This window comes from Tissierella creatinophila DSM 6911 (assembly GCF_001940565.1).
Classification (GTDB): domain Bacteria; phylum Bacillota; class Clostridia; order Tissierellales; family Tissierellaceae; genus Tissierella_A; species Tissierella_A creatinophila.
Genome location: NZ_LTDM01000010.1, coordinates 1 through 45,778, shown reverse-complemented (window position 1 = coordinate 45,778; position 45,778 = coordinate 1). Strand labels below are relative to the sequence as shown.

The 45,778-nt window shown below is 30.7% G+C and carries 41 protein-coding genes and 2 pseudogenes; 5 read left to right on the top strand and 38 right to left on the bottom strand.

All coding sequences use genetic code 11. From position 1 onward, the window contains the following. Nucleotides 1-127: 127 nt before the first annotated feature. The 5 genes and pseudogenes from dnaE to TICRE_RS03640 all read right to left on the bottom strand — a co-directional run. A pseudogene (dnaE, locus tag TICRE_RS03660) lies at nt 128-1,339 on the bottom strand (DNA polymerase III subunit alpha); the annotation flags it as partial. 168 nt (nt 1,340-1,507) lie between these two features. Then, entirely contained in the window at nt 1,508-1,888 is a 381-nt protein-coding gene (locus TICRE_RS03655; protein WP_075725243.1) for a GrdX family protein, read from the bottom strand. A gap of 15 nt (nt 1,889-1,903) precedes the next feature. Next, a complete protein-coding gene (locus tag TICRE_RS03650) occupies nt 1,904-2,170 on the bottom strand; it encodes an HPr family phosphocarrier protein (RefSeq protein WP_075725241.1) in 267 nt (88 codons plus the stop codon). Next, complete coding sequence (gene whiA, locus TICRE_RS03645) at nt 2,171-3,124, bottom strand: DNA-binding protein WhiA (protein WP_075725239.1); 954 nt, start codon at nt 3,122-3,124, stop codon at nt 2,171-2,173. Nucleotides 3,125-3,138: 14 nt separating this feature from the next. After that, on the bottom strand, nt 3,139-3,543 hold the full coding sequence (locus tag TICRE_RS03640) for an NUDIX hydrolase (RefSeq protein WP_075725237.1): 405 nt from the start codon (nt 3,541-3,543) through the stop codon (nt 3,139-3,141). 222 nt (nt 3,544-3,765) lie between these two features. Between TICRE_RS03640 and TICRE_RS03635 the strand changes: the two genes are divergently transcribed. After that, complete coding sequence (locus TICRE_RS03635; protein WP_075725235.1) at nt 3,766-4,290, top strand: hypothetical protein; 525 nt, start codon at nt 3,766-3,768, stop codon at nt 4,288-4,290. A 9-nt stretch (nt 4,291-4,299) separates the two neighbouring features. Here the strand turns inward: TICRE_RS03635 and TICRE_RS03630 are convergent, their stop codons facing one another. The 9 genes from TICRE_RS03630 to TICRE_RS03590 form a co-directional block, all read right to left on the bottom strand. After that, on the bottom strand, nt 4,300-5,292 hold the full coding sequence (locus TICRE_RS03630) for a gluconeogenesis factor YvcK family protein (RefSeq protein ID WP_075725233.1): 993 nt from the start codon (nt 5,290-5,292) through the stop codon (nt 4,300-4,302). 9 nt (nt 5,293-5,301) lie between these two features. Then, nucleotides 5,302-6,156: an RNase adapter RapZ gene (gene rapZ, locus TICRE_RS03625; RefSeq protein WP_075725231.1), complete on the bottom strand. Its 855-nt coding sequence runs from the start codon at nt 6,154-6,156 to the stop codon at nt 5,302-5,304. Nucleotides 6,157-6,166: 10 nt separating this feature from the next. Beyond that, on the bottom strand, nt 6,167-6,904 hold the full coding sequence (locus TICRE_RS03620) for a PHP domain-containing protein (protein ID WP_075725229.1): 738 nt from the start codon (nt 6,902-6,904) through the stop codon (nt 6,167-6,169). Continuing rightward, nucleotides 6,904-7,818, bottom strand: a complete 915-nt coding sequence (gene murB, locus TICRE_RS03615; RefSeq protein ID WP_084191797.1) for a UDP-N-acetylmuramate dehydrogenase — start codon at nt 7,816-7,818, stop codon at nt 6,904-6,906. The genes TICRE_RS03620 and murB overlap by 1 nt, the downstream gene beginning before the upstream one ends. A gap of 208 nt (nt 7,819-8,026) precedes the next feature. After that, a complete protein-coding gene (gene nifJ, locus TICRE_RS03610; RefSeq protein WP_075725227.1) occupies nt 8,027-11,557 on the bottom strand; it encodes a pyruvate:ferredoxin (flavodoxin) oxidoreductase in 3,531 nt (1,176 codons plus the stop codon). A gap of 109 nt (nt 11,558-11,666) precedes the next feature. Continuing rightward, nucleotides 11,667-12,590, bottom strand: a complete 924-nt coding sequence (hprK, locus tag TICRE_RS03605; protein WP_075725225.1) for an HPr(Ser) kinase/phosphatase — start codon at nt 12,588-12,590, stop codon at nt 11,667-11,669. Beyond that, entirely contained in the window at nt 12,591-12,800 is a 210-nt protein-coding gene (locus tag TICRE_RS03600) for a PspC domain-containing protein (protein WP_075725224.1), read from the bottom strand. A 1-nt stretch (nt 12,801) separates the two neighbouring features. Then, nucleotides 12,802-14,658 (bottom strand): excinuclease ABC subunit UvrC, encoded by a 1,857-nt coding sequence (gene uvrC, locus TICRE_RS03595; protein WP_075725222.1) that lies wholly within the window; start codon nt 14,656-14,658, stop codon nt 12,802-12,804. Nucleotides 14,659-14,766: 108 nt separating this feature from the next. Continuing rightward, nucleotides 14,767-16,503 (bottom strand): aminopeptidase P family protein, encoded by a 1,737-nt coding sequence (locus tag TICRE_RS03590; RefSeq protein ID WP_075725220.1) that lies wholly within the window; start codon nt 16,501-16,503, stop codon nt 14,767-14,769. 315 nt (nt 16,504-16,818) lie between these two features. Between TICRE_RS03590 and TICRE_RS03585 the strand changes: the two genes are divergently transcribed. After that, entirely contained in the window at nt 16,819-18,168 is a 1,350-nt protein-coding gene (locus tag TICRE_RS03585; RefSeq protein WP_075725218.1) for a L,D-transpeptidase family protein, read from the top strand. A 109-nt stretch (nt 18,169-18,277) separates the two neighbouring features. Next, a pseudogene (locus tag TICRE_RS13040) lies at nt 18,278-18,433 on the top strand (IS256 family transposase); the annotation flags it as partial. Nucleotides 18,434-18,893: 460 nt separating this feature from the next. Here TICRE_RS13040 and TICRE_RS13830 read toward each other — a convergent pair. Both TICRE_RS13830 and TICRE_RS03570 read right to left on the bottom strand, forming a co-directional pair. Beyond that, nucleotides 18,894-18,959: a DUF4160 domain-containing protein gene (locus TICRE_RS13830; protein ID WP_408645642.1), complete on the bottom strand. Its 66-nt coding sequence runs from the start codon at nt 18,957-18,959 to the stop codon at nt 18,894-18,896. An 11-nt stretch (nt 18,960-18,970) separates the two neighbouring features. Continuing rightward, on the bottom strand, nt 18,971-20,017 hold the full coding sequence (locus TICRE_RS03570; RefSeq protein WP_075725216.1) for an Rpn family recombination-promoting nuclease/putative transposase: 1,047 nt from the start codon (nt 20,015-20,017) through the stop codon (nt 18,971-18,973). A 244-nt stretch (nt 20,018-20,261) separates the two neighbouring features. Between TICRE_RS03570 and TICRE_RS13160 the strand changes: the two genes are divergently transcribed. Continuing rightward, nucleotides 20,262-20,513 (top strand): hypothetical protein, encoded by a 252-nt coding sequence (locus tag TICRE_RS13160; protein ID WP_075725214.1) that lies wholly within the window; start codon nt 20,262-20,264, stop codon nt 20,511-20,513. Nucleotides 20,514-20,566: 53 nt separating this feature from the next. On the opposite strand, the gene TICRE_RS13155 is transcribed toward TICRE_RS13160, so the two are convergent. The 18 genes from TICRE_RS13155 to dapA form a co-directional block, all read right to left on the bottom strand. After that, nucleotides 20,567-20,776, bottom strand: a complete 210-nt coding sequence (locus TICRE_RS13155; RefSeq protein ID WP_075725212.1) for a hypothetical protein — start codon at nt 20,774-20,776, stop codon at nt 20,567-20,569. 439 nt (nt 20,777-21,215) lie between these two features. Continuing rightward, on the bottom strand, nt 21,216-21,527 hold the full coding sequence (locus TICRE_RS03555) for a hypothetical protein (RefSeq protein WP_198927472.1): 312 nt from the start codon (nt 21,525-21,527) through the stop codon (nt 21,216-21,218). A 485-nt stretch (nt 21,528-22,012) separates the two neighbouring features. Further along, complete coding sequence (frlD, locus tag TICRE_RS03545) at nt 22,013-22,810, bottom strand: fructoselysine 6-kinase (RefSeq protein WP_075725206.1); 798 nt, start codon at nt 22,808-22,810, stop codon at nt 22,013-22,015. A 6-nt stretch (nt 22,811-22,816) separates the two neighbouring features. After that, nucleotides 22,817-23,638 carry a fructoselysine 3-epimerase gene (frlC, locus tag TICRE_RS03540; RefSeq protein ID WP_075725204.1) on the bottom strand — a complete coding sequence of 274 codons (822 nt, stop codon included), beginning with the start codon at nt 23,636-23,638 and terminating at the stop codon, nt 22,817-22,819. Nucleotides 23,639-23,725: 87 nt separating this feature from the next. Then, on the bottom strand, nt 23,726-24,727 hold the full coding sequence (locus TICRE_RS03535; protein WP_233120140.1) for an SIS domain-containing protein: 1,002 nt from the start codon (nt 24,725-24,727) through the stop codon (nt 23,726-23,728). Between the two features lie 19 nt (nt 24,728-24,746). Continuing rightward, nucleotides 24,747-25,811, bottom strand: coding sequence for a polyamine ABC transporter substrate-binding protein (locus TICRE_RS03530; protein WP_075725200.1), 1,065 nt, complete (start codon nt 25,809-25,811; stop codon nt 24,747-24,749). 1 nt (nt 25,812) lies between these two features. Next, nucleotides 25,813-26,634: an ABC transporter permease gene (locus TICRE_RS03525; protein ID WP_084191795.1), complete on the bottom strand. Its 822-nt coding sequence runs from the start codon at nt 26,632-26,634 to the stop codon at nt 25,813-25,815. Continuing rightward, nucleotides 26,635-27,504, bottom strand: coding sequence for an ABC transporter permease (locus TICRE_RS03520; protein ID WP_075725198.1), 870 nt, complete (start codon nt 27,502-27,504; stop codon nt 26,635-26,637). Between the two features lie 13 nt (nt 27,505-27,517). Then, nucleotides 27,518-28,588, bottom strand: coding sequence for an ABC transporter ATP-binding protein (locus TICRE_RS03515; protein WP_075725196.1), 1,071 nt, complete (start codon nt 28,586-28,588; stop codon nt 27,518-27,520). Between the two features lie 114 nt (nt 28,589-28,702). Continuing rightward, nucleotides 28,703-31,471 carry a VWA domain-containing protein gene (locus TICRE_RS03510; protein WP_075725194.1) on the bottom strand — a complete coding sequence of 923 codons (2,769 nt, stop codon included), beginning with the start codon at nt 31,469-31,471 and terminating at the stop codon, nt 28,703-28,705. Then, nucleotides 31,461-33,254, bottom strand: coding sequence for a vWA domain-containing protein (locus tag TICRE_RS03505; RefSeq protein WP_075725192.1), 1,794 nt, complete (start codon nt 33,252-33,254; stop codon nt 31,461-31,463). The genes TICRE_RS03510 and TICRE_RS03505 overlap by 11 nt, the downstream gene beginning before the upstream one ends. A 4-nt stretch (nt 33,255-33,258) precedes the next feature. After that, nucleotides 33,259-34,125: a DUF58 domain-containing protein gene (locus tag TICRE_RS03500; protein WP_075725190.1), complete on the bottom strand. Its 867-nt coding sequence runs from the start codon at nt 34,123-34,125 to the stop codon at nt 33,259-33,261. 30 nt (nt 34,126-34,155) lie between these two features. Next, nucleotides 34,156-35,139, bottom strand: coding sequence for an AAA family ATPase (locus TICRE_RS03495; RefSeq protein WP_075725188.1), 984 nt, complete (start codon nt 35,137-35,139; stop codon nt 34,156-34,158). A gap of 32 nt (nt 35,140-35,171) precedes the next feature. Then, a complete protein-coding gene (locus tag TICRE_RS03490) occupies nt 35,172-36,764 on the bottom strand; it encodes a hypothetical protein (RefSeq protein ID WP_233120138.1) in 1,593 nt (530 codons plus the stop codon). 5 nt (nt 36,765-36,769) lie between these two features. After that, the gene (locus tag TICRE_RS03485; protein WP_075725184.1) at nt 36,770-37,618 is read right to left on the bottom strand and encodes an ABC transporter permease; all 849 of its coding nucleotides are present in this window, start codon (nt 37,616-37,618) and stop codon (nt 36,770-36,772) included. Continuing rightward, complete coding sequence (locus TICRE_RS03480; protein WP_075725182.1) at nt 37,618-38,547, bottom strand: ABC transporter ATP-binding protein; 930 nt, start codon at nt 38,545-38,547, stop codon at nt 37,618-37,620. Before TICRE_RS03480 ends, TICRE_RS03485 begins: the two co-directional genes overlap by 1 nt. Further along, entirely contained in the window at nt 38,547-40,907 is a 2,361-nt protein-coding gene (locus TICRE_RS03475) for a hypothetical protein (protein ID WP_075725179.1), read from the bottom strand. Before TICRE_RS03475 ends, TICRE_RS03480 begins: the two co-directional genes overlap by 1 nt. Before the next feature lie 136 nt (nt 40,908-41,043). Next, nucleotides 41,044-41,919, bottom strand: a complete 876-nt coding sequence (dapA, locus tag TICRE_RS03470) for a 4-hydroxy-tetrahydrodipicolinate synthase (RefSeq protein WP_075725177.1) — start codon at nt 41,917-41,919, stop codon at nt 41,044-41,046. Between the two features lie 154 nt (nt 41,920-42,073). Here dapA and TICRE_RS03465 point away from each other — a divergent pair, with 154 nt between their 5' ends. After that, nucleotides 42,074-43,069, top strand: coding sequence for an aspartate kinase (locus TICRE_RS03465; protein WP_075725175.1), 996 nt, complete (start codon nt 42,074-42,076; stop codon nt 43,067-43,069). A gap of 36 nt (nt 43,070-43,105) precedes the next feature. Here TICRE_RS03465 and TICRE_RS03460 read toward each other — a convergent pair whose 3' ends face one another. The 4 genes from TICRE_RS03460 to TICRE_RS03445 all read right to left on the bottom strand — a co-directional run. Further along, a complete protein-coding gene (locus TICRE_RS03460; protein ID WP_075725173.1) occupies nt 43,106-43,684 on the bottom strand; it encodes a dipicolinate synthase subunit B in 579 nt (192 codons plus the stop codon). Nucleotides 43,685-43,686: 2 nt separating this feature from the next. After that, nucleotides 43,687-44,556, bottom strand: coding sequence for a dipicolinate synthase subunit DpsA (gene dpsA, locus TICRE_RS03455; protein WP_075725171.1), 870 nt, complete (start codon nt 44,554-44,556; stop codon nt 43,687-43,689). 240 nt (nt 44,557-44,796) lie between these two features. Continuing rightward, nucleotides 44,797-45,432 (bottom strand): ABC transporter ATP-binding protein, encoded by a 636-nt coding sequence (locus TICRE_RS03450; RefSeq protein ID WP_075725169.1) that lies wholly within the window; start codon nt 45,430-45,432, stop codon nt 44,797-44,799. Nucleotides 45,433-45,524: 92 nt separating this feature from the next. Next, nucleotides 45,525-45,778 (bottom strand): integrase core domain-containing protein (locus TICRE_RS03445; RefSeq protein ID WP_143583044.1); only part of this gene is annotated, 254 nt, incomplete at its 5' end.

Here is a 45,778-nt window from a genome sequence, read left to right as displayed (position 1 = left end):
CAACTGCATACCGTAGTATTAATGGCAATTCTTCAAAGCGTTACCTTCTCATTTAATTGCTCAGAGTATTAGTTCTCCTAAATATAAATTTAGTGTGTAGTCTTTTCAACTACAAACGTGTCGCACCGATATCTATATCGGGCATTGTTACCCTTTCAGGGTTTAAAAACCTTTCAAATATGAGTCCATATTCTATAGGGTCTATATCTATTATTCCAAGACCATATGAGACTATACTTCCTGCAGCCGAACCTCTTCCAGGCCCTACCATTATTCCATTATCTTTAGCATACTTTATAAAGTCCCAAACTATTAAAAAATAATCTATATAACCCATATCTACTATTATACCGAATTCATATAAAAACCTATCCATTAATTCATCTGTAAGTTCACCATATCTATTTTTTAATCCTTCTAATATAAGTTTTTCTAAATATGATTTATTTGTAAAACCTTCTGGTACAGTATATTCTGGTAGGTGAAGATTTCCAAATTCTATTTCTACATTACACCTTTTGGCTATATTTATAGTGTTTTCTATTGCATCTTCATAATTGCCAAATCTCTCATACATCTCTTCTGGAGATTTTAAATAGAACTCATCGCTTGGAAATCTCATTCTATCTGTTTCTCCTATTGTTTTTCCTGTTTGTATACAAAGAAGTATATCGTGAACTTCTGCATCCTTTTTATTTAAATAATGAACATCATTTGTAGCTATAAGGGGTATCTTTGTTTCTCTACTAAGTTTTACAAGTTCACTATTTACTCTTAACTGCTCTTTCATACCATGGTCTTGAAGTTCTAAAAAGAAATTTCCCTCTCCAAATATATCTCTATATTTTAAAGCTATTTCTTTAGCCTTTTCATAATTATCTTCTAATATATATTGTTGTACTTCTCCTGCAAGGCATGCTGAAAGAGCTATTATTCCTTCACTATATTTTTTTAATACTTCATGATCTATACGAGGTTTATAGTAAAATCCATTTATATATCCTTCTGAAACAATTTTCATAAGATTTGAGTATCCTATATTATTTTCTGCTAAAAGTACTAAATGATATCTCTTTTTATCCTTTGTTTCCTTATCTGTATATTTATCTCGTGCTACATAAACTTCTGACCCTAATATTGGTTTTATGTCATTTTTTTTAGCTTCTTTATAAAAGTCTATAATTCCAAACATAGAACCATGGTCTGTTATTGCAATGGAATCCATCTGCATCTCTTTAGCCTTTTTAATCAACTCTTTTATCTTAGCTGAACCATCTAGAAGACTATATTGGGTATGAACATGTAAATGAACAAAGTCTTTTTTTTCTATTTTAATCACATCCTTTTTGATATATATATTTTACCACAATTAAGCGAAAATAAAAAAAGCTTCAAAAGAAGCATTATAAAAAAGCTTTTTTTGAAACTCATTGACGGAAAGTCACTAAATTAAAAGAGCAAAAGTAGGACTTTCCTATTCATTATAAAAAAAGACTCATAGGAGTCTTTACATAAACTTTTTTATAACATTTTCTATTAAGGAAAAGTCTATTACTCTAAAATCATCTAATACTCTTTCTGTCCAATTAGGTGTATTTTTGTTTTCATAAAACTTACCAAATGTCATTATACTTTCTTCTATTATATTTAAACCTTGATAATCAAGATTGCCCTTTTCTTTTGACATTATTATAGTTTTAAATGGAGTTTCATTTGGTTTTATACTTCCTGATAGTGGATGAGTTAAAAGCTCATATCCTTCATGTATCTTAGATCTAACGATCTCTAATATATCTTTATAAGAATAATCTTCACTAAAAATAAATTCAAATCTATCTTTGTATTTTTCATATACGATTTTATTATTTGTAATTATAACTTTTCCCATATGCTATTACCTCCTTTAAATTTCTTTATATCCACTTTGTAAAAAGTTTATTAAATCTTCTACTGCTTTTTTTTCATCTACCCCATTAGCCATTATAGTTATATTTTCTCCTGGATAAGCCCCCAGACTCATTATACCTATTATGCTCTTACCATTGACCCTACTTCCACAAAATTCTATTTCTATCTCACTTTGATATTTATTTGCTTTTTGTACAAATTTTGCAGCAGGTCTTGCATGAAGACCTTCATCACTATTTAGCATTATAGTTTTCTTATGCACTTACCTTCCTCCTCTTAATTCTTCTGCTATTTCTCCAATTTTTCTAAATCTATGATTCACTCCTGATTTTCCAACAGGACTATCTAGCATCATTCCTATTTCTTTTAAACTTGCATCCGGATTATCTAGTCTAAGGCTTGCAACTTCTCTAAGGTTCTTTGGAAGTTTAATTAATCCCATACGAGATTCTATAAGTTCAATATCATTTATCTGTCTTAGACTTGCACTTATAGTTTTACTTAAATTTGCTGTTTCACAATTTACAATTCTATTTATATTGTTTCTAACATCCTTTAATACTCTTACATCTTCTAATTCTAAAAGTGCTTGATGTGCTCCCATTATATTTAAAATATCTACTATCTGCTCGCCTTCTTTTAAATATACTATATAATTATCTTTTCTTAGGACTATCTTAGCATTTAAATTAAATGAATTTATAATCTCAGATAAATTTTCAGCATGCTCTTTATTATTTGTGACCATTTCCAAATGATAGGTCTTTTCTGGATTGCTAATAGAACCTCCGCCTAAAAAAGAACCCCTTATATAGGATCTTCTACAACATCTTTTTTCTATTATATCTTTCTCTATTTTATAATCTGGATTAAAGATATTGTTCTCTTTTTCTTTAATAAAACCAACATCTAAAAGTATTTTCTTTGATATATCTCTATCTCCTATAGCTATAAGATAATTATTGTTCTTTTTTAGTTGTCTATTTCGTCTAACCATTACTTCTATGTCTACATCATAACTCTTTTTTAATATAGAAAATATCCTTCTTGCAATACTTGCATTTTCTGTAGAAAACTTTAAATTGATTTTTTCAGATCCTGCTATTTTTATAGTTCCACACATCCGAACTAATGCAGAAAGTTCTGCTAAAGAACAACAGATATCTTCAATAGGAAGTTTTGAAAGTTCGTTTTTGGTTTTTTGAGAAAATGACATATTACCACCTGTTTCTATTTTTTAAGTTTTAAAAACTTTTTTATTATTTCTCTTTCATCTTTATATTTTAATATTTCTAAGACTTTATTTTGGTGAATAAATTTTGCACTAATAAAGCCTTCAGACCTTTGAGGTCTACACTCCATAGAAAAAGATTCCATTTGGTACCAGTACACTATCTTAGAAACGATTTCATTATATTGAATACTTTTATATTTATAATTTATCTCTCCAATATAATCTATTATATTAGCTTTAACGCCTGTCTCTTCTTGTACCTCTCTTAAAGCTGCTGCGGGAAGAGTTTCACCCTTTTCCACTCTACCCTTTGGTAAGACCCAATCTCCATTATATTTTTTTAATAGCAAAATAGTATTACCAAATATAACAACACCCCCAGAGCTAATTTCCTTACGCATATTATCAACTCCTGAGAATCCACTTATACCTATCTATCAATATTATCTTAATTATACTATATTTCAATACATAATGTTAGCTTATTTTATTTTTATATGATTTAAGCTACTTTTGTTATACAATAGAATCTATTGAAAACACTATAAAACTTGTCTTATTATACCTTGCAAAATAGCTATAAAAAGTAAAGTTTTGGGTATTATAATATAGAGGTGAATACTATGATAAATGAAAAATTCATTATAAATTTACAGGGGAAGAGTTTTGTAACTTATGAAGGATTGTTAGATTTAGCTCATCAGATAGGGCTTGTATCTTTAGAAGTGGATTTGGTACAATTTCCAAGTGAAGAAAATAATATGACAGCTATTGCAAGAGCAGTAGCAACTACTCAAAAAGGTCGATTTAGTGATATAGGAGATGCAAGCCCTAGATCTGTCAACAGTATGCTAGCTCCTCATATTATACGAATGGCTTCTACAAGAGCAAAAGCTCGCGCACTCCGTGATCTTACAAATGTAGGTATGACGGCTGTAGAAGAGCTTTCAATGGAAGAGGGTGTAGCTGAAGGAGAAGATCACTATGGAACTGTAGAATCTCCATCTAGTGACCCCCCTACTAAAAGACAAATTGAAACTATAAAAAAACTAGCGGATGATTTAAACAAAGAAATCAATTACGATACACTTAACAAAAGAACTGCTGGTACTTTAATAGGAAAATTATTAGAAGATAAGAAAAAGTAGGCCCTTTTACTATGGTCTACTTTTTGCTAATTGCACCAATAGTTTACTTAGGTTTATATTGTCATGCCTTATATAATCTTTTTTTATATCTATTAAAGAATTTGCTATAAGAGTTATACCTTTTTTAGCGAGGGTTTTTTCATCACTATTTTGTATTTTCACTGGAACTGATCCATCGTGTATATACTTTTCTAAAGTTTCTATTGGAACGTCTTGCGTATTTGCAATTACATAGTTTAAAAGATCATCTCTGGAATGGTCAAGTATTGCCTGAACATGCTCTAATACTTTATAATCATCTGTTTCTCCTGGCTCTGTCATAACATTTACTATATATGCCTTAGGAGCAGGTGATTTAACTATAGCTTCTACAATATCCTTTACTAAGAGATTTGGGATTACTGAAGTATATAAGCTCCCAGGACCTAATACTATAATATCTGCTTCTTTTATAGATTCAATTGCTTCAGGGAGAGGCTTTGGTATTTCAGGATCTATGGACACCTTCTTTATCTTGCTCTTTTCTTTAGTTGATTCTATAGATATATAGGACTCTCCTTCTACCATCTTTCCATTTTGTAACTCAGCTTTTATTCTAACATTATCTAGAGTCATAGGATAAACTTTTCCAGTTATGGCAAGGACATTACTTGATTCTTTTATAGCTGTTTCAAAATTACCATATATACCATTCATAGCAGCTATAAATATATTACCAAAACTCTGTCCTTTTAACATTCCCTCTTCAAAACGATATTGAAATAATTTTTCCATTGTAGGTTCTGTATTTGCAAGCGCAAGCATACAAGCTCTTATATCTCCTGGTGGCAACATGCCTAAGTCCTCTCTAAGTACGCCTGAACCTCCACCATCATCTGCAACTGTTACTATAGCAGTTATATTTTTCGTGAATTCTTTAAGCCCTTTAAGTAGGATAGAAAGCCCTGTTCCTCCACCTACTACGACAACCTTTGGTTCATATCTTTCTTTTTTAAAACTCATATATACCACCTATCTTTTTAAATCTCTATGATTAGAGATGGCTCTGTGACCATTATCTTTTAATATTTCTGATACCTTATTTGTTATAGCAACTGATCTATGAAATCCCCCCGTACAACCTATTCCTACTACAAGTTGTGTCTTTCCTTCTTTTACATAATATGGTATCAAAAACTCTAACATATCTATAAGTTTAGAGATAAATATATTTGTTTGAGGCCATTTAAACACATAGTCTTTAACTTCCTGTTCTCTTCCAGAGTGCTCTTTTAGTTCAGGGATGTAAAATGGATTGGGAAGAAATCTCACATCAAACAATAGATCTGCATCTGATAATACACCATTTTTAAAACCAAAACTTATAAGAGATATAGTAAGTTTTCTCTTTTCTCCACCTTCTGAAAATAGCCTATATATTTCTTCTTTAAGCATTCCAAGATTTAGGTTTGAAGTATCTATTATAAAATATGCCTTTTCTTTTAACTCCTGTAATAGCTCTCTTTCTTCATCTATGCCTTCTATTATCCTACCTTCTGGTTTTAAAGGATGAACTCTTCTAAGTTCTTTATACCTTTTAATAATAACGTTGTCTGAGGCATCTATAAAGAGTATTTTATATCCTATTCCCATATTATTTAGTTCATCTAGTGATTTAAAAAGTCCATGGAAAAATTCTCCACCTCTAGTGTCTATTACAACTGCTATCTTTTTCATACCTCTTTTAGATTCTTTAAATAGTTCTGCAATTTGCGGAAGCAAATTTGGCGGTAGATTATCCATGCAGTAATATCCCATATCTTCTAAAATTTTCATAGTTTGAGACTTTCCTGCTCCTGACATTCCAGTAATTATTAAAAAGTCCATCTTTTTCCTCCTATGTTCTTATGTTTTTTATCCTGTTTAATGGAAGATTTGCATTCTTTATTCGCTCTAAAGATTTTTCTATATTTCCAACATCTTCAGGAGTATGCGCATCAGAGTTGACTATAAATTCTACATCTTCTTGCATAGCTATCTTTATGCTCTCAATAGATAACTCTCCATGCTTTGCATTTATTTCAAGTGCTGTACCAACTTTACCAGCTTCTTTTGCGAGTTCTCTTATATCTAATTTAACTTTAGCACCGGGATGAGTTATAAAGTCTATAGGATATCTATTTATAGCCTTTATAAATGCTAATGTATTTTGCTCAATTGATTTTTTCTTGCCTAAACCTGAAAACTTGGTTAAAGGATTCTTTATATAAAGTCCTATTCCATCACCAAAGCTTGCTGGGATAACTCCATAGTGATATCCCAAAAGAAGTATATCTGTATGCTTTATTAATTCATCATCCATATCAATCATACCTTCAAAACTAATGAGGTTTGCCTCTACCCCAAGAAGAATATTTATTCCATCTTTTGAATACTTATCATTTAGTCTAAGAATTTCTTCTTTCATTAAAGGTATATTTTTCTTTTTTACTCCATATAAGAAATGACCTGGTCCATGATCACATATTGCTATTTCTTTAAGTCCTTTTTCAATCGCTACCTTTACATTATCTTCTATATTTCCCGTTCCATGACTGTATATTGTATGTGTATGATAATCTCCAAACAATCTCATTATAAATCTTCTCCTAAAAGTTTTATCTCTCTTTCAAGTTCTACATCATAGTTGTCTTTAACTGTCTTTTTTATTATATCTATAAGTGTTAATACATCTTTACAAGTAGCATCATCTGCATTAATTACAAAGCCACAGTGTTTTTTAGACACTTGTGCTCCTCTATATCTTAAACCTCTTAGACCTGAATCATCTATAAGTTTTCCAGCAAAATATCCCTCGGGTCTTTTAAATGTGCTTCCCCCACTTGGCCATTCTAAAGGCTGTTTTGACGTTCTTTTATAAGTTAAATCATCAATTGTAGCTTTTATCTCTTCCTTTTTACCAGAATTAAGTTTAAATACTATATTTAAAACTATTAGACCTTCATCTTCTACTCTGCTACCTCTATATCTAAAGTTCATCTCTTTATTAGAATACTCTTTTATTTCTCCACTCTTATCCAATACCCTTACAGATTCTACTACATCTTTCATCTCACCACCATAAGCACCTGCATTCATGGTTATCGCTCCCCCAAGTGCTCCGGGAATGCCTGTTGCAAATTCAAAACCTGAGAGTGAATTTTCCAGTGCAACTCTACTTATAGCGTTTAAGAGTGCCCCAGCCTGGGCGTATATTCTATTTCCTCTTACTTCTATTTTTTTAAAGTTTTCATTTAACTTTATTATAACTCCCCTTATGCCCCCATCTTTTACAAGCATATTGCTTCCATTACCCATAATCATAAAATCCAAGTTTTCTTCTCTACAGATTTTTACAGCTCTTTTTATTTCTTCCTCAGAAGTTGGAAGTATCATTATATCAACGGGTCCGCCTATTTTAAAACTTGTATGATTTTTCATTGGTTCATCTATAAGTACAGTTCCCACATTTTTATCTTCAAATATTTGGATTAATTTTTTCTTATCCAAACTACCACTCCTAACATTAATATTATTCTTATTCTATCATATACTTTTATTTTATGCTATATTCATCTTGTTTATAGAAAATATACTTGTTAATACAAAATATACTAGCCAAAAATATAAAAAAGATGCAAACTAAAGAGTAAATTTATCATTTACTCTTTAGGTGCATCTTGTTTAAAACATCTTTTCTATAGAAAGAAATTATTTATTATTCTTGTTCAGCCATTCTCTTATAGCTTTCATATTTTTTCTTAGCATTATTTTCCGCTGCAACAAAGAGTTCTTCTGCCATTTCAGGGAATGTCTTTCTAAGAGAAGTGTATCTAACTTCAGAGTTTATAAAGTCCATAAACGGTTCTGTAGGCTCTTTAGAATCTAATTGGAATGGATTTTTCCCTTGATCCTTAAGTCTTGGATCAAATCTATATAGATGCCAATATCCTGAGTCAACCGCTCTCTTTTCTTGTCTTACACTAGTACCCATACCAGATCTAATACCATGGTTTATACAAGGTGAATAAGCTATTACAAGAGATGGTCCATCATAGCTTTCAGCTTCATTGATAGCTTTTAAAGTTTGATTCATATTTGCTCCCATAGATATTTGAGCTGTGTATATATAACCATAAGTTGTCATCATAATACCTAAGTCTTTTTTTCTAATCTCTTTACCTGAAGCTGCAAATTTAGCTACTGCACCTATTGGTGTGGATTTAGATGATTGACCACCAGTATTTGAATATACTTCAGTATCAAATACAAGTATATTTATATCTTCTCCAGAAGCAAGCACATGATCAAGTCCACCAAAGTCTATATCATAAGCCCATCCGTCTCCACCAAATATCCAGATAGATTTTTTAACTAGATAATCTTTTCTCTCTGCTATTTCTTGTAATATTTCATTTGCTCTTTCATTTTCAAGCTTTATTTCAAGTCTTGGTAAAATCATTCCAGCTGCCGCTTTAGTAGCCTTTTCATCTTTCATGTTTTCTAACCAATTTGTAAAGTATTCGTTTAATTCTGATTCTACATTTAAAGAAATAAACTCTTCCATCAATATTTGAATTTTATTTCTTATCTGCTTAACAGCTATTGCCATACCATATCCATACTCAGCATTGTCTTCAAATAAAGAGTTTGCCCAAGCTGGTCCTTTACCTTCTTGATTTTTACAATATGGAGTTGCTGGTGCAGAACCACCCCAGATTGATGAACAACCTGTAGCATTTGCTATATACATTCTATCTCCAAATAACTGAGTTACAAGTTTAGCATAAGCTGTCTCTCCACAACCTGCACAAGCTCCAGAAAATTCTAATAGAGGTTGTCTAAACTGACTGCCTTTAAGAGTTGTAACTGGCATTGGATCTTCTTTTGTCTTTATAGTAGTAGCGAATTCCCAGTTTTTAGATTGTACTTCGTATTCTTCTTCAAAAGGTACCATAACTAAAGCTTTTTCTTTAGCTGGACAAACCTCAGCACAGTTTCCACATCCTGTACAGTCAAGAACTGATACTTGTATACGATAATCATATTTCTCCATGCCTTTACCCATAGCTTTTTTAGTTTCAAAAGTATCAGGCTTTGCAGCTTTTTCTTCTTCATCTAATAAGAATGGTCTTACAACTGCATGAGGACATACATAAGCACATTGATTACACTGGATACAGTTCTCTATCTTCCACTGAGGTGCTTCTATTGCTATACAACGTTTTTCAAAAGCTGATGTTCCATGTGGGAAAGTACCATCTACTCTATCGCCTGTGAAAATGCTTACTGGTAATTTACCACCTTCTTGTCTGTTCATAGGAATAAGAATTTCATTTATAAATTCTGGAAAAGAATCTTCTTTTTGTTCTTCCCCTTTTGCATCTTTCCAATATTCTGGAACATCTACCTTAACTAAAGCTCCTATCCCCTTATCTACTGCTTCGTAGTTCATATTTACTATAGCTTCACCTTTTGTACCATAAGCATCTACTATAGATTTCTTTAAGTGAGATATTGCTTCATCAAGAGGTAGTACTTTTGATAATTTAAAGAATGCCGCTTGCATTACCATATTTATTCTAGCACCAAGACCTATTTCTGCTGCTATCTTAGTTGCATTTATAGTATAAAAATCTATATTGTGATCTGCTATATACTTTTTCATTTCACCTGGAAGATAATCATCTAGTTCTTCTTTATCCCATATACAGTTAAGTAAGAACGATCCTCCATCTTTAAGACCTTTTAATAAATCATATTGATATACATATGATTGTTTTGAACAAGATATAAAGTCAGCATCTGAGATTAGATATGTTGATTTTATAGGTTCATGTCCAAATCTTAAGTGGGAAACTGTTATACCACCTGATTTTTTACTATCATAGGAGAAATATCCCTGAGCATACATATCTGTATCATCACCTATGATTTTTATAGCCTGTTTGTTTGCACCTACCGTACCATCTGATCCAAAGCCCCAAAACTTACATTTTATTGTTTCTTTTAGCTCTGTTTTTATAATATCTTTTACTTCTAATGATTTATGTGTTACATCATCTACTATACCTATAGTAAATCTATCTCTTGGATTATCTTCATTTAAATTATTAAATACTGCAAAGATTTGTGAAGGAGTTGTATCTTTTGATCCAAGTCCATATCTTCCCCCAACTATAACTGGTCTTTGCTCTTTATTGAAGAATATTGTGTTTACATCTAAATGAAGAGGCTCAGCTATTGCACCTTTTTCTTTTGTTCTGTCTAATACCGCTATCTTTTTAACCGTACTTGGCAATACATCAAAGAAATAATCTGCTACAAAAGGTCTATAAAGATGAACTTTTATAACTCCTACTTTTTCTCCTTTTTCTAAAAGATAGTCTACTGTTTCTTCTATAGTTTCAGTTACAGAACCCATAGCAACTATTACTCTTTCTGCTTCTGGATGACCATAATAATTAAATGGTTTGTATTCTCTTCCTGTAATTTTGCTTATTTCTTTCATATAATCATAAGTGATCTCACCTATGTTTTCATAATAAGGGTTTGAAGCTTCTGCTGCTTGGAAATATACATCAGGATTCTGAGCTGTTCCACGGGTTACTGGATTTTCTGGATTTAGTGCTCTTGCTCTAAACTCTCTAAGAGCATCTTTATCTAATAACTTTCCTAATTCCTCATATTCCATAACTTCTATCTTTTGAATCTCATGACTTGTTCTAAAACCATCAAAGAAATGTACAAATGGTACCCTTCCCTTTATAGAAGATAAATGAGCTACCCCTGCTAAGTCCATAACTTCCTGTACAGAACCAGATGCAAGCATTGCAAAGCCTGTTTGTCTTGTAGCCATAACATCTTGGTGATCTCCAAATATACTAAGTGCATGAGATGCTATTGCTCTTGCCGATACATGGAACACACACGGAAGAAGCTCACCCGCTATTTTATACATATTTGGGATCATAAGAAGTAATCCCTGAGAAGCAGTATATGTAGTAGTTAGTGCTCCTGCCTGCAAGGAACCGTGTACTGCACCAGCTGCGCCCCCCTCAGACTGCATTTCTTTTACTAATACTTCTTGTCCAAAAAGGTTTTTCTTTCCCTCCGCTGCCCACACATCAACATTTTCTGCCATGTCTGATGAAGGAGTAATTGGGTATATTGCAGCAACGTCAGTAAATGCATAAGATACATATGATGCGGCTGTATTTCCATCCATGGTTTTCATAACTTTGGTCATATTGCATAACCTCCTATATTTTAATTGGTGTTAAACTGTTATTGTTCCATCCCTTTTAGTATATAAAATATCAAGGGTGATGTCAACTAAGTTGTTCAAAAATTTAGAATTATTTTTTATTTATAGAATTACTCTTTATTCTTTCATTTAATTCTTCTGCAGCATTATATCCTAAAAGTTTTTGTCTAAAGTTTCTTACTGCAACTTCCAATATCATAGCTACGTTTCTACCTGGTCTTACAGGTATTGTAGCCGTTGGAATTTCAAGATTTAAAACCCTAGTAAAGCTCTCATCAAGGCCTATTCTATCATATTCTGTATCTTCATTCCAAAGTTCTAGTTCTACTACTAAGTCTATATATTCATAATTTTTTACAGATCCCACGCCATAAAGCCTTTCTATATCAAGGATTCCAAGACCTCTTATCTCCATAAAGTGACGTGTTATAACAGGAGACTTTCCCATAAGCCTTCCCTCTATATCTTTTATCATGACTGTATCATCAGAAATAAGTCTATGTCCACGAGTCACAAGATCAAGAGCCGTTTCAGATTTGCCTACTCCAGATTTACCAGTTATAAGAACTCCTATTCCAAATACTTCTACAAATACACCATGAACTCTAGTTTCAGGTGCAAGTTCTAATTCTATAAAACTAGCCATTTTATTTGATAAGCTTGCAGTTGTCCTTTTAGACCTTAAAATAGTTCTATCGTATTTTTTAGCTAGATGAATCATCTCTGGAAACACATCTAAATTTCTAGAGAAGATAAGAGCTGGCATATCATATGAAAAGTACATATCCATGTTTTTTATTCTTTCTTCTAGAGGAAGAGTTTCATAATAATACCATTCTGCATTACCTATAATCTGAATTCTATCAGGAACAAACTTATTAAAATATCCACCTATTTGAAGTCCTGGCCTACTTATTTCAATAGAATATATTTTTATATCATCTATATCACTTGAAGCATATATAACTTCTAAATCTAATTCTTCTATAATCTCTCTTAAACTTATATAGTTCATTTAGTCTTCTCCCTTTATTTGATATTCATTTGGTATTATTATAGCTGCTACTATATAGAGGATTATCCCGCCGAAAAATGCGGTTAGTATTGAAAGGATAGCCCAGGCAAGTCTTATAAGGGTAGGGTCTATATTAAAATATTCTCCAATACCACCGCATACTCCTGCTATCATTTTATTTTTTTTAGATTTATAAAGTTTTTTCTCCATTTTACCTCTCCTTTCTAAAATGATTATATAGTTCTGTTGCAGATTTTATATTCATAGTCTCTACCACTTTTAACTCTTCTACGCTTGCAGATTTTATCTTTTCAATACTCTTAAAATGTTTGAGAAGAGCTACTTTCCTTTTGTGTCCAATGCTTTTTATATCATCGAGTTCAGACTTAAACATATCCTTACTTCTAAGACTTCTATGATAGTTTATAGCAAAACGGTGTGCTTCTTCTTGTATCTTATAGATCAATTTAAATCCTTGTGAATCAAGATCCATATTATATTCTTTGTTATTATATATAATACCTCTTGTTGTATGAAAGTCATCTTTTACTAGACCACAAACTGGAATATCAAGCCCTAAATTTTCCAATACTCTTAAAGCTATATTTACTTGACCTTTACCTCCATCCATCATTATAAGATCAGGAAAACTTGAAAAACCTTTCATCTTTAAGTCCTCTTCGCTTTCTTGTTCTTTAAGTCCACGAGTAAATCTTCGTTTTAAAACTTCTTCCATACTCCCATAATCATTTGGAGTTTCTATTGTCTTTATTTTAAACCTTCTATAGTCACTTCTTTTAGCTTCTCCGTTTTCAAAAACTACCATAGAACCCACTGAATGAACTCCACTTATATTTGATATGTCATATGCTTCAACCCTCTTAATAGCATCTTCTAACCCTAATATATCTTGAATCTGTTCTAGAGCCTTTATGTTTTCTCTATGTTTTTTTAAAAACTTATCTCCATACTTATTTAACATATCTCTTGCATTTTTACTTACCATCTCTATAAGATTAGTCTTATCCCCTCTTTTTGGAACAGTTATATTTACTTTTGTACCTCTTTTACCCTCAAGCCACTTGCTTACAGCCTCTAAATCCTCTATTTCTGTTTCTAATATTATCTCTTTAGGAACATAAGCAGCTCCTATATAAAATTGCTTTATAAATGAACTTAAGATTTCTCCTCTATCCGCACTAAAATTATCTTCTATTAAGAAATGTTCTCTTCCAAGTATCTTTCCACCACGAATAAAGAATATCTGTATACAAACTTCTTCTAAACCTCTTGCCATAGCTATTATATCTTGGTCAATGGTAGTATCTGATACTATCTTTTGCTTTTCTTGTAATACAAGGAGTGAGTTTAGCTGATCTCTATAGACACTTGCTTTTTCAAACTCTAAGTTTTTAGATGCTTCTATCATATTGTTTTCTATCATGTTTATAATAGTTTCATCTTTGCCACTTAAAAAATTTAGAACTTTTTTTATTATCTCCCTATATTCTTCTTCATCACCAAGCCCTATACAGACACCAGTACATTTTCCTATATGATATCTAAGGCAGGGTCTAAGGTTTTTCTTAGTTTTATCTAGATTTACCTTACAAGTTCTTATTGGATATATATCATGAAGTATATCTATAGCATCATTTACCGCTGTTGCACTTGGATAAGGTCCAAAGTATTTTGCACCATCTTTTAACACTCTTCTAGTCTTCATAACTCTTGGAAACTTTTCATTTAAACATACCTTTATATAAGGATATTGCTTATCATCTCTTAATAGTATATTGTATTTTGGTTTATGTTTTTTTATGAGATTGGATTCTAAGATTAACGCTTCTACTTCATTGTCTACTATTATATATTCAAATTCTTTTATATGGCTAACCATAGCACGAACCTTTGTGCCTTGGCTATTGCTTTTTTGGAAATACTGCCTTACTCTATTTTTAAGGGAAATCGCCTTTCCCACATAAATAATTTCATCATCACTATTTTTCATTATATAGACACCAGGTTTAGCTGGTAAATTCTGTAGCTCTTCTTCTATATTAAACATTTTATCACCTTTGTTTTTTATCTTTATTTACTATATATTATACCATATATAGGTATAAAAATATAAGGTGATTAGACCGGGCCAATCACCTTATATTTTATTAGTTTATTATATTTCTCTTGTCTTTTCTTTAAGCCATTCTAATACTTTTCCATCTAAATAGGGTGATAGTTTTTCGTAAACTTCACTATGGTAGCTATTTAACCATCCTTTTTCAGATTCAGTTAAGAGTTTTTCATCTATGCAATTTAAATCTATCGGTACAAAAGAAAGAGTTTCAAAGCTCATAAACTGACCAAACTCTGTCTTTATATCTTTTTTTACCGCTACTATATTTTCTATTCTAATGCCATGCTTAGAAGCCCTATATACTCCAGGTTCTATAGATACTACCATTCCTTCTTCTAGTACCACATCATTTGGTACGTTTGCTATACGATGAGGTCCTTCATGTACATTTAGGAAAAACCCTACTCCATGACCTGTACCATGTTTATAATCAAATCCTTCTTTCCATAATGGATATCTACAAATTGCATCTAGTTGATAACCATTAGTTCCTTCTAAAAACTTCATATCAGTAAGGTTTATATGACCCTTTAGAGTCAAAGTAAAATCTTTCTTTTCTTCATCTGTTATCTCTCCAAGTGATACAGTTCTAGTTATATCAGTTGTTCCATCTAGATATTGTCCACCTGAATCTACTAGATATAGCCCTTTAGCCTCTAGCACAGAAAAAGAATCTCTAGTTGCAGAGTAGTGAGCCATAGCAGCATTTGCTGCATAAGCAGATATGGTGTTAAAGCTTGGCTCTACAAATAGGTCTTGTTCTCTTCTAAAATCTTCTAGCTTTTCTGCGGCAGATATTTCATCAATCTCTTCCTTACCTATAGTACTATCTATCCAGTGAAGAAACTTAACTAAAGCCACACCATCTTTAACATAAGCATTTCTTTGGTTTTCTAATTCAATCTCATTTTTATTAGCTTTTAGCTTTGTGGTTATATCTATATCATCTATGACTTTAACAGTCTCATTTAATGACTTATATAGCCATCTGTTTATTCTATTCTTATCTAAAAGTACATTTTCATCTTTTAAACTCTCTATGAAATTTGATATTTCTTCATACTCTTTTATTTCTATTTTATTTTCATTTAAAAAACTCTCTACCTTTTCTTCGATCTTTTCTTTATCTACAAATAAAAGAGCTCTATCTTTAGTAATAGCCGCATAAGAAATAACTACTGGATTATAAGCTATATCGCTTCCCCTTAAATTAAAAACCCAAGCTATATCATCTAAACTAGAAATCAAGAATATGTCGGCATCCTTTTCCTTCATTGAATTTCTTACCTGTTCTATCTTTTCTTTTGGAGTAAAGCCCGCATATTTTTTATCTAGACTATAAGCTTTCCCACTTGGAAGTTCTGGTCTATTCTTCCAAACTTCTCCCACTAAATCAAATTCATCTATAAGTTCTATATCTTTTTCTTTTAAAAGTTTTTTTAATATTTCTACTTCTGCTTGGGAAAATAATTTTCCATCAAATCCTAATTTAGCTCTATCTTTTAAATTATCCTTTAGCCATCTGGTAAAACTTGGAACATCTTTTTCTCCCATTTTCATAAGATTGTATTCCGAACCCTTAAGCTCATTTTCAGCTTGAATAAAGTATCTTCCATCAGTCCATAAAAGAGCTCTATCACTTGTTATAACAACATTACCTGCAGAGCCGGTAAAACCTGATATAAAGCTTCTCCCTTTATAGTATTCTGCAACATATTCAGAACCATGAGGATCTTTAGTAGGAACTATATATGCATCTATTTCTTTTTCTTTCATAAGTTTTCTTAAACTTTCAAGTCTTTCGTTTATAATAGGTCATTCCTCCCTTGTTTTATTAATAATTATACTATAGAGGAAAGGAAAATACTATGGATTAAGGAGATATTTTCTAATGTGTTTTAATATAAATTATTATCCATTAACCCTTACCTTTATTTCCATTATAAGTTATAATGTTATTATTGCTATAAATGCTAACTTGGTTCCTTGGTCGAGTAGGGCAAATATGTCTTAATATTTTTTTAATCAAATATATAATATTATTACGATAATAAATAAAGCAAATAGATTTTAATGAAGGAGTGATAGTCTTTGAAAAAAGATAAGAAAGTTATTATATTACTAGTTTCAGTATTGTTAATAGTAATATATTTTAGTGGTGTATTTTACTATAAAAATAGATTCCATAGCAGGGTATCTGTTAATGAAATTAATATAGGTGGACTGACTTTGCAAAAGGCAGATAAGAAACTTGAAAAATCAGATTTATGGGATAAACTTACAATCAAAAGTGATACACAAGAGTTCTTAACAATAACGGAGGAAGAAATAGATTATAAATATATTAGCACTCCTGGTTTGTCTAAAATATTTGATGAACAGAATGAATGGAAATGGTTTTTATCTATCTTTAAAAAGCCTGTATATACCACACCAATATTATCCAGTTACAATAAAGATAAGGTTAAGAAGATGATAGATGGTATAGAAGAATTAGATAAAAAACTTTTAGATGCTAAGGTTGTTTATTCTAGTAGTTCTGATGCTTTTGTAATAGAGCCTCATAGTTATGAAATTAAACTTACTAAAGAACAACTTTTTGACTTAGTTTCGGAAAGTATAGAGAAAAGGGATAGTGAAGTAAATATAGAAAAAAATATAGAACAACCTACTATATTTGATAATGACAAATCATTAATTACAGCAAAAAACAAAGCTAATGAATACTTGAAATTACAATTAAAATATGACTTTGGAGATAGAGAAGAATTAATAGATCGTTCTATATTGAAGGACTTCATTACTATTAAGGAAAAAGAAGTAGATATAGATCCAGAAAAAGTAAAAGAGTATGTAGCAGAACTTGCGAGAAAGTATGATACATACGGCAAGGGTAGAGAATTTAAAACAAGTACGGGGAGAAATATAACTACAAGTGGTGGATCATATGGGTGGTTAACGCACAGAGGAAAAACTGTAGATGAGCTTATTAAACACATTAAAAGTGGCGAAAATAAGACTATAGAACCAATTTACTCATATGAAGCTTTAATAAGAAACTCTAACGATATAGGAGATTCATATGTTGAAATTGATTTAAAGGAACAGATGGTATATGTTTATATAAAAGGACAACTAAAAGTTAAGACTCCAACAGTAACTGGGAATGTCTCTAAAGGGTATAATACTCCACCAGGAGTGTATCCTCTAAACTACAAAGAAACAGATGCTGTTCTTAAAGGAGAAGGCTATGCTTCACCTGTGAAGTATTGGATGCCGTTTAATGGAAACATTGGTCTGCATGATGCTGATTGGAGAAGTAGTTTTGGTGGGAATATATATGAGAACAACGGTTCACATGGATGCATAAACTTACCTCCAAGTAATGCTAAAACTATATTTGATTTAGTTTATCCTGGAATGCCAGTTATAGTTCATTAAGATTGAATCCTTATGGGGGTAATGTAAAGTAATCTGTGCTTTTAGGAAATAACATTCTCTTTTCTGGCAAGAATCCAAATAGGATAAAAGCTAGAAAGGAGAATTTTTTATGAGTTCAATGCCAAAAGAAGTTTTAAGAGAAATGATAACAGGAGGTAATTTAAAAACATCAGGAGATCTTCATTCTTACCTCAGGGATATGTTTAAAGATGTACTGCAAGAGATGCTAGAAGCAGAATTAGATATGGAATTAGGCTATATTAAGATATAGCTACTCATAATTAAAATTATTGCCAAAACTAATCATTTTAATGCATAAAATAAAATAGTTTTGGCAAAGATAAAAACAAGCTATTAAATTGTTAAATTTTTACAACTGAAAATTTATTATCAGCTTAGAGATATTATTTCTCTCTAAAGCACAAAGTTATTTACATTCTCTATATTTTTATCTATATCTCATGCAATATTTCCAGTCTCATCAATAAAGACTTCTTTAAACTTATCTTTATTCTTCAAAATTTCAAACACTCTATATAGGTTATCACTCATATTATAAATTCTTACTTCTCCATTATCAAAAAGAGTAGTCAAAGTATAATCTTCATTAGCTATAATCTTTAGCTATAACCTTTTTTTATTGTTTTAGCTCCTGATTCGAAGTATTCTCTTACATTATTGGGCATTTCACCGTTAATCTTTTCAATCTCTTCAATAGAAACACTTCAAGTATACTCGCCATACTTCGCATGAAAATGTGGTGGTAAGTGGTCTCTATAATTAACAAATATCTTTATTCTTCCTATTTAGCTATTTCATCTAATATATTTTGAAACTCATCTAGTGATTCTACTAGTACAGCTTCATCAAGCATATCTTCTAATAATATCTTATTTTCTATTCTTTCTAATGATTTATCAATCTCTAAATTTGAAGTTTTGAATCTTCTTAGTAAGACTCTTTTAATAGCTTTTCTAATTCCTTTCAACTCACCTTTTTGTTCACCTAACTCTATACCCTCTTTGATACCTTCTTTTCTTAACTTTTCAGCTGCTGTCATAACTAGTTCACCACCTTTTTTTGATATTTGTCCTGCTACTTCAAATAATTCTTCAGCACTTATATCTTCTCTAACAGTCAATATATAAGTCATTGACTCTATTATATAGTAATCTACCATATCTTCATCTTTATTATTTGTAAATACAGTTATAGCTTCTGTAAATATATCTAATATTTCATCTTTTGATGCATATCTTGCTTGATTAAGAGTTCTAATAACTATAGCATGATCTTCAGATAAGCCTTCTCCCTCATCTGAAAATGATAAGTCCGTTAACATATATTCAAAATCTGGTACATATTTCTTGATACTATCTGGTAAATCACTATAGTTAGCTATCATCTCTCCTAGTGTTCTCTTTATATTCCATCTATATTTATCATGATATACTACTAAAGGTATAACTAATGGTATCTCTATATCTCCAGTATCTATTATCCTATCATTCTTTCTTCTATCTAGGCCATCTTGTATTTTCGCTTCCCATACAGCTATCATATATTTTAATACCTGAAAAATAACCATCCTATCTCTATATGACTTATGTTCAAATAAGAAATATATATAGGCTTCCTTCTCCATAATATCTACCCTAAATAAAAGATCTGTAAACTGCTCTTTGAAATCCTTGCTTATATAGCTTGTTGGCTGAGATGTTAAGGTATTCATATCTATCATTTTAACTAACTCTTCTGGCAAATAGTTAGTTAGAAAATCTTTAGTAAAATCTATTTCTCCAAATGTAGATCTAAAATACTTGTCATGTGGCTGATTCAGTTTCCCCATTATATCACCTCTTCTTTCAATGTATCTATCACTTCTATTATACCCTATATAAAAGCATTATAAAATGCTTTCATAAATAAAGTCTTTATATTTCTACTATAGGATAGATTCTGTTTCATCTTTCTTTTTAAAGATATAATAGGAACCTTTTGTACTTTTTATAGTTGGGTTCCATAACCTAATCCTTTTCTTTCTAGTCTACCTTAGCGTATCTGTCTTATGGTATAATGATAATTAAAACTCTGTGGAGGAATTTAATGGAATTATAAGCATAGAATTATTAGATCATATTATTCCTTTTAATGAAAATCATCTTGAGAAGTTACTAGGTGAATATATTCATAATTATTATAATACTAATCGTACTCATCAAGCTATTAATTGTGAAACTCCTATTAGAAAGCCTAAATATATACCTGTAGATGCTAAAGATATTAAAATAAAATCAACTCCTGTGTTTAATTGTCTTTATCATACTTACACAAGAGTTGCTTAAAATACAATAATTTATCTTTCCCTTTCTAGTAACTCCTCCAAGTCTGTGTACTTCTAGAACATCAAATCACCGTGATCATAATACCTTCCATTTTTATCAAACATATAATCCATAGGTCCTTCAACAGGAAGACTTAAAAATCCATTATAAAAGAAGAAAACTTCGCTTGAGTTCGGGTTATGAAATATATAATCATTATTAAAGTTTTTACCTTGATAATCTTTAAGAGGAGTATATTTATTGTTCTTATCTATAAAACCCAAATCAATACTGAATGAAAAATCTGGCAGGTTCTCCCAGTTCTCAAGATCTTCTGCATCTTTTATAGCGGCAAAATATCCGCCTATAAGAGCATCTGCATTTTTCCATCCATTAGCTACAAAAACACTTTATTGTTGCTTTTTCTATATTTTTATCTAACAGAAACTTTTTTACCTGCTCAGGCAAAGTATCTTTTCTCATTATATGTATCATCATTTTGCATTGACCTCGTTGTCCTATATCCGTATATCCAATTTATACCTTTAGGAGGATGATTTCTCCATAAAACTCCAAAAATAATCATAAAGATTGGAACTGGGATAACAGAAATATGTCGCATCCCTACCAATCCGTTCTAATCCTATTGCATCCTTTGAAAATGATAAGGCACAGAAACGATGAAATAGATTATTATTTGCCATTTTATTAACCTCACTAAATTTAGATTCCATAATGGATTATATATTTTCCATTTTCTTCTGCTTGATTAGCTAAAGAAATCAAAGGAATATAAGCATTTGAGTTATGAGAAGATAAGACCTTTATAAATGCATTCATTGATTTAGGTGGTATAAGAGTTATGCCACAATAGGCAAGTCCTTTTTCCATTCTTTGCAGAGTATGCCAATAGCAATCTACACTTTGCAACTCCATCATAATTAGCTCAATTAAATCATCATCAATCTGAATACAATCATATTTCTGCGGTTCATAAGAATCAAACCTTTCTTCACTTTTTGGATTTTTTTGCATAATACCAAACTCATGTTTAGAAATTTTTGATACACCTCCATAAATTCCTATTTATCTTTTTAATTGTATCTTATAAATGATTCTAAAACTATCTAAAATAAAAAACATCTGGGATTTTGTAGTAATATTATTTTTCTTTTGATAAATAAAACCAAAAATAAATACTTAAGCAAGTAAAGACTAAGAGTGGAAATATAAATATATATCCTATGGACATTTTTTTACCAAAAGATATCATTGTAAAAATTTGAAAACTTAAAACAGATAAACAACAAAACAATGCAAATACCTTAGCTATATTTTTTGTGCTATCCTGTTTTAAATAATATGCATATCTTGGCCAGTAAAACAGTATTGCCAAAACAAACATTGTAGCTGCAGGAAGAATTAAAATATCGCCCCAGATGGACTTAAAGCCTATTTGAAGAATTTTAGAAATTATAGAAAGGGCTATACCTAAAATTAAGAATAGTTTTTTTACAGGCTTACCAAGCGCCATAATATCCTATTGTTATGCTACTACTAAGTGCTCCTTTTTCCATACACTCTAAAATAGATTTTCCTTCAAGAATTGCCATAAGAAATCCAGCTATATAACTGTCTCCTGCGCCCATGCTATCTATTACTTCACACTCTTTTATTCCAAACTTAGTGAACTCATTGCCATCATAAGCAATACTACCTTTTTCCCCCCTAGTAACAACTACCACTCTTGGACCTTTTTCTTTGATAGATTTCATAAATTCATGCAATTCTTCATCACTTTTGCTATCATTGGAGAAAAATGCATAGTCTACATATGGAATAGCCTTATGTGTTATCTCATGATCAAACCTATCTGCAAAATCAAAAGCAACAGGTACCCCTCTTTCTTTAATTTTATGAAGTTCAGATTCTATCATTCCCCATATCCCAGTTACAACTAGATCATGGCTACATAAAAAATCTATATCCTCTTCTGTAAGTTTAAAATCTGCCATAACACCTTCTTCATAATCACCTAGGATTCTATCACCATTTTCGATTTCAACATGTGTAACTGCCGTCTTTCCATCGAGTACTTTTATATGGGATGTATCTACACCTTTTGCTGATATGGCTTCAATCATAAACTTACCATAATCGTCAGTCCCTACAACACCTGTATATGATGAATTTCCATTCATCCTTTTGATATATACTGCTACATTAACTGGATTCCCACCAGGGAAAGTCTCACCGGTTCTATCATAAACATCTATGCAGTTATCACCAACTGCTGCTATCTTTATCATTTCTTCCATATCTCCTTAACGTTCTGTTATTTTATTAAATCTCTCTATTGCTAATTTTGCATAAAGAGATGGTTCATTAATATATGCTGTGACAAGTTCAATCGTTGCCGCTCCATCATACCCACTATCGTATATTTCTGCAATAAGTTCCTTAAGAGGAATATTCCCATCTCCTGGAATAAAGTGAGTGTCGCTTTTTCCATCACTGTCGATTATATGCAAATGTTTAAGACTCTTTCCAAGTTTCTTAAAATAACTCATTATACTTTCATTCTGCACATAAGGGGGAACGATATCACACATTGCTCCAAAATATGGAGAATCAATGGATTCAACTATATCACAAAGATCATTTGCTGTTGTGCATACATTAGATTCAAATGGAGTAAGAGCTTCAATAAGAAGTATATGCTCTTTTTCTTGTGCATAATCCACCAACTCCCTAATACTCTTGTACAATCTTTCCCATATTTCCCTTCTAGTAGCTTCATATCCGGCATGACCGGCTGATATTACAGTATACTCTGCACCAAGAGCCTTTCCCATCTCAATTGCTGTTTTAAGATATTCTATTGATTCTTTTCTTTGATATTCATCACCAATCATATAATTATATGGATAAGCATTGTGCTCTGGCGTGTATACCTTTATAGGAATTTCGTATTTGTCCCGAAGGTTCAACAAATTATCTATTTGCCCTCTCTTAATGTCATAGGGAAAAGCATGTGGTCGCCCTCCCCATAATTCAATATAGTCATATCCAAATTTTTTGGCATCTCTAAAGATATCCTCTATATCACTTCGCTGATATCCTGACGTGAACATTCCAATCTCCATAATGTCTTCCTTTCCAATTTTAAAAAGCAGGCTCCTTCATAATAAAGAAGCAGCCTGCTTTAGTAATTTACAACTTATAGATAGCTATTAATAATCAAGCTGTCTGTAATATCTTCTTATCTCCATTGGATGACAGTTTAGTTTTTCTATGTGAACGTCTATTCTTGAAGTTATTACTCTCATTAAAAGATGAGAAAGATGTCCCCTAAACTTTTCACTTATACCTATCAGTTCATAATCCTTTGTGTCAATTATGTTATAGTTTCCGCATATTCTTGGTAAAAACTTTGCCACCCTTTCACTAAGTTTCCTCTGAGAATCCTCTCCAACAAAAACTGTGACTGCCGTATCTCTATCTACAATTTCAAACATACCGTGGAAAAATTCTGCACTGTGAATGGATTTTGTTCTTATCCAATGCTGCTCTTCCCAGTAGCACATGGCATAGGAATATGTTGCTCCATATTGATTCCCTGCTCCAACAAAATAATGAATACTATCGTTCATATGCTTTCTTGCTATACTTTCTCCAAGTTCATCAGCTGATTTTTCAACTTCTACAAGTCCGCGGGCAAGATGTTCATCAAGCTCAGCATAAAGTTCATCGTACTCATTAAATTCTCCCGCATTATACATAAATCTGTCAGCTGCCATAAAGAATTTAAGCTGCTCATTTTCTGGATATGAAATAAGGTGATCTGACATTTTAGCCAGTTCTGTGTCAGCATAATCTACAAAGCCAATTACTTCAGCACCTGCTTCCTTAGCCTTTTTCACTCCATCAATCATTTCTGTAGTTCTTCCGGTAACAGAAGATATGATTACTATTGTACCTTCCCCTACCTTTTTATTTCCTGTTAAAATGTATTCTGCTGCATTTTCAACAAAGAAATCTATTGAAGATCTTTCCTTCATGTGCACCTCAGCTTGTAGGCAGGATGCATATGTTCCGCCTATACCAAGCCAGCATATATTTTTATATCCTTTTTTACATATTTCATCTACAATAGACTCTATTTCACTTCTAATGGCCAACGCACCATTTACGCTATCCAACTTCTTTTGTTCTTCAAATTTTAACATTATCATAATCTCCTAGCTATCTATTTTATTTTCCAACTTTTAATTTTTGATAATAATCATTGTATATTGTTATTGCTTCTCCAACATCTTCTTGGAAAAACACATTTTTCTTGTAGTCAAAATCTCTTGCAGGGTCATTTTTGTAAGCGTCAGAAGCCGCCTCAACTGCTGCATCATTAGGACATGAATATGGATATTCTACAAGATTTTTAGCCATAATCTGAGGGTCAGTTATGTAGTTTAGAAATTTTTCTGCAAGGTCTACATGCTTAGCTCCCTTTGGTATTACATAAAGATCAAAACCAAGTTGTACTGGATCTTTTTCAAAATCAGCTATTACAAGATTATTCTTTTCTCCAAGCTCTGACATAGCCCATGAAGCATTTCCGTCAAAAGTAAGTGCCACAGATGCAGTTCCATTTACAAGATTTTGTTCAGCATTTCCATATGCTACAATATTTTCGTTGTATTTTGTCAGCCACTCATAAGCTTCTGCTATTTCACTTTCCTTTGTTGAGTTAGGATCATATCCAAGTGCAATAAGTGCTATAGGAAATAGGTTTCTAGCTCCATCTATTGAAGCTATCTGTCCCTTTAATGCAGGGTCTATAAGATCATTGTAGCTCTTGATTTCAACAGGACTTTTATCCTTATTATAAATTATATAAACATAATTCATAAGATATGGTACGCAGTATTCTTTAGCAGTCCAGTACGATTCATTAATATTGGATGCATTTGGTATGTTTTTAAAGTTTATCTTCTCAATATAGTCGCCTTTTATAAGTGATTCCATATAAGCATCACTTGTCATTATAAGGTCATACTCTTGTCCGCCACCTGCAGTAAGCTTTGTTATTGCATCTGCATTGTCACTCATGTACGATAAATTCACCTTTACATTGTTTTCCTCTTCAAATTTAGCAATCAAATCATCAGATATATACTGTTGCCACATATAAATATTGAGCTCTTTACTTGAGCCTGATTTACCACTATCACTACCAGAACCAGTATTTTTATCTGCACAGCCTGTGAAAATACCCATGATTAAAACCATGGTTAAAAGAATAGAAATTGTTTTTTTCATATTATCCCTCCGTGTTTTTTGTTTTTTTCAACATATTTTTAATTGCTTTATTCAAAACCATTGATATTACAATGACTAGAATCATAATTGTGGTTAGTGCATTAATATCAGGAGTAATACCTGACTTATTCATTGAGAGAATCAAAACCGGCAATGTAGAACTCTTTGAACCTGCTAGCATATTACTCATCACAATATCATCTATTGAAAGAGTAAATGACAAAAATGCCGCACTCATTACTCCTGGCATAATACTTGGAAGAGTAATATTAATAAATGTCTGAATCCTGTTGGCTCCCAAGTCTAAGGATGCCTCTTCAAGACTATAACCATCACCACTTATACGCCCCTTGATTGTAACTAGTGCATAAGGTATGCAGAAAGTACAGTGTCCTATCAATATACTTCCCATTCCAAGAGCAAATCCTACTTTCATAAATATGATAAGTAGTGCAACTGCTAGAACAATTTCAGGAACTATTATTGGTATATAAAGCATGTTATTAACGAATTTCCTTCCTTTGAATTCATATTTTTTCAGCCCAAGAGCACCTATTGTGCCTATAGTAACTGAAATTACAGTTGCTAATACTGCAATTATCACTGAGTACCAAAGACTATCTATTACAGCAGAATTAGTGAATAGTTTTGTATACCACTGAGTTGTAAAACCATTCCAGTAATAATTATATCTTTGATTGTTAAATGAAAATATCATCATTACTAATACCGGAATATATAATATTGTATATATAGCTACTGAATAAATTGTACCAACTAGCCCTTGCCATCTTTTTCTCTTTTGTATTTTTGAAACTCTCACTTATAACACCTCCATGTCTTCAATCTTAGCAAATCTGGTGTATATAAAAATAAGCAGTCCTGTTATGACAATCAAAAGTACGGAAAGAGCCGCTCCAAGTGGCCAATTTCTTATTGCTCCAAACTGATTTTTTATAATATTACCTATGTATAAGACCTTTCCACCACCGAGCATATCCGTTACTGTATATATTCCAAGTGAAGGAATAAATACCAATATTATTGAGGAGAAGATTCCCGGAAAAGTAAGTGGCAATGTTATTCTTAAAAAGGTAGTACGCCTTGAAGCTCCAAGATCTGCAGATGCTTCTAAAAGAGATTTGCTTAATTTTTCAATTGAACTGTACATGGGAAGAACTGCAAATGGAAGCATGCTTGTTATCAAACCTAGCATCACAAGACCATCAGTATATACAAAGTTTATGGGTGCATCTATAAAACCTGTATTTTGAAGAAACCTGTTTATAGGTCCGCTTGTTTGAAACAACAGTAGCCAACTATTAAGTCTCATTAAAGAGTTTGTCCAAAACGGAATCATAATCAGCATTATAAGCTTTGAAGCAACTTCCTTTGGCTTTTTTGCAATATAATATGCAAATGGATATCCTATAATTAAACACAGCACCGTTGTTATCGCTGCTGCCCTTATTGACTTAACTATAACCTTATAATATGTAGTGTCCAACAATGTTTTATAACTATCCCATGAAAAGTTATAAACAACATCACCAAAAACCCCTCTGGACATGAAGCTAATATAGATAATATACAACATAGGCAATGTTACAAATAAAATCATCCATAAGGAAACAGGTCCTGCCATAGCTAATGCTGGCAGCGTTTTTCGTTTAAATTTGTTTTTTCGATTCATATCGTCCTCCACACTATTTCTTATACTTAATAACTACTGCTTTTTCAGGATTCCAGTATATATTTACAGAATCTCTCTCTTTAAAATCATCATCTTTCTCAAATCGAGAATATTTTATTTCAGTATTATCTTTCAAATCAATAACCGTATTAACAACAGTTCCCATGTATAAAAAATCCCTAACAGTACCCTTAAGATTAAACCCTTCTACAGGATCAATACTCACTTTTACATACTCTGGTCTTATTGAAACATGGACAATTTCACCAACCTTGAATCCACTTCCCTTTGCCATTATTGTACCTGCTGAATTTTCAATAACTAAAATTTCATCATGCACTTCAATAACCTTACCATCAAAAATATTAGACTCCCCAATAAAACCTGCCACGAATTTAGTAATTGGTCTGTCATAAATCTCACTAGGAGTTGCAAGTTGTTCTATTACCCCTTCATTCATTATTGCTATTCTATCACTCATTGTAAGAGCTTCTTCTTGGTCGTGAGTTACATAAATAAATGTAATTCCAAGCTTCTTCTGCAATCTTTTAAGCTCTACCTGCATCTGCTTTCTAAGCTTAAGATCCAAAGCACCTAAGGGCTCATCAAGAAGCAAAACTTTCGGATTATTTATAAGTGCTCTTGCAATTGCAACTCTTTGCTTTTGACCTCCAGAGAGAGCATCCGGCTTCCTGTTTTCATATCCTTTTAGCTGGATAAGATCTAACATTTCATTAACCCTTTTAGTAATTTCATTTTTTGGCTTTTTCCTAATTTTAAGTGCATACCCTATATTATCAAATACACTCATATGTGGAAAAAGAGCATAATTCTGAAAGACTGTATTAACCTCTCTTTCAAAAGGTTCCTTATCTTCAATACTTTCTCCCTGAACCATAATAATTCCAGAAGAAGCTTCTTCAAATCCTGCAATCATTCTAAGAGTAGTAGTTTTCCCACACCCTGAAGGACCGAGAAGAGTCAAAAATTCTCCTTCTTTTATTTCAATATTCATTTTTTTTACAACCTTGTTTTTCCCAAAACTTTTCTCAACATCAATTAAAGTCACAATAGAATCAGACATCTTTCACCTCTCAAATTTAATGTTAAACTTTTGTAATGCAGTATAGTTGTACATACCAATATAATAATAACATAACAATATAAGCTTAGCAATGCTTTTTGTGCTATAGCCACCCTACTTCTTCTTGTCCTTTGCTTTTAAAAGTCTTGATGTATCTAAATTGTTTTGCGGTTTTTCTGGATTATCTTTACTATCTCCAGTTTCATCATCTTTTTTTGAAATGTTTATAGGGTCTTTACTTTTTTTGTTTTTAGTTTCCGTTTTAACTTTAAGTTTATCTTTATGTTTTTTAAGCTTAATATTCTTGGAATATTTTATTATATTTTCTTCTAATATCTCCATTTTTTTAAACCTTATATTAAGTCTTCTTAGTGCTATATCTAGAAGTATAAGTATTAGTGATAAAAATAGTAGTATCTGTGATAGATCTCTTGTTCCATAAACCTTTTCTATATCACCTTTAAAAACTTCATCTGGACTATTTATAAACATTCCATTTGACTCGTCTACCAATGTATTTAATTTATTTTGATTGTTATTTATATTGTATTCATTGGAATAGTTTATACTTGTTGCATAATTAGTTGAATTGATGAGTTTATCTTCTTTATATTGATTGATTTTTAGGAGATAAACTCCATTTTTATCCGCTTTAAAACTTTCCTTAAATTCTCCTGGTTTAGTGGTTTTCAAATCCAAATTTATAGTTTCTAAATCAGGAGTGATTATATTTGCCTTAGTTTTAAGTTCTTTGTTAAGATTGCCATTGTTTTTTACTATTATCTCTTCTCTATTTCCCATAGAATTAGTTTCTACTATTATATCCTCTTCATATATTCTAGGAAATGTCCACTGTACTATGTTTTTAAAAAATTCTATTCCTTCTGGAGTTTGTAAATAGCTAGATGTCCATTTTCCATTGACATCCGATGTCCAAGCTACAGTTCTGCCAAGTCCATACTGCCATGTGGATAGTAGAGGGTCTCCTTTATCAGTTATGAGTATTTTCTCTGCTCTTTCTTTGTTTGTTGCACCTATATATCCATCCACACTGGGAATTCCTTCTGAAAATGGATTTATTATATCATTATATGAACCTACCACTGGAGTAAAAGTTTCATTATTTATATATGATTTTGACGCTAAAAAAGTTTCTTTAGTAAATATCTTTGGTATAGAATCATATTCATCTACAAAATAGTATCTGCCTTTTCCATCATCGGCTATATTTTCAAGTAGCCTAGTGTCTGAGTCACTTCCAACTGCTACTGTAGATATAGTTATATTTTCTTCTTTCATCTTTTCTATTAGAGTGTCATATCCATATCTTTCTGCTTGCCCATCTGTTAAAAGTATAATATGTTTTAATTTTGTATTTGTATCTTTTAACCCTTGATATGCCTGATTAAGAGCTGGTAATATACTAGTTCCACCTGCTGCCCTTATAGACCCTATATCAGCTATTATGTCTTCTTTCTTTTGATTTTCCTCCAGTTCTACTACCCATTGTGCATTTCCATCAAAAGCTACTACACCTATTTTATCTTTAGATTTTAAGGAATTAACTGCCTTTATAGCAGCATCTTTTGCTACTTCAATCTTACTTGATCCACCTTGGCCGCCTTCCATACTTCCAGATTTATCTATTACAAGGACTAGACCAAGACTTGGAACTTCTCCCTTTACCTTCATTTCCATATCAACTGGCAACATTTCTTCTAAAGGAGTTTGATAATATCCTCCAAGTGCATAACTATTTTCTCCACCTGTTACTACTAGTCCACCACCATAATCTTTTACATATTTGCTTAATGAGTTTACAAACTCATTATTTATATTTTCTAAAGATACATCACTCATTATTATAGATTTGTATTTTGAAATAGTGGATATGTTTCTTGGCACTTCTTTATCTTTTATATAATCTACGCCTATGTTCGAAGCTTTAAGTATCTTTTCAAGTTCTCTTCCGCCATTTTCTTCTCCATCTATTAATAATACATTGGCACTACCTTCGACTTGTCCAAAAGTTGAATACTCATTATTTTGTGTTATAGTGTCATTTTTAGTATCTACGATGGCTTTATAAGTTCTAAACCCTCCGTTTAGAGCTGTGTCTTTAAATATAAATCTATTTACACCTTTTTCTACATTTACATTTCTTTCTCCTACGACTTTACCATCTGAATATAGTGTGATTACTCCATTAGTCTTTACATTACTGGAGATACTAATTGCAACATCAAAACTTTGATTTTCATAGAGCCTTTTTGGTATATCTATTTTGTCTATTTGAACTTCTTCTTTTTGCTCTTGTTCTAAGTTTAATACTTTAAAATCTATATTGTTACTCTTTATAAGTTCTGATTCTAATAGACTATCTCCTAAGTTTTCATATCCATCAGTCATTAAAACTATTCTTTTCATACTATCATCTGGTAATAATCCTCTAGAAACTTTTAGTGCATTTTCTATATCTGTAAATCTTCCGTTTATCTTTGTTTGAAATTCTCCATTTTTTATCTCATCTTTAAGTGAAGCTTCAACTTCCGTTTCTTGACCAAATGTCACTATACCTATTTTGTCGTTGTCAGATTTTTTCTCAGATGAGTTTTCTATAAACTCTTTAAATTTTTCTCTACTATCCCTAGCACTTTCTGATAAATCAACTAGAAATATTGTAGATATTTCTTTCGTATATTTTTTAATGCTAATACCTGCTATAGATAGAACTATAAATGTAACTATTAAAACTCTCAAGATCAATACTGCTTTTTTTCTTCTATCATTTAGTCTATTTAAGCCATCTTTAAAATAAAACACTATAAATAGAGCAATAGGTAATAATATCAATAAACTTTTATTAATAAAATCAATAGCCACGATTATACACCACCCACTCCAAACTTATAACTATTAAGGCTAGTATTAAAATAAGATTTCTAATGTCCTTACCTGTTCTAACCTTATATTGATTGTCATTTTTTACAAGATTTCCTTCATGTGTTTCTTTTATATCTATTGATTCTTTTGAGGTATCTATATTTGATACAAAGTAACTCTTTAAAGTCTCATCATCTGTCACTTGTTCTATAGTATATACTCCTTTATAGGATGTATTTGAATATGATGGACTTGTTATCTTTTGTTTTTCTCCTTTTGGATTTATGATATTTACTTGTTTTGATTTAGGAAGTATATTTATATCTATATTTTCTCCTGCTAATACTTCTACCTTTTCTTGTGTATTAATATTTAAAGTATAGTCTAATATATTTTGAATAAAGATGGGAAAATCAATTTTAAGTGGCAAGTCAGTATTTCGAATATCAAATCCCACTACTACCATTTTTTGATTATCTCTTATCCCTTTTGCTATAACTGGTTTATCATTTAAGGTTAATATAGGTCTTAGCCAGTTTGTTTTTTCTATAACATTTGTTTTATCTATGTAAAAGTCTAAATTTACATATTTAAACAATTCATCGTTTATTAGTTTTATTTCTCCGTTTTTATCACCATTTGAAACATTAAATAAATTATTATTATTTGGATTAAACATCACTATATTTCCATCTTTAGGAATGTCTTTTGGAACTTTACCGTCAAAAATATATACATCGTATCCTTTTAAATCATTTGGCAGCTTTTCATTTGATTTATATACTTCTATATTTTCATTAATTCCTATAGCTTTTTCTAAAAATATATTTCCTTTTTCAGATACTATCAATACCTTCTTTATAGGATCACTATTTATAACTAAGTATCTACTATTATCAACATCTAAAGAGTCTTCTATATCTATTTCTGCTTTTAATACATTTGTATTTTTATTTACATTATCAAAATATATATCCCTACTCTCCTTAGCTTTTAATTTTACTTCTTGAACATCTAATATTTGATCGTCACCATAAATAGATATATCAAAACTTTGTTCTCTATTAGAATGATTAGTAACTGTAGTCAATGCAGTTATATTTTTATCGTTTTTAGAGTAAGACATATTATCTAAGCTTATATTGGTTTCTTTTTCATTTATTTTATTTACTTTTAAATTATCTATATCAGTATCTATTTCTTTATCTGTAAAAAATACTAGATCGTAATTATCAGTATCTTTGATCAAAGCTTTTACAATAGACAATGTATCTTTTATATTGTCGCTACTGTCATTTACAACTATCTCGTTTAATTTTTTCTTTAAAACACTTTTGTCTCTAGAGTTACTTATCAATATATTAGGTTTATTGTCCATAGAGATAAGTGTTGTTTTGGTGTTGGCTTTAGTACTTTTTATTAAATCTTCTATCTCTTCTTTAGCTTTCTCAAATCTAGTAATTCCATTTATATCTTTATTTTTCATACTAGCTGATTTATCTAAGACTATTATCAAATTATCGCTATTTATACTGCCTTTAAATATCTGTGGTCTTGCTAATGCTAGCACTATCAATGTAAATAAAATTATCTGCAAAATGAGTAGTAGATTATTTCTTAACTTTTGCCAAGGTTTATTAGCTTCCATATCTCTTAGCATTTTATCCCATAGATAGTTACTAGATAATACTATATCCTCATGTTCTTTTTTTAGTAAATACATGAGTATTAAAGGTATTAATCCTAATATCAATATTAGGTATAGTGGAGAATAAAAACTCATTAGATCACCTCAATATCCCAGTATTTATTAAATTATTAAATATAATTTCTTCTATATCATCATTTTCTATAAGACTATAGAAACATCCATATTTTGTACAAGTTTCTTTTATATTAGATAAAAAGCTATCTAATGTTTTTTCATATGCTACCAATGTTTCTAGGGTAATGGTTACGTCCTTACCTTCTTTAGTTTCACTATCTATAAACCTTATATCACCAACATATTTAGGTTTTAACTCTTCTTTGCTTAGGGTATGGATTACTATAATATTTTGATTCATATAGGAAAGATATTTTATTGCGGTTTCAAAATTATCTGTAAACATATCCGAGATTATAACTGATATGCCTTTTTTAAAAGGTCTTTTGTTTATAAGCTCAAACATATCTTTTGTTTCTTTAAATGATAGAGTTTCTATATAGTTTACTAGTTTTCTAAATAAGTTTTTCCCATTTATATTTTCTATATAATCTAATCTACTTTCTTTTGTGGTATATATAGAAACTCTATCCATGTTTAATATACTTACATAGCCTATTACAGCAGCAATCTGGCTAGCTATAAATGACTTTTTAGGATTGCCATAGTCCATAGATTTTGTTGTATCTATAAATATATTTACACTAGCTTCCCTTTCTTCGGTAAATAGTTTTATAAAAAGTTTTTCAAATCTAGCATAGGCATTCCAGTCAATTTTCCTAAAGTCATCGCCTTCTGTATACTCCCTAAAATCAGAAAATTCTACTGAAGAGCCTTTACTCTTTGACTTTCTTCCACCCATAAAGCCTTTATCCAATACTAAATTTGAATTTAAGCTTAGTCTTTCTAGTTTTTTTATTAATTTACTATCTATTAGATTTTGACTCATAGTATCAGTCCTTTTTTATTGTTTCATCTTTTATAATTCTAAATTATCTATGACCTCTTTTATATAATCATCAGGAGTTATATTCTCAGAAATAGCATCAAAGTTTAAAACAACTCTATGTCTTAAAACTGGATATGCCATATATTTTATATCATCATAACTAACATTATATCTTCCCTCTATAAGTGCTTTAACTCTAGCACCTTTTACTATGGCCTGTGCACCTCTTGGACTTGACCCATATCTTATATATTTTTTAGTTATCTCTGGTGAGCTTTCATTTTCAGGATGAGTTGATAATATAAGCTTCATAGCATAGTTTATAACTGATGTTGCTATTGGGATATTTTTAGCTATATTTGACATAGATATAAGTTTTTCTCCACTCGTTACTTTTTCTAAATTATCTGTATCTATTCCTGTAGTTATTTCAACTATCTTTGTCAATTCATTTAAGTTTGGAAACTCTAAATTTAATTTAAATATAAATCTATCCATCTGCGCTTCTGGAAGAGGGTATGTTCCTTCCATTTCTATTGGATTTTGAGTTGCCATTACAAAAAAGGGTTTGGTTAAACTATAAGTGTTGTTTCCTACTGTTACAGTTTTCTCTTGCATAGCTTCAAGCATAGCACTTTGAGTTTTTGGTGTGGCTCTATTTATTTCATCTGCAAGTACTATATTGCTAAATATAGGTCCCTTTTGAAATGATAACTCTGTTTTCCCATTTTCATCATGACTTACAATATTAGTTCCAACAACATCTGCTGGCATCAAGTCTGGTGTAAATTGAATTCTTGAAAAATCTAGATCTAAAACTCTTCCTATTGTTTTAACTAGCTGAGTTTTACCAAGACCTGGAACACCCTCTAGTAGTACATTTCCTTCACATAATATAGCTATTAAAACTTGTTCTATTATATCCTCTTGACCAATTATTGCTTTACCAATTTCATTTTTTATTTCTAAAAAACTTTCCTTAAAACCCTCTATATCTTTTTCATTTATATCCATGAAACTATCACACCTTTACTTAGTTTGTATGTTTATTCTAGTTCTATAAAGTATTTTTTTACAACATCTTTCATCTTTGGAGGTATATCTTCTGTATTTATTTTTTCATATGCTGATTTTTTATAGTTCTTTAATACTTCATTATATGGAACTTCTTCTCCAACTTTATCACCAAACTTTTTAACTTGAGTACTATCTACATCACCCTGCTCACCTTTGCTACCACTTACTTGTGTGTCATATCCCTCGCCACTTTGATTTTTTGGAGCGTGGATTTTTTCATAGTCCTTTACTCCACCGTCATTTTGAGTTTTAGAAGAATTTCCTCCTAAACCTCCATTACTGCCCCCATTTCCTGATTCATTTGAGGAGCCGCTACCCGCACCACTTCCACTGCCCTGACCCTGACCTTGACCTTGAGCAGTGCCTGAACCACTTCCAGTACCACCAGTACCATTGCCACCAACTTGAGTAGATCCATTTTGACTTGCTTGACCTGACATTTGTCCTGTTGAAACCATACCCTCTAGTTTACTTATACCATTACAAACTGATTTAGAAGAACAACTTCCGCTACTTAATGAATCGCTCAACGAATTTGATAGATTAGCTAAATCACTCTCTATATTACTATTTTGTAAATTATCTATATTTTGATTTAAGCTGTTAGCTAAAGAGTTAATTGCTTCTTTTATCTCTTCATCTTCTATAGATTTTTCTATTTTCTCTAAATCTTCAATGGATTTTTGTAAATCTTTTTTATCCATGTTTTTAAGTTTATCTTCTATATTTTTCATTTCTTTTGATATGTTTTCTTTGTTTTTGTTTAAAACTTCTTTGCTTAATTGTTTTGTTAAATCTATCTTTTCTAATTCTTTTGTTAGTCTTTCTATCTCTTCATTTTTAAGTTTCTCTCTTAATTTTTCAAGTTCTTTTTTAGTTTTTAAAATATCTTTATCCAAATCCTCAAGTTTTTTACTTTTATCTAATGTTTTTTTAAGTTCTCGCAGTTTATTTTCTATTTCCTTTTTCTGTGTTTGAGTTAACTCCTTGTCTTCTTTAATTTCATTTATTACTTTTTCTATATCTTCATTTTCTTTTTCTATAATTTGTTTGTCCCTTTCAATATCTTTTGCTCGATTTACTGAAGGAGTAGATATATTTATCATTATAATAGTTATAAATATGATTACTACTGTAGAGACTATTGTTTTTTTAGGATATTTTATTTTTATATTTTTCTTTAAATTATCATCTTTTAAATGTTTTATTGTATCCTTCTTTTGTATTGAAGAAAAAACAGTATCATCTTCAGAGTTTTCAAGAGATGTAACTACTCTTTCTTTAAGTCCAAATGAATCTATAACTTTTGCAAGTTCTATGTCTTTAGGTTTTTTATATATTGAAAATATAATTGTAAGCATCATTAATAAAATGAACAATTTTATAGATTTATTCATTATATATGGAATAGAGACTATCTTAGATAATACAATCATGGATAATAAAGCTATAAAAAAGCAATGTATTCCATGAATAAAATAGTTTACTATCTTAGTCATATAATATTTTCTTTTAAGTGGACTTAATAGTTTTAATATATCTTTATCTATCATTTTTATCATCCTTACTATTTATTTTTTGACTTTAAACCCTTCATAGGATTTATTTTTATAGATGATAAGTATAGTAATATCATTGATGTAATTATACTAAATAACATATTTATAACTATAAGTTTTGTACTTCCTTTTAGACCAAATATATCTGTTAACATTCCTTGACCCATAAAACTATCTAACACACCTAAAAGTACTACAAATGGATTTAAATATAATATTTTAGGAAAAGAGTTTAAAAACCCTGATACTCCATTAGGTCTAAAATAAAATACTTCCATAGCTAAAACTATAAAAACTGTTCCACCTGCTAACAATGCAGTTACAAAATAGCTCATTATAGTAGATGTAGTAGTCTTCTTAAAAAAGCTTGACATAAATATACCTATACTACCAAATAATATGGCAGTTATCACGTAAAATATAAATATAAGTAGTATATTTGATAAAGAAATCCCTCCAAATAAAAATATAATACTAAGCACTGGAATAGATACTATTAGCAAGAGTACTACTTCTGCTATTGAAGCTAAAAGTTTTCCTACTACCAACGATAAACTTGACATTCTAGTACATATAAGCAAATCTAGAGTTCCCCTTTCTCTTTCCCCTGATATGCTATTTGCTGTAGTAGCTGGTGCTATAAGCAAGATTAAACCTAATTGTGCCATAACTATAAATATAAATATAGTACTTATTTCTTCTGGTCTTATGCCATAGCCACTTCCATAACCCATAAATATATTGGACGACATTAAAAGTATCAATCCTCCAAGTGCTAATAAATAAATCATCATAACTGCCACAACTTTCCAGCTTCTCATTTTAATTTTTAACTCTTTTTTTAGAATTGGATTCATTACTCTTCTCCCCCCTTTGTAACCTTCATAAATATCTCTTCTAAGTTTCTTTCGATATGGTTAAATGATACTATTGGTATCTCCTTATTAACTAACTTTTTAATTAACTTAAAAGTGTCTTCTTCATCTCCATTAAATTCTATTTCTAAAATTCTTCCATTTTCATATATATTTCCAACCAAAGGGTCTTCCTCTAATAGTCTAATTGTATTTGGATTGCTTTCTACTAGTTTTATCTTTATAGTATTGTTTCCACTACTTATTTTATTTACTATCTCTTCTACTGGACCTTTTATTACTATCTTTCCATTTTCTATTATTCCTATCGTTGTACATATCTCAGCCAATTCAGGAAGTATATGAGAGCTTATGAGTATTGTCTTGCCCATTTTTTTTAGTTCTTTTAAAATCTCTTTCATCTGTACTCTAGCCCTTGGATCCATACCAGATGCTGGTTCATCTAGGACTAGAAGCTTAGGATTGTGTATAAGGCTTCTTGCTAAACACAATCTTTGCTTCATCCCTCTCGATAGGGAGTCTACATATGAACTCTTCTTAGCTTTCAAATCAACAAGCTCTAGCAAATCATCTGAGACTGCAACTATTTGTTCTCTAGATAATCCAGCCACATTGCCATAAAACTCTAAATATTCATCTACCTTGAGATTGTCATATACCCCAAAGAAATCTGGCATATATCCTATTTTTTCTCTAGCCTGTTTTATATTTTTGGATATATCAAGCCCATCTATATATATTTCACCCTCTGTTGAGTTTAAAAGAGTAGATACCATTTTCATAGTAGTTGTTTTTCCTGCACCATTTGGCCCTACAAATCCAAATATCTCGCCTTCTTCTATATCAAGTGTTAAATTATCTACTGCTTTAAATGTTCCATAAACTTTTGTTAAATTCTTAATTTTTAACATTATTTGCCTACCCCCTTTATAGAGAATAATGGCGGTGAGATAATATTATCCTTACCTGGCTTTGCTTCAAATTTTATCTTTACACCTTTTTCTTCTCTATAATAAATCCCAATATTGTTTTTATCTATAACTAACTTATTCTTATCGCTTTCTTCCCATATATCTTTATCATAGCTATAGATATATGAACTAATATCTGGAGATGTACTTATATTTATCTCCATGCTTTCTAAAGCTATATTTTCATTAGGTTTAAGTGAATATACTACATTTCCATCTCCATGTAATTCTCTACTATATGAATCCATGTCAAGATAGTTTAACTCCTCTATCGTTGGTTTAAAGACTCCTTCAGGTATTACAACTTCTTGACCTGTTTTATACTCTATATCTAGTGGTATTATTATTAAATTTCTATCTACTCTACTTGGTTTTTTACCATTTATCTCAATATCATCTATTATTGCTTCTTTATTCCAAGCTATTATCATAGACATATCGCTATCTTGTTCTATATATTGAAATAGTGCTTCTTCAATCATAGTTCTTTTAGCAGATTCACTAAGTATATCATTTTGATTATACATCTCATCTCTCCAAGGATATATATTTTCTACTATCTCATATACTACACTACTTGGGATTGATTTTTTTAGTTTATTTGAATCTATCTCTATATCTTGGGTAAATTTTTTATCTATATTACCTAATTTATGATGTGTACCACCATATATTAAAACAGCATCTTCAATATTTAAATCTGAATTATTTTTTATTTTACCTTTTATTCCCTTATTATCTATCTTTAAATCGTGAACTTTTATATCTATATCATCTATTGCTTTACTGGAGTTAATTGTTTTGGATTCCCATCTTCCTATTTTTTTAAATTCTATGTTTTTTTGTTTACCTAGATTATACTTGGCAATAGTATCTTTATCATTAAATTTCATCGGATTTATACCGTCATCATTATTAGGATTTAGATTTATAGAAGTATTCTCATCAAAAGAAACATTTAAATCACCTTCTTTAAATCCAAATACACCAGTAGCTACTAAACTATCAATAACTTCACCTTTATTGTTTATTTGAATTATAGCTGCATTATTAGACATTGGATCGTCAAATCTTGTTCCAATTCCTACCATATATATAGCTATTGTAAAGACTAGAGATATAAAGGGAATAGTTAGCCAAGCTTTTTCACTTTTATCTAGTTTTTTTAATACTAGATAGTTTATAGGCCCTGCAACTATTAAAAATATGAGTATTGTAAAAACTATACTTTTACCTTTAACTCCATCTGAATTTGGTATATAACTTACCATATTCTCTAAATTGTTAGATTCTCTCTTTTCAATATCTCCATCGACTTCTACTTTTGTATAATCATCTATTATTTTCTTTATGAAATTATTTTTCTCTCCCCAATTTAAAAACTTATCTTCAGCTAAGTCAAAGCCTAATATAATGATATTACCGTTTTGGAGTTTTTTATTATAGGCAACAGATTTCTCTTTCTCTGTTAAAAAAGCTTTTACACCATCTACTTCGCCCTCTGCTATTAGTACCCCTCCATATCCATCTATTCTTGATGTTTTAATAGGATTAAAATAGTTTATATCTTCAAGTCCTTTTAGGTTCTTTTGATATTTACTACCTGTACCCACAACTAAAGTTCCACCCTCTTGTATATATCCTTTTAGAGCTTCTATTTGTTTTTCATTTAAATTCTCTGTATCATAATCATTTATTAAAATCATATTTAAAGATCTTAGTAAATCTTTATCTTCAGGAAATACACCATTTAAATCAGCCATTGAAGTAGTTTTTTTATCTATAGAGCTTGAGTTTTTATCTAGTCTTATTGAGTTTAAGAAAGATAAACTATCATAATTGTCGCTTAGTACTCCTATAGATATATTTCTGATATCATCTCCTTTTTCAAAGTTTATCTTTTGTTCAAATAAAACTTTTTCTTTACTATCAACAATTTTAAGTATAGCCCCTCTTCTACCACTCATTAGAACATTAATATCTATTGTTTTAGTAGCACCTTTTTTTAAATCTAGTTCCTCTATGTAAGCTTCATAGAGTACCTTTTGGTCGTATCTATCCTTTTCAAACAATACTTGAACTTCACCTTCAACATCTTTTAAATTGTTTTTAATCTCTACTTTTACTGGAGTTTGAATATCTAAGTAATTTTTATAATACTTGTTAAATCCATATGTAACTTTCGTTTCAAAATCCTTTTTATTATTTTCATTGGTATCTGCAAGTACTATTACTGGCAGTATGTTTAATATAAAAATGATAATTACAAATGCTCTTAATATATTTCTATATTTTTTCATTTTATCCCCCATTTCAATTTTTTATTGTATTAAGTGTATTATATCAACCCGTACACATTAAATCAATCATTATAAATAAATTTTACTACAAAAAAATAATAATCCAGCAAAATCTGCCAGATTATTATTTTTATCATTAAATAAGTTCTAATATCTTTAATTCTTTCTCTATCTTTTCTAGTATATCAGGTTTAGCTTTTGTTAGAGGAAGTCTTAGTTCTCCTACATTTACCCCCAATATATTTAGTGCAGCTTTAACTGGTATTGGGTTAGCTACAGCAAATAGCGTGCCATATATCCCTAGTAATTTTAAATGTATTTTTGTAGCCTTTTCATTATCTCCTGCTAAAAATGCTTCTATCATCTCTTTCATATCGCGTCCTACGATATGAGCTGATACACTTACTACGCCATATCCACCTACGGCTAAAGTAGGTAGTGTTAGAACATCATCACCTGTATATACTAAAAAGTCTTTGTCTACCCTTTTTACTACTTCTGAAAACTGTACTACATTTCCACCTGCTTCTTTTAAAGCTACAATATTTTTTATTTTTGATAGTTTTTCTACAGTTTCAGGTAGAAGATTACAAGCTGTTCTTCCAGGTACATTATATAGCATAATTGGTAAATCTGTACTTTCTGCAACTTCTTTAAAGTGACTATATAGAGAGCCTTGATCTGGTTTGTTGTAATAAGGTGTTACTACTAAAAGTCCATCTGCTCCAGATTCTTTCGCCCCTATAGCATTTTCTATAGTGGTAGCTGTAGAATTAGTGCCTACTCCTGCAATTATTGGTACATCAACTTCTTTTTTTATTACCTTATATAGTTTATTTGCCTCTTCTCTACTAAGCGTTGGAGCTTCGCCAGTAGTTCCCGTTATTACAAGTGCTGTAGTTCCTTCATTTATAAGTTTCTTCGCTAATTCTACAGCTCTTTTATAATCCACATTAAAATTTTCATCAAAAGGTGTAACCATCGCCGTTATAAGCCTTCCCCATTTTTTCATAAAAAATCCTCCTTGTAAGTATATTTCTTTATATATATTAACTTATGTATTATCCTAAACTTTGGTTCATACTTAATTAAATCTTTCACCCTTTTATAATTATTAGAATATGATTTAACTATAATAGCTAATTTTTTACAAGGAAGGTGATCTTATGAGTATAGTTGTACAAAAGTTTGGAGGAACTTCTTTAAACGATGTAAATGCTCAAAGTCTTTTATTATCACAAGTTAGGAAAGCCAAGGAAGAAGGTCATGATTTAGTAGTTGTAGTCTCTGCTATGGGTAGATTGGGTGAACCTTATGCAACTGATACTTTAATCAATATGTTAGACATTACAAATGGATCCGTAGAGCTTAAAAACAAGGATTTAATAATGTCTTGTGGTGAAGTTATATCTAGTTCCGTTATATCTCATCTACTAAATATTCACGGAATGGAGTCCGTTGCTTTAACAGGATTTCAAGCTGGAATTTTAACAGATGATAATTTTAATAACGCAAAGATACTAGATGTTAATACCACTAAAATAAGTAAATATTTAAGAGAAGGAAAAATAGTAGTAGTTGCAGGTTTCCAAGGTGCAACTAAAGATATGGATATAACTACTTTAGGTCGTGGTGGCAGTGATATTACTGCTGTTACACTGGGTGGATTTTTAAAAGCAGATAGGGTAGATATCTTTACTGATGTGCCTGGCATTGCAGTAATTGACCCCAAGATAATACCTAGCCCACCTTATATAAAAAATATAAATTATGACACCATGTATAAATATGCTTCTCATGGTGCAAAGGTAATTCATCCTAAAGCAGTATCAGTTGGAGCTAAATATGACATTCCTATTCATATTCGTACAGCATTTTTACATGATGGTTGTACAATTATTTCTAATAAACAAGAGGAAAATAAAAAGATAATAGGGATAGGAGTAGATGTAGAATTTGATTTTGGATGTATTTCAGTATTTTTAGATTCTAATGATGTGGAATTAAAAGAAAAGGTAAATGGTTGTATTTCTCTAAATACAGATTTAAAATTAGGAGCTAATTGGTATGATGATTATCTATTAATCCATGTAGATTCTGATAGAATATTACCACTTACTAAAAGATTATATAGGTGTTTTGATATTCATAAACTAATTTAAAAGGGGCATAATGCCCCTTTTACTTTATGAGTTTTTTTATAATATTACTGGTTGAATTTGTTTACCCTCTAAAGCCATTATTACGGTATCTTTTATTAATTCAAAATCACATGCCAATGAATTAGGCTTTTTAGCCGGATCATCTTGCTTAAATGGAACGAAGTATACGTTTTTCTTATTCAAAAGAGTAGCTAAATTTTTCGCAGTAGCCCCAAGTCCATCATTTGTAGACATTGCAACAACTACTGGTTTTTCATTTCTAAGGTGTGCTTTACATGCCATAGTTACAGATGTATCTGTTATACCATTTGCCATCTTAGCGATGGTGTTCCCTGTACACGGAGCTACTACTATGATGTCTAAATAGCCAGTTGGTCCGATTGGTTCAACACCCTCTATAGTATTTAGGATTTCTTTACCAGTTAATTTTTCAAACTTTTCATTCCATTCTTTTGAAAGTCCAAATTTAGTATCAGTTTTATATGCTATAGCACTCATCATTGGATAAATATCTGCTCCTTCTTTTACCAAACTTTCCATTCCTTTATATGCTTTTTCAAACGAACAAAAACTTCCAGTTATCGCTATACCTATTTTAATTCCTTCTAGTTTCATTTCTATACCCCCAATTCTTCAATAATATTATAAATAGAATCTAACATAAATCTTGCACTACTTACTGGTGCTACTTTTCCAGGTAGTCCAAGAGCATGAACAACTTTTATATCCATCTTATCTGCTGCATTATAATCTATTCCACCAGGCATTGAAGCTAAGTCAATTATCAAAGTTTTTGGATCTATTAATTTAAGCAGTTCTTCATTTATAATGTTTTTTGGAATTGTGTTAAAGATTACATCCATATTAGGTAGTTTTTCTTTGAGATCAAAAATATAGATCGCCTTATATCCATAACTTTTTATCCAAGATATATCACTATGTTTTCTAGCTAATACATATACATTGCTTCCCATGCCACTTAATATCTTTGCCATGACCTTACCTATTCTTCCAAATCCTAGAACCATAGTATCTGATCCATGAAGAGTTATATCTGTCTGTTCTAATGCTATCTGTAGAGCTCCTTCTGCAGTAGGTATAGCATTTAATACCGCCATCTCTTCTCTATCCATAATGTCATAAACTCGTATATGGTAGTGATCTTTCAGCTCTACACAAACTGAAGTACTCCCTCCTATCAAAAGTTGATTTTTATTCATATTTTTAAACACTTCTTCTATTGGTATATCACTTTCATGATACGGAGCGTTTATATTGATCTTATCCCTGGTAATGGGTATCGGTGTAATCACTACATCTACATCCTTTAAGGCTAACTTTATGCTTTGGGCTTCCTCAATCTTATTATCTAAATTTAGTTTTTTAAAACCATATAAATTTATCCTATGTCCCTTTTCTAGTAGTAATTTAGCAAGCTCATAACTCCTCCTATCACCGCCAATAATAGCGAAACTTTTATTTTTCATACCATCCCTCCCTTATTTAAGTTTTGAACACTAATACATATTATGTATATTGTAGGGTTTTGTGATATTTAAAAATCCTAAAATTACAATAAAAAAATACCAAGCCTTGATTAGAACTTGGTATCTCTTTTTATTATAAAAACTATACTTATACAATCAAACTATTTTTTCTTGCTTATAAAGCTATTTCTAGTATATGCTTTATCTATCACTTGTGAAATTTTCATAAATCATCACCATTTAATTTTCAGCTTCCATTTTTCCGTTAACAATAGTATAAGTATGATCACACAATAAATCAATATCTTCTTTATTGTGTGATGTCATAACTATTAGCTTCCCTTCATCTCTTAATGATTCTAAGATCTTTCTTAATTTTTCTACTGAAACTTCATCCAAAGCATTGAAGGGTTCATCTAATATAATGATCTGTTGATTTTCCATAATAGCTTGAATAATCCCCAGTTTTTGTTTCATCCCAAGTGAATATTTATTAAATGTTTTTTTAGATTTCCAATCTAACTCAAATAAATTCATCAAAGATTGAATTTTCTCATTTGGAGTAATATTTCTTATATCAGATAACATCTGCAAATTTTCATAACCAGTAAGATTAGGAAGAAAACTTGGTTTTTCAAGTAAAATCCCTAGATTTTCAGGAAATGAAATATCCTTACCCAATACTTTTCCATCTACTTTAACCATCCCTGATGTTGGTAGTATTAGACCACAAAGCATTCTTAAAAACATAGTTTTTCCGCTCCCATTTCTACCTATTATTCCATAGATGTTTCCACCTTCCAAACAAATATTTATATTTTCCAAAACCTTTGCTTTGCTAATTATCTTAGTAAAATCATTTACTTCAATCTTCATATGATATTAACTCCTTTCTAAGATTAACTTTTCGAATAATTGGTCCTCTGTCAAGAAAAAGGACAAATTAAACATAATAAATCCATATTCTGTTAAATAATATTTTCTTCTTCATAGTCATAAGGTGACTTCATGTCACAGTGACTATGTATTCTCTTTGTATTGTAGAATGTTTCAATGTATTCAAATATCAACTCATGAGCATGACTTAGATGCTGGATTACAAATCTATTCAGCCATTCTCTTTTAATAAGTGCATGAAAAGACTCGATTACTGCATTATCCCAAGGGTTACCTTTCCTTGAGTAACTCCTTATAAAGCTTTCTGCAGGAGTAGCATCAATAT

Coding starts and splice junctions, on each gene's coding strand:
- TICRE_RS03515 (WP_075725196.1), bottom strand. CDS start 28,588: ATGTCTGATTCTATTGTGACTTTAATTGATGTTGAGAAAAGTTTTGGG.
- TICRE_RS03500 (WP_075725190.1), bottom strand. CDS start 34,125: ATGAGTCAAAATCTAATAGATAGTAAATTAATAAAAAAACTAGAAAGA.
- TICRE_RS03635 (WP_075725235.1), top strand. CDS start 3,766: ATGATAAATGAAAAATTCATTATAAATTTACAGGGGAAGAGTTTTGTA.
- TICRE_RS03520 (WP_075725198.1), bottom strand. CDS start 27,504: ATGAATCGAAAAAACAAATTTAAACGAAAAACGCTGCCAGCATTAGCT.
- TICRE_RS03480 (WP_075725182.1), bottom strand. CDS start 38,547: ATGTTAAAAATTAAGAATTTAACAAAAGTTTATGGAACATTTAAAGCA.
- TICRE_RS03465 (WP_075725175.1), top strand. CDS start 42,074: ATGAGTATAGTTGTACAAAAGTTTGGAGGAACTTCTTTAAACGATGTA.
- TICRE_RS03475 (WP_075725179.1), bottom strand. CDS start 40,907: ATGAAAAAATATAGAAATATATTAAGAGCATTTGTAATTATCATTTTT.
- TICRE_RS03485 (WP_075725184.1), bottom strand. CDS start 37,618: ATGAATCCAATTCTAAAAAAAGAGTTAAAAATTAAAATGAGAAGCTGG.
- TICRE_RS03630 (WP_075725233.1), bottom strand. CDS start 5,292: ATGAGTTTTAAAAAAGAAAGATATGAACCAAAGGTTGTCGTAGTAGGT.
- whiA (WP_075725239.1), bottom strand. CDS start 3,124: ATGTCATTTTCTCAAAAAACCAAAAACGAACTTTCAAAACTTCCTATT.
- TICRE_RS03460 (WP_075725173.1), bottom strand. CDS start 43,684: ATGAAACTAGAAGGAATTAAAATAGGTATAGCGATAACTGGAAGTTTT.
- TICRE_RS03450 (WP_075725169.1), bottom strand. CDS start 45,432: ATGAAGATTGAAGTAAATGATTTTACTAAGATAATTAGCAAAGCAAAG.
- frlD (WP_075725206.1), bottom strand. CDS start 22,810: ATGGAAGAAATGATAAAGATAGCAGCAGTTGGTGATAACTGCATAGAT.
- uvrC (WP_075725222.1), bottom strand. CDS start 14,658: ATGTTTAATATAGAAGAAGAGCTACAGAATTTACCAGCTAAACCTGGT.
- nifJ (WP_075725227.1), bottom strand. CDS start 11,557: ATGACCAAAGTTATGAAAACCATGGATGGAAATACAGCCGCATCATAT.
- dapA (WP_075725177.1), bottom strand. CDS start 41,919: ATGAAAAAATGGGGAAGGCTTATAACGGCGATGGTTACACCTTTTGAT.
- TICRE_RS03555 (WP_198927472.1), bottom strand. CDS start 21,527: ATGCAAAAAAATCCAAAAAGTGAAGAAAGGTTTGATTCTTATGAACCG.
- TICRE_RS03640 (WP_075725237.1), bottom strand. CDS start 3,543: ATGCGTAAGGAAATTAGCTCTGGGGGTGTTGTTATATTTGGTAATACT.
- TICRE_RS03530 (WP_075725200.1), bottom strand. CDS start 25,811: ATGAAAAAAACAATTTCTATTCTTTTAACCATGGTTTTAATCATGGGT.
- hprK (WP_075725225.1), bottom strand. CDS start 12,590: ATGAACTATATAAGTTTAAGAGAGATTATAGAAGAATTAGATTTAGAA.
- TICRE_RS03505 (WP_075725192.1), bottom strand. CDS start 33,254: ATGAGTTTTTATTCTCCACTATACCTAATATTGATATTAGGATTAATA.
- TICRE_RS03655 (WP_075725243.1), bottom strand. CDS start 1,888: ATGGGAAAAGTTATAATTACAAATAATAAAATCGTATATGAAAAATAC.
- TICRE_RS03535 (WP_233120140.1), bottom strand. CDS start 24,727: ATGATAATGTTAAAATTTGAAGAACAAAAGAAGTTGGATAGCGTAAAT.
- frlC (WP_075725204.1), bottom strand. CDS start 23,638: ATGGAGATTGGAATGTTCACGTCAGGATATCAGCGAAGTGATATAGAG.
- dpsA (WP_075725171.1), bottom strand. CDS start 44,556: ATGAAAAATAAAAGTTTCGCTATTATTGGCGGTGATAGGAGGAGTTAT.
- TICRE_RS03490 (WP_233120138.1), bottom strand. CDS start 36,764: ATGATAAAAATGATAGATAAAGATATATTAAAACTATTAAGTCCACTT.
- rapZ (WP_075725231.1), bottom strand. CDS start 6,156: ATGGACTTTTTAATAATTACTGGAATGTCAGGAGCAGGAAAGTCTCAA.
- TICRE_RS03570 (WP_075725216.1), bottom strand. CDS start 20,017: ATGGGGAAACTGAATCAGCCACATGACAAGTATTTTAGATCTACATTT.
- TICRE_RS03590 (WP_075725220.1), bottom strand. CDS start 16,503: ATGAAAGAAAAAGAAATAGATGCATATATAGTTCCTACTAAAGATCCT.
- TICRE_RS03495 (WP_075725188.1), bottom strand. CDS start 35,139: ATGGATATAAATGAAAAAGATATAGAGGGTTTTAAGGAAAGTTTTTTA.
- TICRE_RS03620 (WP_075725229.1), bottom strand. CDS start 6,904: ATGAGATTGTTTGGAGATTATCATACACATACAATATACAGTCATGGA.
- TICRE_RS03600 (WP_075725224.1), bottom strand. CDS start 12,800: ATGGAGAAAAAACTTTATAAATCTAAAAAAAATAAAATGATAGCAGGA.